This window comes from Oerskovia douganii, assembly GCF_015142735.1.
In the GTDB taxonomy this organism is placed as follows: domain Bacteria; phylum Actinomycetota; class Actinomycetes; order Actinomycetales; family Cellulomonadaceae; genus Oerskovia; species Oerskovia douganii.
Map to the genome: position 1 here is coordinate 3,209 of NZ_JACSPN010000004.1, position 57,671 is coordinate 60,879.

The 57,671-nt window shown below is 71.8% G+C and carries 49 protein-coding genes; 10 read left to right on the forward strand and 39 right to left on the reverse strand.

The annotated features are described in order from the left end of the window. From H9623_RS04245 to rfbB, 8 genes are all read right to left on the reverse strand, one after another. Positions 1-340: hypothetical protein (locus H9623_RS04245; RefSeq protein WP_193718825.1), on the reverse strand; the 340-nt coding region annotated here is incomplete at its 3' end. Beyond that, positions 337-1,053 carry a phosphocholine cytidylyltransferase family protein gene (locus H9623_RS04250; protein ID WP_227748170.1) on the reverse strand — a complete coding sequence of 239 codons (717 nt, stop codon included), beginning with the start codon at positions 1,051-1,053 and terminating at the stop codon, positions 337-339. The genes H9623_RS04250 and H9623_RS04245, both read right to left, overlap by 4 nt. After that, the gene (locus H9623_RS04255; RefSeq protein WP_193718826.1) at positions 1,050-2,258 is read right to left on the reverse strand and encodes a CDP-glycerol glycerophosphotransferase family protein; all 1,209 of its coding nucleotides are present in this window, start codon (positions 2,256-2,258) and stop codon (positions 1,050-1,052) included. Before H9623_RS04255 ends, H9623_RS04250 begins: the two co-directional genes overlap by 4 nt. Before the next feature lie 143 nt (positions 2,259-2,401). Beyond that, the gene (locus H9623_RS04260; protein ID WP_193718827.1) at positions 2,402-3,274 is read right to left on the reverse strand and encodes an ABC transporter ATP-binding protein; all 873 of its coding nucleotides are present in this window, start codon (positions 3,272-3,274) and stop codon (positions 2,402-2,404) included. Continuing rightward, complete coding sequence (locus tag H9623_RS04265) at positions 3,267-4,151, reverse strand: ABC transporter permease (protein WP_227748171.1); 885 nt, start codon at positions 4,149-4,151, stop codon at positions 3,267-3,269. The genes H9623_RS04260 and H9623_RS04265 overlap by 8 nt, the downstream gene beginning before the upstream one ends. 153 nt (positions 4,152-4,304) lie before the next feature. Then, entirely contained in the window at positions 4,305-4,508 is a 204-nt protein-coding gene (locus H9623_RS04270) for a Trm112 family protein (RefSeq protein ID WP_193718829.1), read from the reverse strand. Positions 4,509-4,711: 203 nt separating this feature from the next. Next, on the reverse strand, positions 4,712-6,166 hold the full coding sequence (locus tag H9623_RS04275) for a phosphomannomutase/phosphoglucomutase (protein WP_193718830.1): 1,455 nt from the start codon (positions 6,164-6,166) through the stop codon (positions 4,712-4,714). Positions 6,167-6,220: 54 nt separating this feature from the next. Continuing rightward, positions 6,221-7,216 (reverse strand): dTDP-glucose 4,6-dehydratase, encoded by a 996-nt coding sequence (gene rfbB, locus H9623_RS04280; protein WP_193719012.1) that lies wholly within the window; start codon positions 7,214-7,216, stop codon positions 6,221-6,223. Between the two features lie 163 nt (positions 7,217-7,379). Between rfbB and rfbA the strand changes: the two genes are divergently transcribed. Further along, the gene (rfbA, locus tag H9623_RS04285; RefSeq protein WP_193718831.1) at positions 7,380-8,246 is read left to right on the forward strand and encodes a glucose-1-phosphate thymidylyltransferase RfbA; all 867 of its coding nucleotides are present in this window, start codon (positions 7,380-7,382) and stop codon (positions 8,244-8,246) included. A gap of 10 nt (positions 8,247-8,256) precedes the next feature. Here the strand turns inward: rfbA and rfbD are convergent, their stop codons facing one another. Then, complete coding sequence (rfbD, locus tag H9623_RS04290; protein ID WP_193718832.1) at positions 8,257-9,117, reverse strand: dTDP-4-dehydrorhamnose reductase; 861 nt, start codon at positions 9,115-9,117, stop codon at positions 8,257-8,259. A gap of 113 nt (positions 9,118-9,230) precedes the next feature. On the opposite strand from rfbD, the gene H9623_RS04295 reads away from it, so the two are divergent. Next, positions 9,231-9,851, forward strand: coding sequence for a dTDP-4-dehydrorhamnose 3,5-epimerase family protein (locus tag H9623_RS04295; protein ID WP_193718833.1), 621 nt, complete (start codon positions 9,231-9,233; stop codon positions 9,849-9,851). A gap of 6 nt (positions 9,852-9,857) precedes the next feature. Here H9623_RS04295 and H9623_RS04300 read toward each other — a convergent pair whose 3' ends face one another. Next, complete coding sequence (locus H9623_RS04300) at positions 9,858-10,211, reverse strand: DUF3499 domain-containing protein (RefSeq protein ID WP_193718834.1); 354 nt, start codon at positions 10,209-10,211, stop codon at positions 9,858-9,860. A gap of 117 nt (positions 10,212-10,328) precedes the next feature. On the opposite strand from H9623_RS04300, the gene H9623_RS04305 reads away from it, so the two are divergent. Next, positions 10,329-10,880, forward strand: coding sequence for a metallopeptidase family protein (locus tag H9623_RS04305; RefSeq protein ID WP_321575277.1), 552 nt, complete (start codon positions 10,329-10,331; stop codon positions 10,878-10,880). 4 nt (positions 10,881-10,884) lie between these two features. Here the strand turns inward: H9623_RS04305 and H9623_RS04310 are convergent, their stop codons facing one another. The 3 genes from H9623_RS04310 to H9623_RS04320 form a co-directional block, all read right to left on the reverse strand. Next, complete coding sequence (locus tag H9623_RS04310) at positions 10,885-12,600, reverse strand: DUF5719 family protein (protein ID WP_193718835.1); 1,716 nt, start codon at positions 12,598-12,600, stop codon at positions 10,885-10,887. Between the two features lie 5 nt (positions 12,601-12,605). Then, positions 12,606-16,139: a glycosyltransferase gene (locus H9623_RS04315; protein ID WP_193718836.1), complete on the reverse strand. Its 3,534-nt coding sequence runs from the start codon at positions 16,137-16,139 to the stop codon at positions 12,606-12,608. A gap of 109 nt (positions 16,140-16,248) precedes the next feature. After that, the gene (locus H9623_RS04320; RefSeq protein WP_321575292.1) at positions 16,249-16,578 is read right to left on the reverse strand and encodes a WhiB family transcriptional regulator; all 330 of its coding nucleotides are present in this window, start codon (positions 16,576-16,578) and stop codon (positions 16,249-16,251) included. Positions 16,579-16,728: 150 nt separating this feature from the next. On the opposite strand from H9623_RS04320, the gene H9623_RS04325 reads away from it, so the two are divergent. Further along, positions 16,729-17,538, forward strand: coding sequence for a TIGR03089 family protein (locus H9623_RS04325; RefSeq protein ID WP_227748172.1), 810 nt, complete (start codon positions 16,729-16,731; stop codon positions 17,536-17,538). A gap of 94 nt (positions 17,539-17,632) precedes the next feature. Here H9623_RS04325 and H9623_RS04330 read toward each other — a convergent pair whose 3' ends face one another. The 9 genes from H9623_RS04330 to H9623_RS04370 all read right to left on the reverse strand — a co-directional run bounded on the left by H9623_RS04330 (position 17,633) and on the right by H9623_RS04370 (position 28,879). After that, complete coding sequence (locus tag H9623_RS04330; protein WP_193718837.1) at positions 17,633-18,355, reverse strand: ABC transporter ATP-binding protein; 723 nt, start codon at positions 18,353-18,355, stop codon at positions 17,633-17,635. After that, positions 18,355-19,224 carry an ABC transporter permease gene (locus H9623_RS04335; protein WP_193718838.1) on the reverse strand — a complete coding sequence of 290 codons (870 nt, stop codon included), beginning with the start codon at positions 19,222-19,224 and terminating at the stop codon, positions 18,355-18,357. Before H9623_RS04335 ends, H9623_RS04330 begins: the two co-directional genes overlap by 1 nt. Beyond that, a complete protein-coding gene (locus tag H9623_RS04340) occupies positions 19,221-21,188 on the reverse strand; it encodes a glycosyltransferase (protein WP_193718839.1) in 1,968 nt (655 codons plus the stop codon). The genes H9623_RS04335 and H9623_RS04340 overlap by 4 nt, the downstream gene beginning before the upstream one ends. Continuing rightward, complete coding sequence (glf, locus tag H9623_RS04345) at positions 21,185-22,372, reverse strand: UDP-galactopyranose mutase (protein WP_193718840.1); 1,188 nt, start codon at positions 22,370-22,372, stop codon at positions 21,185-21,187. Before glf ends, H9623_RS04340 begins: the two co-directional genes overlap by 4 nt. 119 nt (positions 22,373-22,491) lie before the next feature. Next, complete coding sequence (locus tag H9623_RS04350; RefSeq protein ID WP_193718841.1) at positions 22,492-24,489, reverse strand: DUF6541 family protein; 1,998 nt, start codon at positions 24,487-24,489, stop codon at positions 22,492-22,494. An 81-nt stretch (positions 24,490-24,570) separates the two neighbouring features. Continuing rightward, positions 24,571-25,401: a glycosyltransferase gene (locus H9623_RS04355; protein ID WP_321575278.1), complete on the reverse strand. Its 831-nt coding sequence runs from the start codon at positions 25,399-25,401 to the stop codon at positions 24,571-24,573. A 4-nt stretch (positions 25,402-25,405) separates the two neighbouring features. Further along, complete coding sequence (locus tag H9623_RS04360; RefSeq protein WP_193718843.1) at positions 25,406-26,395, reverse strand: glycosyltransferase; 990 nt, start codon at positions 26,393-26,395, stop codon at positions 25,406-25,408. Further along, on the reverse strand, positions 26,392-27,693 hold the full coding sequence (locus H9623_RS04365) for a nucleotide sugar dehydrogenase (RefSeq protein ID WP_193718844.1): 1,302 nt from the start codon (positions 27,691-27,693) through the stop codon (positions 26,392-26,394). Before H9623_RS04365 ends, H9623_RS04360 begins: the two co-directional genes overlap by 4 nt. 94 nt (positions 27,694-27,787) lie before the next feature. Next, positions 27,788-28,879, reverse strand: coding sequence for a glycosyltransferase (locus H9623_RS04370; RefSeq protein ID WP_193718845.1), 1,092 nt, complete (start codon positions 28,877-28,879; stop codon positions 27,788-27,790). A 58-nt stretch (positions 28,880-28,937) separates the two neighbouring features. Here H9623_RS04370 and wecB point away from each other — a divergent pair, with 58 nt between their 5' ends. Further along, positions 28,938-30,011: a non-hydrolyzing UDP-N-acetylglucosamine 2-epimerase gene (wecB, locus tag H9623_RS04375; protein ID WP_193718846.1), complete on the forward strand. Its 1,074-nt coding sequence runs from the start codon at positions 28,938-28,940 to the stop codon at positions 30,009-30,011. A 16-nt stretch (positions 30,012-30,027) separates the two neighbouring features. On the opposite strand, the gene H9623_RS04380 is transcribed toward wecB, so the two are convergent. Genes H9623_RS04380 through H9623_RS04395 form a run of 4 tightly spaced genes read right to left on the reverse strand, consistent with a single transcriptional unit; the run spans position 30,028 to position 35,168 of the window. Further along, positions 30,028-31,164, reverse strand: a complete 1,137-nt coding sequence (locus tag H9623_RS04380) for a glycosyltransferase family protein (RefSeq protein WP_193718847.1) — start codon at positions 31,162-31,164, stop codon at positions 30,028-30,030. Then, on the reverse strand, positions 31,164-32,276 hold the full coding sequence (locus H9623_RS04385; RefSeq protein WP_193718848.1) for a glycosyltransferase family protein: 1,113 nt from the start codon (positions 32,274-32,276) through the stop codon (positions 31,164-31,166). Before H9623_RS04385 ends, H9623_RS04380 begins: the two co-directional genes overlap by 1 nt. Positions 32,277-32,325: 49 nt before the next feature. Then, complete coding sequence (locus H9623_RS04390) at positions 32,326-33,360, reverse strand: glycosyltransferase (RefSeq protein ID WP_193718849.1); 1,035 nt, start codon at positions 33,358-33,360, stop codon at positions 32,326-32,328. Between the two features lie 20 nt (positions 33,361-33,380). After that, complete coding sequence (locus tag H9623_RS04395; protein WP_193718850.1) at positions 33,381-35,168, reverse strand: ABC transporter ATP-binding protein; 1,788 nt, start codon at positions 35,166-35,168, stop codon at positions 33,381-33,383. Positions 35,169-35,269: 101 nt separating this feature from the next. Here H9623_RS04395 and H9623_RS04400 point away from each other — a divergent pair, with 101 nt between their 5' ends. Beyond that, the gene (locus H9623_RS04400) at positions 35,270-36,436 is read left to right on the forward strand and encodes an acyltransferase family protein (RefSeq protein ID WP_321575279.1); all 1,167 of its coding nucleotides are present in this window, start codon (positions 35,270-35,272) and stop codon (positions 36,434-36,436) included. Here the strand turns inward: H9623_RS04400 and H9623_RS04405 are convergent, their stop codons facing one another. Genes H9623_RS04405 through H9623_RS04425 form a run of 5 tightly spaced genes read right to left on the reverse strand, consistent with a single transcriptional unit; the run spans position 36,437 to position 41,574 of the window. Then, entirely contained in the window at positions 36,437-37,678 is a 1,242-nt protein-coding gene (locus H9623_RS04405) for a glycosyltransferase family protein (RefSeq protein ID WP_193718851.1), read from the reverse strand. 2 nt (positions 37,679-37,680) lie between these two features. Further along, entirely contained in the window at positions 37,681-38,943 is a 1,263-nt protein-coding gene (locus H9623_RS04410) for a glycosyltransferase family protein (protein ID WP_193718852.1), read from the reverse strand. After that, on the reverse strand, positions 38,940-40,148 hold the full coding sequence (locus H9623_RS04415; RefSeq protein ID WP_193718853.1) for a glycosyltransferase family 4 protein: 1,209 nt from the start codon (positions 40,146-40,148) through the stop codon (positions 38,940-38,942). Before H9623_RS04415 ends, H9623_RS04410 begins: the two co-directional genes overlap by 4 nt. Then, on the reverse strand, positions 40,145-41,101 hold the full coding sequence (locus tag H9623_RS04420; RefSeq protein WP_193718854.1) for a glycosyltransferase family 2 protein: 957 nt from the start codon (positions 41,099-41,101) through the stop codon (positions 40,145-40,147). The genes H9623_RS04415 and H9623_RS04420 overlap by 4 nt, the downstream gene beginning before the upstream one ends. A gap of 2 nt (positions 41,102-41,103) precedes the next feature. Then, positions 41,104-41,574 carry a GtrA family protein gene (locus tag H9623_RS04425; RefSeq protein WP_193718855.1) on the reverse strand — a complete coding sequence of 157 codons (471 nt, stop codon included), beginning with the start codon at positions 41,572-41,574 and terminating at the stop codon, positions 41,104-41,106. Between the two features lie 140 nt (positions 41,575-41,714). Between H9623_RS04425 and H9623_RS04430 the strand changes: the two genes are divergently transcribed. Further along, positions 41,715-43,718, forward strand: coding sequence for a SpoIID/LytB domain-containing protein (locus tag H9623_RS04430; RefSeq protein WP_193718856.1), 2,004 nt, complete (start codon positions 41,715-41,717; stop codon positions 43,716-43,718). Between the two features lie 12 nt (positions 43,719-43,730). Here the strand turns inward: H9623_RS04430 and H9623_RS04435 are convergent, their stop codons facing one another. The 6 genes from H9623_RS04435 to H9623_RS04460 form a co-directional block, all read right to left on the reverse strand. Then, positions 43,731-45,824 (reverse strand): DUF6541 family protein, encoded by a 2,094-nt coding sequence (locus H9623_RS04435; protein ID WP_193718857.1) that lies wholly within the window; start codon positions 45,822-45,824, stop codon positions 43,731-43,733. A 167-nt stretch (positions 45,825-45,991) separates the two neighbouring features. Next, positions 45,992-48,925 carry an FG-GAP-like repeat-containing protein gene (locus tag H9623_RS04440; RefSeq protein ID WP_193718858.1) on the reverse strand — a complete coding sequence of 978 codons (2,934 nt, stop codon included), beginning with the start codon at positions 48,923-48,925 and terminating at the stop codon, positions 45,992-45,994. Positions 48,926-49,061: 136 nt separating this feature from the next. After that, positions 49,062-49,973 (reverse strand): hypothetical protein, encoded by a 912-nt coding sequence (locus H9623_RS04445; RefSeq protein WP_193718859.1) that lies wholly within the window; start codon positions 49,971-49,973, stop codon positions 49,062-49,064. Then, positions 49,963-50,949, reverse strand: coding sequence for a Gfo/Idh/MocA family protein (locus H9623_RS04450; protein ID WP_193719016.1), 987 nt, complete (start codon positions 50,947-50,949; stop codon positions 49,963-49,965). Before H9623_RS04450 ends, H9623_RS04445 begins: the two co-directional genes overlap by 11 nt. After that, the gene (locus H9623_RS04455; protein WP_193718860.1) at positions 50,949-52,049 is read right to left on the reverse strand and encodes a DegT/DnrJ/EryC1/StrS family aminotransferase; all 1,101 of its coding nucleotides are present in this window, start codon (positions 52,047-52,049) and stop codon (positions 50,949-50,951) included. Before H9623_RS04455 ends, H9623_RS04450 begins: the two co-directional genes overlap by 1 nt. Continuing rightward, positions 52,046-52,642 (reverse strand): acyltransferase, encoded by a 597-nt coding sequence (locus H9623_RS04460; RefSeq protein WP_193718861.1) that lies wholly within the window; start codon positions 52,640-52,642, stop codon positions 52,046-52,048. Before H9623_RS04460 ends, H9623_RS04455 begins: the two co-directional genes overlap by 4 nt. Before the next feature lie 168 nt (positions 52,643-52,810). Here H9623_RS04460 and H9623_RS04465 point away from each other — a divergent pair, with 168 nt between their 5' ends. The 3 genes from H9623_RS04465 (at position 52,811) to H9623_RS19280 (ending at position 55,693) form a co-directional block, all read left to right on the forward strand. Then, positions 52,811-53,545, forward strand: coding sequence for a glycosyltransferase family 2 protein (locus H9623_RS04465; RefSeq protein WP_193718862.1), 735 nt, complete (start codon positions 52,811-52,813; stop codon positions 53,543-53,545). A gap of 16 nt (positions 53,546-53,561) precedes the next feature. Then, a complete protein-coding gene (locus H9623_RS04470) occupies positions 53,562-53,930 on the forward strand; it encodes a DUF2304 domain-containing protein (protein ID WP_193718863.1) in 369 nt (122 codons plus the stop codon). A gap of 860 nt (positions 53,931-54,790) precedes the next feature. Beyond that, on the forward strand, positions 54,791-55,693 hold the full coding sequence (locus H9623_RS19280; protein WP_321575280.1) for an LCP family protein: 903 nt from the start codon (positions 54,791-54,793) through the stop codon (positions 55,691-55,693). A 91-nt stretch (positions 55,694-55,784) separates the two neighbouring features. On the opposite strand, the gene purE is transcribed toward H9623_RS19280, so the two are convergent. Continuing rightward, entirely contained in the window at positions 55,785-56,342 is a 558-nt protein-coding gene (gene purE / locus H9623_RS04480) for a 5-(carboxyamino)imidazole ribonucleotide mutase (protein WP_193718865.1), read from the reverse strand. 3 nt (positions 56,343-56,345) lie between these two features. After that, the gene (locus H9623_RS04485) at positions 56,346-57,581 is read right to left on the reverse strand and encodes a 5-(carboxyamino)imidazole ribonucleotide synthase (RefSeq protein WP_193718866.1); all 1,236 of its coding nucleotides are present in this window, start codon (positions 57,579-57,581) and stop codon (positions 56,346-56,348) included. Between the last annotated feature and the right edge of the window lie 90 nt (positions 57,582-57,671).

Genomic DNA, 57,671 nt, shown 5'->3' on the forward strand with positions numbered 1-57,671 from the left:
CCCCCCCGCCCCCCCCCCCCCGCCACGTCCCCGAGGAGACGAGCATGCCCAGGGCCGAGAGCACGGCACCGGCGCTCTCCGCGGGCACGGCGATCTTCCGGTCGACCCCTCGGTGGTGCGGCAGAACGACGTGCTCGACGCCCGCGGCGACGAGAGCGGCGCTCACGAGTGCGACGTTCTCCTCGACCACCTCCCGGTGGTCGAAGCGGTCGACGACCTGCGACGCCCCGCCGCGGCCGGCGGCACGCACCTGCCACGTGAGCTCGCCGTGCAGCAGCCGCGAGAGGAAGAGCCGGGTCGAGATGGGGAGACGGTGCCCGATCGCGGTCCGAAGACTCATTCGATGAACTCGTTCGCGCGCACGAGGTCTTCCGAGAAGTCGATCTCGACCGCGTACAGGTCGCTGATGTCCACCGGGACGAACCTGAGGCCGTCGGCCGCGATCGCGACCTCGATGCCCCGCTCGAAATAGTCCGTGTCGTCGGCCTCGTCGAGGCGCGCGATCAGCGCCGCCTTCCCCGACGACGCGACGAAGTTGATGCCGACGGCCTCGCCCAGTCCGTCCACGACCTGCTTGGAGAGCTGCGCGACCCCGCCGGCCCCGTCGACCGTGTACTTGACCTCCTCGTCGCCCACCTGGGCCGTGTTCACGCACACGAACGAGGTCTGCTGCTCGACCAGCGGGGTGACGCGGCGGAGCACGTCCGGATGGAAGACGACGTCGCCGTTCATCCAGAGGACCGGTCGGCTGCCCGTGGCCTTCATGGCCTTGAGCAGGCTCTTCGACGTGTTGGTCCGGTCGTAGACCTCGTTGTAGGCGAAGGCCACGTCGGGGGCGGCCTCCATGAGGAGCTCGTGCTTGAACCCCACGACCAGCATGACCTGGGCGTCGGGACCGAACGCCATGCGCACGTTCTCGAGCTGCTGCGCGAGGATCGTCCGACCGTCCCGCAGCGGGGTCAGCGGCTTGGGGGCTGCGCCGCCGAGCCTCGTCCCCATGCCTGCGGCGAGGACGACGACCTGGAGGTCGTCGCGCTCGGAGGGCGCCGTCAACGGCCTGCCCTCGCCAGGGCGATGCGATCCATCTCCTGGTCGCGGACCTCGATGAGGTGGTCGCAGGCCTCGACGAAGCGACGCGTCGAGGCTCCGGGAGTGATGTCACCGAGGTAGTACTCGGTGAGGCGCGCCCGCTCCGCCACGAGCGGGTCGTTCTCGAGCTGCTGCGTCAGCAGGTCCACGGCCGCGTCGACGTCCTGTGCCTCGAGCGAGGGCACGAGCTCCGTCAGGGGGGTGCGCGCGATGAGCGCTTCCTCTCCGACGGGCCGCGTGACGACGAGCGGCTTCCCCGACGGGAGCCAGTCCATGGCGACGCCTGAGACGTCGCACACCAGGACGTCCCCGGAGGCGAACGACGTGGCGACCTCGACGCCCACGTCGACGCGGTGCCCAGCGGTGGGCGACGCGTCGGCGGCGGCCTCGATCAGGGCCCGGATCGCACGGTCGGCGTCCCCGTAGGTCGACAGCCGGACCCCCGTGAGCGGGTGGGGGCGGTAGACGACGCGGTAGCGACCGTCCTCGAGCAGCGCGCGGACCAGCCCGGGGCCGTGCGACTCGACCGAGCCGTACGCCGCCGAGGGTTGCGCACCCTCCCACGTCGGGGCGTAGAGGACCGTCCTGCGGGAGCTGGTCTCGGCAGCGGCCATGACCGCCTGACGCTGCAGCGTCTGCTCGTCGACCTGAGGCCTCCCGACGGCGATGCACCGGCTCGCGGCGTCGTACAACGCCGAGTACGTGGCCATCCTGTCGATCGCGGCCTGGCCGGCGACGAAGGAGAAGTCGTAGGCCTTGGTCTGGTTGGAGACGGTGACCGTCTTGTCGCTGTCGCCGTGCATCAACGAGACGTGCACCAGCTGCCCGAACCGCAGGTTGGAGAAGTTCTCCGGGTTGTGGTTGACGTACAGGGCGAGCTTGACGGAGCTCCTGGACAGGAGGTCGTCGATCGTCGTGTAGCGGGCGACCACGATCACCGGGAGGTTGACCTTGGCACGGACGGCGCGTGCGGTCCGTGAGTCCTTGAGGACGATGACCACGGGGTGCTTCGCGTCGAGCGCCCGGAAGGTCGGGTACCACTGCTCGATCTGGTACAGGGCGTCCGGCGTGTCGGCGAAGTAGACCATGACGGTCTGCTCGAGCGTCGTCCCCAGCAGCTCGTCGTCCTGTCCCAGGCCGTCGGGCATCCCTCCGGGGAGCAGTGCCAACCTGCGGACGATCTTTCCGCCGGCTCGTCGGACGGTGCGGCGAAGGCTCGTTCCTCGCGCCTTGGTGACCATGTCATTCCTTCGCTGGGGGTGCTGTCCGCAGGACGATGTACGGGAAGATGGTACCGACAGTCCGGTATTTCTCAGTGGCCCGAGGCCTGCTCGCCACGCGCCGCGTCACGTTCCCGGTGCTTGGCACGGATGAACTCCGCGTAGGCAGCCGTCACGTCGCCGACCGGCCCGTCCATGACGAGTCGCCCGTGGTCGAGCCACATCGCGCGCGTGCACATGCTCGCGACGGTGGCGATCGAGTGGCTCACGAGGAAGACCGTCGAGGCGTGGTCGCGGATCGCGTCCATGCGTTCCTTGCTCCGCTGCCGGAAGTCGGCGTCCCCCGTCGCGAGGGCCTCGTCGATCATGAGGATGTCCGGGGTCGCCGCGGCCGAGATCGCGAACCGGAGCCGTGCCGCCATCCCCGAGGAGTAGGTGCGCATCGGGAGGTACACGGAGTCGCCGATGCCCGAGAACTCGACGATGTCGTCGAACCGGGCGTTCACCTCCTTGGGGCTCAGCCCCATGGCCAGGCCGCCCACCATGATGTTGCGCTCGCCGCTGAGCTGGCTCATCAGGACGGCGTTGACACCGAGGAGCGACGGCGCGCCCACCGAGTACACCGACCCTCCGCTCGAGGGCACCAGGCCGGCGATCGCACGGAGCAGCGTGCTCTTGCCCGAGCCGTTGATCCCGAGGATCCCGATGGCCTCGCCCTGTCGCGCGACGAAGGACACGTTGCGGATGGCCTTGACCTCGTGCACCGCGCCGACGTGCCGGCGTCCCCGTCCCACGACGCGACGCAGGAGCGATCCCGCCGTCTCTGTGGGAGCGTGGCCCCCTCCGACGATCCGATAGGTGACCGAGAGATCGTCGACCACGAGCGACGGCTCGCCGACCTCCTTCTGCGTCGCGACCTGGTCGAGGTCCTCGGCATCGACCTCGAAATCGATCTCGTCAGTCACGTCCGTACCTCTCCTCTCCTCGCCAGAAGTACGTGAACCCGCCGACGAGCGCCACGAGCGCCCATCCGGCCCCGACGATCCACGTCACGGGGTCGGTCGTGATCGAGGGTTCGTTCAGGATCGCGGAACGCGCCAGGTCGAGGTACACGGCCACCGGCTGGTAGGTCAGGATCGCATACAGTGCTGGCGAGCTCTCCGACGAGACGTAGCTGTCGATGCTGAAGATGACGCCCGAGCCGTACATCACGAACCGCATGACGAACGGGATCACGTTCGCGACGTCGGGAGCGACGGCCACGAGGCGGCCGGCGATGAACGCGCAGCCTGTGCTGAACACCCACAGGAGGCCGACGGCCGGGGCGAGGAGCAGCCATCTCCATCCCAGGGGGACGGCTCCCATCCCCGGGACGAGCTGGCTCACCAGGACGACCACGCACATCACCACGAGCGCGGGCAGGAGGGTGGCCAGCTGCGCGAGGACCCCGGCGACTGGCAGCACGGCGCGGGGGAAGCGCAGCGACCGGACGAGGCTCGCGTTGCCCGTGATGGACCGGCTGCCCGCACTGACGGACGCGTCGAAGAAGCGGAAGATGAACGTTCCCACGACGATGAACGCGATGACGTTCTCGGTGCCGGCGCGCGCCCCCATCAGGAACCCGAAGATCGCGATGTACACGATCGCGTTGAGCAACGGGTTGAGGATCGTCCAGAGCTGCCCGAGGTACGTCGTCTGGTTCTCGGCGTACGCCTTCGAGGTGGCGAGCACGCGGATGAAGGCCCGCTTGCCCCAGAGGTCGCGGACATAGGTCCTCAGAGGCGGTCTGGTGCCGACGGGCGCGAGCCCGTGCAGCGCCGCGTACCGGGGTGCGTCCGCCAAGCGGTTCTCCAACGGTGGCGGCACGAGCGCAGCCGAGGTCGGGCCCGCATCGGACCGGGTGGAACCCGACGGTGGAACGGTCATAGGACGTGCATTTCCTCTTCTGCTGTCGTCCAGCTCGTCATCGACCGTCGAGGACGGTGGAAGGTCTCGTCAGTGGGGCTGGGCGGTGAGGGGTCGGGCTTCCGCCTCCAGGAGGACGGGGATCCCGTCACGCACGGGGTAGGCCAGCGGTCGGTCGGGGTCCGTCGACCAGAGCTCCGGTCCCTGGTCCGGCCCGGTCCCGTCGACGAGCGTCGCGCCCGTCACGGGGCAGCGCAAGGACTCTCGCACCCACGCGTCGATCTGCACGCCCATGGCGTTCTCCTTCGGGTAGTGATCCGCGGTCCGGCCGCAGGCCGGTGCCAGTCTAGGCGCTCCGGGGAGCAGCACCGGCGCGCGGTGGCCGGATCCGGCAAGGCCTGCGGGTGGCGCGGTCGCGGGACGAGCGGTCCCGGGCGCACCGACGGCGGGTCGGGCGCCACGGGCCGGGCGTCGTCGAGACGGGCGCTCCTCCGCGCTCAGCCCTCGCGCACGAGCGACAGGACGTCGTCGCGCACCTTCTCCATGATGTCCTCGTCGGCGGCCTCGACGTTGAGCCGCAGGAGCGGCTCCGTGTTGGACGCACGCAGGTTGAACCACCACTGCGGGTGGGAGTCCCAGTGGGAGACCGTGAGGCCGTCGAGCTCGTCGACCTCGACCGGCCCGGCGCCCTGCTCGGTCACGTAGGCCTGGACCACGCGGGCGCGGGCGGCCGGGACGTCCTCGACCTCGGAGTTGATCTCCCCGCTCGCGGAGTAGGGCTCGTAGACCTCGCCGAGCGCCGACAGGGGGTGCTGCTGGCCGCCCAGGGCTGCGAGCACGTGCATGGCCGCCAGCATGCCCGTGTCGGCGAAGAAGAAGTCGCGGAAGTAGTAGTGGGCGCTGTGCTCGCCGCCGAACACCGCGTCGTGGTCGGCCATCTGCGCCTTGATGAAGGAGTGCCCCACGCGCGTCCGCACGACCTTCGCCCCCGCGGCGGACATGAAGTCCGGGACGGCGCGCGAGGTGATGAGGTTGTGGATGATCGTCGGGACGCGACCGGCGGCGAGCTCACGCTCGACCTCCCGCAGCCCCACGAGGGCGGTGATCGCGGACGGGGAGACGGGGTCGCCGTGCTCGTCGATCACGAAGCAGCGGTCGGCGTCGCCGTCGAACGCGAGCCCCAGGTCCGCGTCGTGCTCGACGACCGCGGCCTGCAGGTCCACCAGGTTCTTGGGGTCGAGCGGGTTGGCCTCGTGGTTCGGGAACGTCCCGTCCAGCTCGAAGTACAGGGGGACGATGTCGAGCGGCAGGGCCTCGAGCCCGGCCGCGGTCCCCAGCACGGCGGGGGCCGTGAGGCCGCCCATCCCGTTGCCCGCGTCGATCACGACCTTGAGGGGCCGGATGCCCCGCAGGTCGACGAGCGAGCGCAGGAACGCCGCGTAGTCCGCGAGCATGTCGCGCTCGGTGATCTCCCCGCGGTCGGCGACGGGTGCGGGGAGCTCGCCGTCGAGGTACTCCTGCGCCAGGTCGCGCACCGTGACGAGCCCGGAGTCCTGGCCCACGGGGCGGGCGCCCGCACGGCACAGCTTGATGCCGTTGTAGCGCGCGGGGTTGTGCGAGGCCGTGAACATCGCGCCCGGGACGCCCAGCGCACCCGACGCGTAGTAGAGCCCGTCGGTCGAGCACTGCCCGATCAGCAGCACGTCCACGCCGGCGTCGGCGAGCCCCTGGGCGAACGCGTCGACCAGTCCGGGTCCGCTGTCGCGCATGTCCCGCCCGACGGCGACGCGCGGGCGGGCGCCCGGCTCGCCCTCCGTCGCGGTCGCCTCGGGCAGCGCGACGACGCGTGCGAACGCCGCGCCGATCGCGCGGGCGACCTGCGGGTCGAGCTGGTCCGGGACCGTACCGCGGACGTCGTAGGCCTTGATGAGCTGGGTCAGGTCGATGGGCACGGTCTCAGCGTAGCCGCGTCGGCGGCCACGAGGACGCCGACGTCTGCCCTCGGGCTACTGCCCGGTGCGGGCGTAGCGCTCCTCGGTCGAGACCTTGGCAGGGCGCCACCACGCCTCGTTGGCGCGGTACCAGTCGACGGTCGAGGCCAGGCCGGCCGCGAGGTCGGTGAACCGGGGCTCCCACCCGAGCTCGGTGCGCAGCCGCGTCGAGTCGATCGCGTAGCGCAGGTCGTGCCCCGCGCGGTCGGCCACGAACTCGATCTCGTCCGCGCCGCGTCCGAAGATCGCGAGGAGGTCGCGGACCACGTCGAGGTTGGACCGTTCCCCGTCGGCGCCGATCAGGTAGGTCTCCCCCGGGGTGCCACGCTCGATGATGGTCCAGACGGCCTCGTTGTGGTCGTCCACGTGGATCCAGTCGCGCACGTTGAGACCGGCCCCGTAGACGCGCGGCGCCCGACCCTCGATGAGCTCGGTGATCTGGCGCGGGATGAACTTCTCGACGTGCTGGAACGGGCCGTAGTTGTTCGAGCAGTTCGAGATCGTGGCGTGCACGCCGAACGACCGCACCCAGGCCCGGACGAGGAGGTCGCTCGACGCCTTGGTGGCCGAGTACGGCGACGACGGCTCGTACGCCGTGGTCTCGGTGAAGCGGTTCGGGTCGTCCAGCGCGAGGTCGCCGTAGACCTCGTCGGTCGAGACGTGGTGCAACCGGGTGCCGTGCCGTCGCACGGCCTCGAGCAGCGTGAACGTGCCCACCACGTTGGTCCGGACGAAGGGCGACGGGTCGACGAGCGAGTTGTCGTTGTGCGACTCGGCGGCGAAGTGCACCACCACGTCGGCACGCGAGACCAGGTCGTCGACGAGGTCGGCGTCGGCGACGTCCCCCCGGACGAACGTGACGTCGTCGGACACGCTCGCCAGCGACGACAGGTCACCCGCGTACGTGAGGGCGTCGAGGACCGTGACCTGCGCGTCGGGGCGCCGGGCGACGGTCGACCTGACGAAACTCGAGCCGATGAAGCCCGCACCACCCGTCACCAGGACACGCACGAGGACCTCCAGGGTGGGCAGTCGGTGCCCGCGGGAGCGGGGCAGGACCACGCGGTCCCGTCGCGGGCCAGCCTAACCGGAGCCGCGGCCCGTCCTCGGGCAACCAGGCGATTTCACCCGCCAACGGGTGCACTCCGGCAAGGAGGCATGGGACTCTTCCGGGATGAAGGGGATCATTCTCGCCGGTGGATCGGGCACACGGCTGCACCCGATCACGCTCGGCACCAGCAAGCAGCTCCTGCCCGTGTACGACAAGCCCATGATCTACTACCCGCTCTCGACGCTCATGCTCGCGGGGATCACGGAGGTCCTCGTGATCACGACCCCGCACGAGGCCGAACCGTTCCGGCGCCTCCTCGGCGACGGGTCGCAGTTCGGCATCTCGATCAGCTTCGCCGTCCAGCCGAGTCCCGACGGGCTCGCGCAGGCTCTCGTGATCGGCGCGGACTTCCTCGACGGGCAGCCGGTGGGCCTGGTGCTGGGCGACAACATCTTCTACGGGCCCGGCCTCGGCGACCAGCTCCAGCGGTTCGGCCAGGTCGACGGGGGCGCCATCTTCGCGTACCACGTGGCCGACCCGTCGGCCTACGGGGTCGTCGAGTTCGACGCCGACGGCCGTGCGGTCTCCCTCGTCGAGAAGCCCACCGCGCCGCGGAGCCACTTCGCGGTGCCGGGACTGTACTTCTACGACGCCGACGCCGTCTCGATCGCCGCCGGTCTGCGCCCCTCGGCGCGGGGGGAGTACGAGATCACCGACGTCAACCGGCACTACCTGGAGCAGGGCCGGCTCCACGTCGAGGTCCTGCCCCGCGGCACGGCCTGGCTCGACACCGGGACGTTCGACGCGCTCAACGACGCCGGCGACTACGTCCGGGCGATCGAGCAGCGCCAGGGGCTCAAGGTCGGGGCGCCCGAGGAGATCGCGTGGCGTCGAGGGCTCCTCTCCGACGACGACCTCGCGGCCCGCGGGCGGGCGCTCGAGAAGTCCGGCTACGGCCGCTACCTCCTGGACCTCCTCGCCGACCGGTGACGCCCCGCGCTCAGGAGGCGGTCAGGACCTCCGCAGCCGCCACCCGCCACCGGTCGCGCCAGTCCGCGATCGGCGCGATCCCCGACCGCTCGAGGTCGTCGTGGGCGAGCACCGACCATGCGGGCCGGGCCGCGGGGCGCGGGAACTCGCCGCTCGTGCAGGGGCGCACCCGGCCGTCGGGAAGCCCCGCCGAGCGCGCGACCTCCGCGGCGAACTCGAACCAGGAAGCCTTCCCGCTCGACGTCCCGTGATACGTGCCCGACGGAGCGCCGGCGTCGACGAGCCGAACCACGAGGTCCGCGAGGTCTCGTGTCCAGGTGGGCTGTCCGACCTGGTCGTCGACGACGTCCACGTGCTCCCGGTCCGCGGCGAGCGCCGCGATGGTGCGCGGGAAGCATCGTCCGTGGCGCCCGTACAGCCACCCCGTCCGGACGATCAGGTGGTCGTCGTGCGCGGCGCGGACGGCGCGCTCGCCCTGCTCCTTGGTCCGGCCGTAGGCGCTGCGGGGCGCGGTCGGCGCCGTCGTCGGGATCGGTCCGTCCTCCCGGGTGGACGCGCCGAACACGTAGTCCGTCGAGACGTGCACGAGGCGGGCGCCGACCTCGCGCGCGGCCGCCGCGAGCACCCCGGGAGCGGTGGCGTTGACGTCGGCCGCCCGGGCCTCGTCCGTCTCGGCCGCGTCGACGGCCGTGTAGGCCGCGCAGTTCACGATCACGTCGGCACCCTGGGAAGCACGCAGCACCGCCGCGGCGTCGGTGACGTCGAGCTCGTCCCGCGTGTACGCGACGACGTCGTCCTCCTCGCGGCCGGCGAGCCGCCCCACGAGCTCGGCGCCGAGCATCCCTCGCGCCCCCGTCACCACCCAGCGCACACGTGCCCCTCTCGATCCGTGGTCAGGCACGTCGACGACGTACCCTCGACGACGGACTACTCCGACGTCATCCTGCGGCCCGCCACCGGGCCGCTCCTGCCGAAAGGTTACCTGTGCTCGTACAAGAACTGACCGTCCCTGGTGCGTGGAGCCTGACTCCTGCACAGCACCGCGACGACCGCGGGTACTTCCTCGAGTGGTTCACCTCGGGTTCCTTCCAGGAGGCCACGGGCCACACCTTCGGGCTCGCCCAGGCCAACCTGTCGGTCTCGGACGCCGGTGTCCTGCGCGGCGTGCACTACGCGGACGTCCCCCCGGGGCAGGCCAAGTACGTGACGTGCCCGCGCGGAGCGGTGCTCGACGTGGTCGTCGACCTGCGCACGGGTTCGCCCACGTTCGGGCAGCACGACACGGTCCTGCTCGACGACGTCGACCACCGCGCGGTCTACCTCTCGGAGGGCCTCGGGCACGCCTTCATGTCGCTCGAGGACGGGTCGACCGTGATGTACCTGTGCTCCACGGGCTACGCACCGGACCGGGAGCACGGGATCGATCCCCTCGACCCGCTGCTCGACATCTCGTGGCCGACACTCGATCGCGCCGGGCAGCCGCTGACGCCGATCCTGTCGCCCAAGGACGAGCAGGCCCCCGGTCTGTCCGCCGCGCTCCGTGCCGGCGCGCTCCCCCGGTGGGAGACCACGCAGGCCTGGGTGGCCGCACTGCGCACCACCTGAGCGACGTCAGTCGCCCTCGGCGCGCAGCACGCGGAGGTGACCCCGACGGGCGACCTCCGTGACGGCGTCGGGCTCCGGGCCCGGGCGCGGACGACCCGCCTCGCGGACCGCCTCCGCGAGCGCCGAGAGGTCGTCGGCGCTCGGGCCGGTCTCGACGAAGTGCTGCGCGAGGCGCACGACCTCCCACCCGCGGGGCGCCGTGAGGCGTTCGGCGTGCTCGGCGCACAGGTCGTAGCTGTGGGGCTCGGCCAGGTGGGCCAGGGGCCCGAGCACGGCGGTCGAGTCCGCATAGACGTAGGTGAGGGTCGCCACCGAGGCACGGGTGCATGCGGTGCGCGAGCACTGTCTGACGGATCTCACGGGCTGACACTACGCCCTGAGCGGTGGTCACGGTGCCATACACGCCGTGCAGGTCGCCCGCAACGGGACGGGCGCGGGGTCCGGACACCCGTGCCCGGGTCCTCTAGGCTCGGAGACGTGCCCGGTCACTCGCCCTCCCCCGCCCCCCACGGCTCCCGTCGCCGCCCCGAGCGCGCCTCGGCGGACGCCCCGGCGCCGCTCGTCGCGTCGTTGCGCATCCCGCCGCGCGGGCCCGACCTCAACGACGTCGGACCGCACCCCCGCCGGCGGGACCGCCGGGGCCGCGGCATCCGGGGCCCGCTGCTCCCGCCGTCGGCCCCCGCGAACCGGACCCGTGGCGAGAAGTTCGACGAGCACGTGATCGCGACGATCAGCCTGCTCGAGCGCGCATGGTCGCGCCAGCTCCACGGCACCGAGTTCGCGGTCGAGGACGTCCCGCCCTCCGACCCGGCCCCGTGGGAGGACGCCGGGGTGCCGCTGGGTCGCTACTTCCCGGCCGACGCAGGTCAGCCGGCCCGCATCGTCGTCTACCGTCGCCCCGTCGAGTCCCGGGCCTTCGACGACGACGACCTGGCCGACCTGGTGCGCGACGTCGTCGTCGAGCAGGTCGCGCACATGCTCGCGCGCACCCCCGAGGAGATCGACCCCCGGTACCAGGGCGGGCACTGAGGACTCAGCGGGGAAGCCCCGCGGTCCTCGTGGCGCGCACCTCCACCGTCCCCTGGCTCGCGGCCGGCGGGACCGGCAGCAGGACCGAGACCAACGTCCCGGGCGCGCCGTCACGAGCCCCCGACAGCGCGGGACCCGCGCTCGCGACGACCGACCACACCGGCACGGGCCCGTCCTGGCCGGGCCCCTCGGCCTCGTCCGTCGCGTCGAGGGTCAGGACGGCCGGCTCCTTCCCGTCACCGACCGTCCGCGCAGCGACGACAATCGTCGAGCCGGCCGGGACGTCGATCTCCCGCTCCCCGAGCAGGGCGCCGTCGGTCCCGTAGGCACGCAGGACGCCCCGGAAGCTCCCCGTGGGGTCCACCTCCTCGGAGCGCTCCACCGGCACCGCGCCGACACGGACCACGTTGGACGTGCCCGGCACGAGGGCGACCGTTCCCCGGTCGCGCGTCGCACCGGACGGTCCCGACGACGCAGGCTCCTCGTCGTCCTCGGGCGTCCCCAGCGCGGTCGCGGCGATCCAGGCCCGGTCGACCTGAGCATCCTCCGACAGCAGCTCCTCGGCAGGATCCCCCTCGCGCGTCTCGACCGCGGCTGCCACGACCGGAACCGTCGCGTCCACCACGACCGTGTACGCCCCCGCCGGCAGCCCGCCGAGCGACTGGTCCGTCACCACACCGGGGGCCAGCTCGACCAGCTCGCCACCGCGGACCCGTACCCGTCCGTCCGCGCCGTAGACGGTCAGGGTCGCCGTGCCCGCCTCCGCACCGGGTGCGAGGAGCCTGACCTGCGGCGCGAGGTCGTCGTCGACCGCTTCTCCCGAGCTCGTGAAACCCACCGCCAGACCACGGGCGGGCGCCGCACCCGGGACGACGTGGTCGATCCCGAGCGGCACCAGGCCCGCCAGGGTGCTGTGCTGCAGGTAGGCCGCGACCGTCCCTCCCGTCGACTCGACCCGTACCGTGAGCCGCCGCTGCTCGGGCGCCGCCGCCTCCACCAGCGTCACGACCTCCCCGCCGGGCGGCACCACGTACTGCCCACCGCCGCTGAGGACGACGGGGCCCCCGGGACCCCAGACGCTGAGCCGCACCGTCGCGGGTGTCCGACCAGGGTTCTGGAGCACGAGCTGCGCGCTGCTCCCCACCTCGGTGCTCCCGCCGACGAGCCACTGGTCGATGCCCGGGGCGGCGCAGCTCGCCGCCGCGAGCCCTCGCAGGTCGCCCGCGGTCGTGACCGACCCCACGGACGCCCCGACCCGGGTGTCGACCGGCATCCCCGCGCCGACCCGCAGGACCTGCCCCTCGGTCACGTCCGCCCACGAGACCACGGTGACGTGACCGTCCTGCTCGAGCGGGGCGGCGTCCAGCCCGTCGAGCCCCGTGAGCGTCACCGGCGTCCCCCCAGGCACGTCCGGGGCCTCTCCCGCCGCGACCAGCCCCGCGCGCAGCGCCGTCGTCGTCTCCACGGGGGCCGCCCCGAACTGCGCGTCCCCCACCTGCGTCGAGTCCGCCAGGCGGACGGGCGCCGGGCAGACGAGGACGCGCTCGGGGGTCGTCGCCTCGACCTGCTCGACGTCGGTCGCCGCCCCGGCGACGGTGCCGAAGCCGGCCGGCAGGCCGATCGCGGCGACCGCCCCCGTGAGAGCGACCGCGACCAGCCCGCCGCCGACCGTCGCGGCTCGCCGCAGCACGGAGCGGGTTCTCGATGTTCTGGTGGTCACGGGCACTACCTCGTTCCGGTCCGACGACGTCCCACCGGTACGGCGAGGAGCACGAAGATCAGCAGGGTCAGGCCGGCAGCCACGAGCCAGGGCAGCCGGTGGGCGGGCACGAAGTCGATGCGCACCGTGCCGCCGTCGGGGCCGAGGAGGAACGCCTGACGGCCCTCGACCTCGGCGCGCTCGAGCGCGCGGCCGTCCAACGTCGCGGTCCAGCCCGGGGCCGCGGTCTCGGCGAGCACGATCGCCCGCTCCGGACCGCCGGTCGCGACCCGGGTCGCGACCGACTTGTCCCTGGCAGGCAGGTATCCCTCGGTCACGACGGGCTCGTCCGCGTCCTCGGCCGTCCCGGCGGGCAGGCGGTCGACCACGCGCGCCCAGGCAGGCGCGTCGGACTCGTCGGGCCCCGGGGCCACCCGCCACAGCACAGACGACTGCCCCTCCGTCACGCGTTCGAGGCCCGGCACCATGTCCAGCCGCGCCACGAGCTCGGCGCGCTCGCGCCCGCTGTCGGCCGTGGCGCCGGTCGTCGTAGCAGGGTCGGAGGGTACGGCGTCGGGGACCACGGCGTCGGTCTCCGAACCGTCCGGCGCGACCGGCGCCGGGAGGACGATCGCGCCGACCCCCAGGTCCGCGAGCTCCTTCGCGGCACCGGCCGAGCTCCCCGTCGCCATCCCGGCGACGATGGCGGGCAGGTCTGCCTGGGCGTAGGCGGGGTCGGTCATGGCCCGTCCCTGCACCACGCTCGACGCGTCGATCATCTGGGGCCCGTCGCCCCGGAGCATCGCGTACTCGAGCACGCCCTCGGGCGACAGGTCGAGCGACAGGACGCGCACCTCGCGCTCGGAGTCCTGCATCTGCTGCCCGACCTTCGCGACGACCGGTTCGGACACGACGACGAGCTCACCGACCGCCCCCGGCTGACCGGTCGCGGACAGCGTCCACGAGACGACGGACACGACGGGCACCGCGAGCCCGACCACTGCCAGCAGGGCGACCCCACCCAGACGCCACCCGGCGGGCGCTCCACGGCGGTTCGTGCTCTCGTCGGCCGCCGGAGCGACAGCTGCCGGACCGTCCGGCTCCACGGCCGGACCGACCCGACGGGGCGCGGACCGCAGCCCGGGCGCACCGAGCAGCGCGGCCCCCAGCAGCGCCAGGACGACGACCGAGACCGCCGCGCCGGGCCAGCCACGGACCGGCCCGTCCCCGGAGACGGCGACCTCGACCGCACCGGTCGTGACGGCCGCAGCCAGACCCAGCGCGGCGACGCACCAGGCGCAGGCCGCCCCGACAGCCCGAGCACGGAAGAGCGCGACCAGGGCGAGGACGACGATCAGCACCCCCGATGCCAGGGGCGCGAGGCGCGCGACCTGACCGAGCATCCCGTCCTCGAGACCGAACCAGGCGGCGTTCTCCTCCGGGGTGCCGAGGAGCTGCTGCCACGCCGGCGCCCCGTCCGACGCGAGGGGCACCCCGGGACTCGCCGCGAGGAGACGCCACCCACCGGCCGTCCAGGTCGTCGCCACGTGGTACCAGTACGGCGCGAGGAGCACGAGCGACGGGAGGAGCACCAGGAGCAGGTAGCGGCGGTGCTGGCGCGCGGCCACCGCCACCACGCCCAGCGCCACGACGACGACCGGGAACAGGACCGGTGCGCCGGAGACGGCGACGAGCAGGGCGAGCCCCGCGGCAGCCGCCGCGCCGACCGAACCCTGACGGCGACGGCGGAGCGCACCGCGCCCGTTCGGCAGCGCCGCGCCACGAGGCCGCAGCGCGGGCGCCAGCTCGTCGCGGGCATGCACCCCCAGCGCACGCAGGATCCCGAGCGCGACCCAGGGCAGCGCGGCGTGCGCGACGAGGGCACCCAGCCGCCCCTCGCCGAGAGCCGTCACGAACGACGGCGCGGCGATCCACACGAGCACGGCCCACGCTCGCAGCCAGACCGAGCGCGTCACGCCCCCTGCACCGAACCATGCCCCCGTTCCGGCGACCACGAACGACAGCACGACCAGGACGCCCACGGCCGGCTGCAACGCCCCGCCGCCGAGCACGGCCAGGGGCAGGAGGAACATCACGAACGGATCGGCCGGCGCGGCGGATCCCAACCCGTCCGCGACCCATCCGCCGGTCGCGGCCTGCCAGATGCCCGCCAGGTCGCCGCCGGCCGGCAGCAGCGCTCCCCCGACGAGACGTCCCCCGGCCGCGAGCGTCGCCAGGACGGAACCGAAGACCGCGGCCGTCAGCGCGAGCAGCCCGGCCACGAGCAGCGAGAGCATCGCCCGACGACGGCGCGCGAGCATCCGCAGCTCCGCCCGCTCGAGGTCCGTGGGCGCCGTCGAGGTCCGGTGCTCCTCCGCGTGGGCAAGCCGGTGGTCCCTGCGCTCGCCCAGCACGTCGCGCCACGTGCCCTGGAGGGGCGCCAGCGCACGGCGCGGCAGGACGCTCGTACGGCGCACCGACCTGCGCGACCGCGCCACCGCACGGACCCGGAGGATCGCCCAGAGCGGCGCCAGGAGCTCGTCCCGGGCCTGAGCCGGGCGCTTGATCGCGAGCCGGTACATGGCCTGGAACGGCGCCCACAGGATCATGGCGAGCACCGCGGGCACGAGCATCGGCGCGGCCACGCTCACGAGCCGGTAGTGCAGGTGGCTGCGCCTGCGCGCGCCGTAGGAGGCCTCGACGTCCGGGACACGGGCGTCGTCGGCCTCGCCCCGGGAGTCCTCCTCGCGCAGGTCGAGGAGCGACGCCTGCGCGTGGCGGACCACCGCGCGCGGCACCACCACGATCCGGTGCCCGGCCAGGCGTGCGCGCCGGCACAGGTCGAGCCCGTCACCGAACACCCCGTACTCCGGGTCCGTCCCGCCCAGCGTCGTCCAGACCGACGTACGCACCAGCGCTCCGGCGAGACCGACCGCGAAGACGTCCTCGCGCGCGTCGTGCTGGCCCTGGTCGATCTCGTGCTCGTCGATCCCGGTCATCCTGCGCCCGAGCGGAGAGATCGTGAAGCCGACCTCGAGCAGGAGCCCGTCGGAGTCGCCGTCGAGGTCCCAGCGCCGCTGCTTGGCACCCGCGATCGCCACGGCGGCGGAGTGCTCGACGGCGCGGAGCTGTTCGGCCAGCGCACCTGGCTCGGGGGCGGAGTCGTCGTGGAGGAGCCAGATCCAGGTCGGAGGAGCCTCGGTGCCACGGGAGGCGAGCGCGATGTCGACCGCCTGGCCGAAGGACCGCGCGTGGGGGGCGGCGAGGAACTTCGCCCCGCCGAGCTGGAGCTCGTGATACTCGCTCATGGCCTGCGACGCCGCGACGTCGACGACGACCACGGCATCGGGCACGACCGACTGGGAACGGACCGCCTCGAGCGTGTGCGGCAGGTAGCGCGTGCGCCCCTGGGTCACGACCACCGCGGTCACCGAGACGACCGCGGGCATCGATCCCGTCACCGCGGCCGCGACGTGCGGCGTCGCACCACGTGCGCGCTGCTGCGCCGCACCTGGCAGGTGGTAGGGACCGGTCACCGTGGTCGTGTCTGAAGAAGTCATCCTGGCCACATCATGACCCGCGCTCCGCGCAGATCGTGGGACCTCGACACGGCAGGTCGTCTGCCCGGGCTACAGTTCGCCCGCTCGCGGCAGCGAGGACCTGCCCCGGTCAGACCACCCGGCGCTTGAGCTTGCGACGCTCCCGCTCGGACAGACCGCCCCAGATCCCGAACCGCTCGTCGTGCTCGAGCGCGTACTCCAGGCACTCGGCCCGGACCTCGCACCCGGTGCAGACCTTCTTGGCCTCGCGGGTCGAGCCGCCCTTCTCGGGGAAGAACGCCTCGGGGTCCGTCTGCGCGCACAGCGCGCGCTCCTGCCACCCCATGAGCCCGTCGTCGACGACCTCGCCGAAGAGAGGCAGCACCGGTGCCACCGTCTCGACCGGTCGACCAGCATCCGAGGGAAAGACCCCCAGATCAGCACCCAGCACGTTCCACATGATGCGCCCCTTCATGCCGTTATTTGAAAACTGCATTGGAGAAATTACACGCGTGTCATCCGCGTCCGTCAAGCCGAAATGTGGTATCCGGGCGATTCCGTGGGTGAAATCACGAGCACCGAGCTCGTCGACGGGCCCTACCCTGAGCACATGACAGCCTTCTCCACCACCCCTATGCACGTCGCTGACCTGCAGTCGCTCATCACCCGAGAGCCCGGCCGGCCCCGCGTGACCTGGTACGGGGACGACGGCGAACGCGTCGAGCTGTCGGGAGCCGTCCTGCACAACTGGATCAACAAAACCGTGAACCTGCTCGTCGAAGAATTCGACGCCGCACCCGGGGTCCGCGTTCTCCTGGACCTTCCTCCGCACTGGCGCTCGATCGTCTGGGCGCTCGCCACATGGCGCACCGGGGCCACGCTCGTGCTCGCCCCGCAGACCGGGGGGAGCGACGCCGTCGGGCAGGACGACGGGGTGCCTGACGCCGGACGCGCACGCCCCGACCGGCCCGTGGACGTCGTGGTGACCTCGCACCCCTCGGCCTGGGACGGGACCGACGCACAGCTCGTCGCCGTGCCGCTGCCCGCCCTCGCACGCCGCTACGACGGCGACCTGCCGCACGGTGCGATCGACGCCGGCTCGGCCGTCATGACGTACGGCGACCAGATCGGCTGGGTCGAGGAGATCGACCCGGACGCCGTGGCGATCGATCACGGCGACGGGACCACGACCCCGCATGACGCACTCTCGCGCTGGGCGACCGGGTCACGACCGCCCCACGAGGGCGGCCGCCGCGGCCTGCTCGAACCGACGTCGACGATCGACCTGCTGCGCGGCACGCTGGACCTGCTGGCGGGCGACGGCTCGGTCGTCGTGCTCTCGCCCACGACCTCCGCACGCCTCGCCCTGGACCCCGCCGCACGGGACCGCCTCAGGCAGAGCGAGCGGCTCTCGGACTGAGAAGCGACGGAGCGGGCGCCCGCTCGCGCGGTGCCCGCTCCGTGCTGTGCAGCGTCGTGCCGCGTCGAGAGGTGCCCCGACGCGCGGACGGCCCTCAGGAGGCCCGCATCTTGTCCACGAGCACGCGGGTGTCGCCGTCCGCCACCACGACCCCCTTCTCGAGCAGAATGCCCCGGTCGCACAGGTCCGCGACCATGTCGAGGTCGTGGCTCACGATGACCAGCGTGCGACCCTCGTCGCGCAGCTCACGGACCCGGTCCAGACACTTGCGCTGGAACGGCTCGTCACCGACGGCGAGCACCTCGTCGATCAGGAACACCTCGGGGTCCGAGTGGACCGCGACCGAGAACGCCAGGCGGATGAACATCCCCGAGGAGTAGAACTTCACCTCGGTGTCGATGAACTTCTCGATCTCGCTGAAGGCCACGATCTCGTCGAACCGCTGCTCGACCTGCGTCTGGCTGAGACCGAGGATCGCCGCGTTGAGGTACACGTTCTCGCGCCCCGTCAGATCGGGGTGGAAGCCCGCACCGACCTCGATGAGGCCCGCGACCCGGCCGCGCGTGCCGATCGTCCCGGAGTCGGGACGGAGCACCCCGGAGATCAGCTTCAGGAGCGTGGACTTGCCCGACCCGTTGAACCCCAGGAGGGCGACCGTCTCCCCCTCCTGGACGTCGAACGAGACGTCGTCGAGCGCGAGGAAGGTGTCCGACAGGTCCTTCCCGCGCACCGCAGCCACCATCAGCTCCTTGAGCGAACGGTTGTGGCGGAGCGTGAAGCGCTTCTGCAGGTTCTTGACCTCGATGGACGTCGTCATCACAGCTCCTGGGCGAAGCGCCCCTCGAGGCGCCGGAAGACGGACTGGCCGATCAGCACGGTGCCGAGCGAGACCAGGACGGCGATGCCGGCGAACATCCACATGTTCGGTGGCATGAGGATCGGGGGCGAAGCGGCGGCCCCGGCCGTGGCCGGGAACCAGAAGCAGTAGTGGAACAGCTCGACTGCCGCCGTCAACGGATTCAGCTGGTAGAGCGTGAAGAGCCACCCCGGCAGGGCGCCCTGCACCATCTCCCACTGGTACAGCACCGGCGATGCCCACGTCGCGACCATGGCGATCAGGTCGACGAAGTTCTCGGCGTCCCGGAAGAACACGTTGATCGCGCCGAAGAGCAGCCCCAGCCCCAGAGAGAGGAGCGCCACGATCACGAACCCCAGGACCCCCGCCGCGAGCTCGACGAGCCCCGGGCGCCATCCGGCGATCAAGGTCCCCACGAGCAGGACGACGAGCTGCGGGAAGAAGTGCACCGCGGACACCCACAGCGAGGCCATGGGGAACAGCTCGCGCGGGAGGTAGATCTTCCGGACGAGTGGCGCGTTCCAGACGACGGACCGTGTCGCGTTGCCGAACCCCTCGCTGAAGAAGTTGATGACCACGATCCCCGAGAACAGGTAGATCGCGTAGTCCTCGATCCTCCCGCTGAGCTGCATGAAGATGCCCAGCGCGACGAAGTAGACCAAGAACTGCACGGCCGGCTTGACGTAGGACCACGCCATCCCGAGCACGGAGCCCCGATAGCGGACCCTCAGCTCCTTGCGGACGATGAGCCTCAGCAGGTACCGACGCCGGAAGACGTCGAGGAGCCCGTGGCCGTACCCCGGAGTCGTCAGAGGAACCTCAGGGTTCACGACTCGTCCTGCTGGGTGCGTTCGAAGGTGCGCTTCCAGGCCTCCTGACCGACCAGGTCGTCGAGCGCCGACCTGTAGGAGGTCGACAACGTTGCCCACTCGCGCAGCATCTTCTCGTGCAGCGCGACGCTGCGCCCGAACAGGTCCTTGAAGACCGCAGGGTCCCGCTTGTACCAGGCGGCTCCCGAACCGTCCGACGTCGAGACCAGCGCGGAGTCGTACTGCGACAGGAGCCACCAGCGAGCGTCCATCGCCGCGATCTCGGCCTGGGGGTGGTCCTTGCTCATCGGGTCCGCCTGCCGGACGGCCTTCGCCAGGCCGAGCCCGGCCATGACCAGTGCCGTGACACGGTTCTCGGGGAGGACCACGTCGCGACCCTTCTTGGTGCGCCGAGACCTCAGGGGAGGGAACGCCCCGGGGTCGCGTGCGACCCGTGAGTCGTCGAAGCGGGCGCGCGTCGCGCGGATCTCCGCCAGCTTGGTGTCGAGCGTCGCGTGCAGGTGCTCAGGGCCCGTCAGCAGGTCCTCGAGCGCCTGGAGACGGAGCTCCGCGACCGAGTACTGAGCAGCCAGCAGGTGCTTGATCTGGTGATACATGCTCTCGCGCACGAGGCGACCACCGTGCTCGAACTGCGAGTGCAGCAGCGCCGCGAGGAAGCGGTTGCGCTCGTGGTAGTAGGCCTGCCAGTCGAGGCTGTCGTCCTTGTCGGTCCACGGCACGTGCCAGACCGCGGCGCCGGGCAGCGTGACGGTCGGCACGCCGGCCGCGCTCGCCCGGAGACCGTACTCGGCGTCGTCCCACTTGATGAAGACGGGCAACGACAGCCCGACCTTCCGCAGGACCGAGGTCGGGATGAGGGTCATCCACCACCCGTTGTAGTCCACGTCGATGCGTCGGTGCAGGTTGGGGGACGTCCGGAGCGCCGCCTCGTTGAGGTGGTGCCCGTTGGACCCGGAGATCGCGGGACCCCACCAGAAGCGCCACGGGTCGATCCGCTCGCCCATCGAGTGGAGGTAGGCCCGGTCGTACATCGAGAACATGTGTCCACCGACGATCGTCGGCTTCCGCGCGAAGTCGGCGAACGTCGCCGCTCGCAGGATGCCCTCCGGCTCGGTCCGGATGTCGTCGTCCGAGATGAGCACGTAGTCGCTCTCGTCGGCGTCGAGGACCTCGCTCATGCCGCGCGAGAAGCCGCCGGACCCACCGAGGTTCGTCTGGCGGATGATCCGCAGACGGCCCTCGAGCCCGCGCTCGGCCTTCTCGAACCCCGGGAGGTCCGTCACGTGCTGCGTGCCCTGGTCGACGACCAGGACGCGGTCGAGCACGTTCAGCAGCGCGTCGTCGGTCGCGAGCTGCTCGAGGAGCTGCCGGATGTCGTCGGGCCGGTTGAGAGTCGTGACGGAGATGGTCACGGTCCCCGTCGGGCGCTCGACCGGCGTCTCCCACTGGGCCGACGTGAGCGTCGCACCGGCGGCGTCGCCGTCCGCGACGACGTCGAACCAGTACCACCCTCCGTCGGCGAAGTTGGCGAGCGACAGCTCGAACGTGAACTCGTCCGTCGTCCGGGTCGAGAACGCGCGCGAGGCGACGCGGTAGATGTTCCCTCGGGCGTTGGACCGGTAGACGAACACCGACCCCGCCCCCTCGACCACGAGCCGCAGGGTGACCTCGTCGAGGACCGTCCAACGGCGCCAGTAGCTCGCAGGGAACGCGTTGAAGTAGGTGCCGAACGAGGTGCGCTCTCCGGGCTTGATGCGGTAGGAGCGGCGCGAGATGACCTGCGCGATGTCCTGGCGGTCGGCCGGACCGCTGTGCGAGACGCGCTCCTTGTCGTCCGAGCCGATGCTGATCACGGGCTGGCCCTGCGGGCCCTCGACGTACAGCGGCAGGATGTCCTGGTCGCCCTTCAGCGGCAGGACGACCCGCTGGAGAACCCGGGGTCCACCCGGTCCGGTGCTGCTCATGCGTCCACCCCGCCGCTCTGGAGAGACTCCCGACCACCGAAGTACGGAGCCAGCTTGTTGTCGACCATCGAGAGCGCGCCGCCGATCGCCATGTGCATGTCGAGGTACTTGTACGTGCCCAGGCGTCCTCCGAAGAGCACGTCCTTCTCCCCCGCGGCCAGGTCGCGGTAGGCGAGGAGCTTCTCGCGGTCCACGCTCGTGTTGACCGGGTAGTACGGCTCGTCGGACTTCTCGGCGAAGCGCGAGAACTCCCGCATGATGACCGTCCGGTCCGTGGGGTAGTCCCGCTCGGGGTGGAAGTGCCGGAACTCGTGGATCCGGGTGTACGGGACGTCGGCGTCCGCGTAGTTCATGACCGAGGTCCCCTGGAAGTCGCCGGTCGGGAGGACCTCCTGCTCGAAGTCGAGCGTGCGCCAGGACAGCGAGCCCTCGGCGTAGTCGAAGTAGCGGTCCACCGGTCCCGTGTACACGACCGGGACGTTCCCGACGACGTTCTTCTTGTTGACGGGCTGCGACTCGTCGAAGAAGTCGACCCCCAGCCGCACCTCGATGTTCTTGTGGTCGGCCATCCGCTCGATCCACGCCGTGTAGCCGTCGACCGGCAGCCCCTCGTGCGTGTCGTTGAAGTAGCGGTTGTCGTACGTGTAGCGCACGGGCAGTCGCGAGATGATGCTCGCGGGGAGCTCCGTCGGGTCCGTCTGCCACTGCTTGGCCGTGTAGTCACGGATGAAGGCCTCGTACAGCGGGCGACCGATCAGCGAGACCCCCTGCTCGTCGAGGTTCGTCGGCTTCTTGCCGCCGAGCTCCGCGGAGAGCTCCTTGACCAGCTCGCGCGCGGCGTCCGGTCCGTAGGACGACCGGAAGAACTGGTTGATGGTCCCGAGGTTGATGGGCATCGGGAACACCTCGCCCCGGTGGGTCGTGTAGACCCGGTGCACGTAGCTCGTGAACGCCGTGAACCGGTTCACGTACTCCCAGACGCGCTCGTTCGACGTGTGGAAGAGGTGCGCGCCGTAACGGTGGACCTCGATCCCCGTCGTCGGCTCGGCCTCGCTGTAGGCGTTCCCTCCGATGTGGGCCCGGCGGTCGATGACGAGCACCTTGCGCCCGTGCTCCTCCGCCAGTCGTTCTGCCACGGTCAGGCCGAAGAAGCCTGAACCAACAACCACAAGATCCGCGTCCACACATACTCCTTGATAGCGAAACAGCCGGTTCAGCCTAACGCGAGCGGAAGGGGCCTCGTCGGCCTGCGACGAGCCGGAGGACATCCCCACACAACGTTCACATCCCTCTTGCCCTTCGGTCAGTCACATGCCGTGATCCGGAGCAGCTCCGCGTCTCCCTCGGTCGCGACGACCTCGGCGACCCCCGACTCGACGAGCCCCTCGAGACCTCCGAAACGTGCGTCCCTGCCCGCCGGGTCCCCTCCCCACAGGGACGGTCCCATGTCCAGGACGTACCCGAGCCCGAGGTCCTCGACCGCCTCGCACACCGTGGGGTCCACGCGAGCCTCGTTGAGACGTTCGGCGACGACCGCGCGCGGGACGTCGAAGGACATGTTCAGGTGAGGGAAGACGGCCTCGCGCTCGGCGAGCGCCCAGACGAGCGCGCTCCCGTTCCACGGGTTCCCTGCGATCCGCACGCCTTCGGGGACGATCTCGTCGACCTCGTCGAGCAGTGCCTGCTCGTCCGCGTCGAGGAGCCCCACCGACGACTCGGCGTCAGGGTCCACCCTGTACGTCCAGGCCATCCAGCGGTCGGCGTCCTCCGTGGGCTGCATCCGTGAGACCAGCAGCGTGCCGACCAGCCCCGCGACGAGCCCGCAGGCCAGGAGGACCGCACCGGTGGGCCTCCACGACGGCCGGAACCGGGCCACGAGCAGCCGGGCCGCCTGGACGAGGGCGACGGCCCCCAGCGCCGCGAGGGGGACCGCCAGCACCGGCAGCAGGCCGGCGAGCCGGGGGGCGTCCCCGTACCAGTATCCCGTGAGCTCGGTGCGCAACCACGCGGGAGAGGCCCGGCTCACGACGTACAGGACCAGCAGGACGAGGTAGCCGAACGGGATCCATCGCCACGCCCGACGACGCAGCGCGGCGACCGTCCCGACGAGGACCAGGACCGCCATGATCCACGACGGCGCGATCACGGGATCGATGGACGAGAACGTGACCGCCGACCGCAGCGCACCGAGGAGGGAGAGCGTCTCCGGCCAGTCGACCTTCGACCGCATCGCCGCGATCGTCGAGACCCTCCCGGCCAGCGCGTAGGCCAGCGCCGCCGCCCCGAGCACGAGCACCCACACCGAGACGACGGTCGACCGCCGTCTGCCCCGGCGTCGCGCCTCCGTCGACCAGGCAGCGAGCGCGTGGAAGAGGAGCGGCACGAGGAGGAACATCAGCGCGAAGGCCGCACTCGTCTGCGCGAGCGCGAGCGCGCCCCAGCCCGTCACCCCGAGCAGGAGGCCGAGGACCCGGGCACGTGGCCCGCGGGCATCGACCGCCAGCACGAACATCGCCAGGACGGCGGGCAGGAACGCGTAGGCGAGAAGGGTCGGGTAGAGGATGCCGAACGAGAGGAGCCGCACCGGGAACTGCGGCAGGAGCAGTGCGAACATCGCCGTGAGGCCAACGAGGAGCGGGCGCGCTCCGAAGAGAGCCCGGGCGAGCGCCGCGAGCGACACGGGCCAGACGACGAACGCCACCACGAGCGCGAGCACGTTGGTCGCCTGCGCCACGCCGACACCGCTGACCTGGACGATCAACGAGACGAGCCCGTGCCACATCGCCGGGTAGAACGAGACCGACTGCCCCGGATAGGCGAGCGTCATGTGCAGGGACGAGGCGTCGCCGGTCTCGAGCATCATCTGCACGGAGTTGAGGTGGAACGCGGTGTCGTACGTCTGGGCGACCCGGGAGGGGTCAGGAACGGCACCGACGAAGCGCGCGACCCCGAGCACGAACGAGACGGCGAGCCCCACGGCGGTCGACAGCCCGACCGCCCACGACAACCGGCGGGGTGGCAGGCTCGACGGCAGGGTGGCCGGGCGCAGCCACAGGCGCACGAGCAGGGAGAGGAGAAGCACGACCCCCGTCGCACCGACGAGGACCCACGCCGACCACCGGAGCCCGAGCGCGGGAGCCACCATCGCGGCCGCCGCCGCGATCGCGCCGGTGACGACCGGCGCGATCCCCCAGCCGAGGACCCCGCGGACGCCGAGCACCCTGACGACGAGCCCTCCGGGGACCCACAGGACGAGGAGAGCACACAAGAACGCACCGGACACGGGAAGCCAGTCCGACAACGAACCTCACCTCGGATTCCACGAGAAAGCGGGCATGCTCGCACGGGACGAGCGAAGGGGGAAGAGCGCGCACAGCCTAGCTCAGCCCGGTGTCTCCTCCGCGAAGAGCGACCGGTAGGTCCGGCGGCGAAGAGCTTCCGGGACGAGCCGGTACGTCCCCCGGACCGCCAGGTTCCGGGCGAACTGGGTCCGTGTCGTGAAGCCGATCCTGCGCATGCGCCGCTGGAGCTCGAGCTCCGAGCGCAGGAGGTTCGCCCCGCCCCGCCGCGCGTAGGCGCCGGCGCCGACCCGGTACATGACCAGCGGCTCGGGCAGGTTCCTGCCCCTGGCGCCCTGGGCGATCATCCGCGCCCACAACCAGTAGTCCTCCATCAGCGGGAGGTCCTCGTACCCGCCTGCCGCACGGACGGCCTCCCGGCGGAAGACCACCGACGGATGGTTGAACGGCGAGCGGAACCGCGCCGACCGCTCGATCTCCTGGGGGGAACCGGGTGGCACCCGGACCGCCCCCGGCCGCCGCTCGTCCGCGAACTCCTGGATCGCGGACCCGACGATGTCATAGCCCTCCGCGATCAGGGCGAGCTGCTCGGCGAACCGCGCGGGGCGGGCGATGTCGTCAGCGTCCATGCGCGCGACCACGTCGAACGTGCACGCTGCCAGACCGGCGTCGAGCGCGCGGGCCAGACCGACGTTGTGCTCGAGCTGCAGGACCCGGACGGCGACCGTGGTCGAGTCGCGGAGGTGCGCGATCTCCTCGGCGAGCTCGGCACCCACGGGGCCGTCCTGCACCACGACGACCTCGTCGGGCTGCAACGACTGGTCGACCGTGACCGACTCGAAGGCGCGCCGCACGAAGGAGGGCGAGTCGCCGGCGTACACGGGCAGGAGCACCGAGAACGGCAAGGGCGTCACCGCGTCAGCCGCCATCGTGTCGGACCGGGGGCGAGACGACGTCCTGCACCTCGCTCGACGGCACGCCCGACCCCTCCAGGACCTGCGCCGTGGGGCGAGGAGACCGGAAGACCCCGTCGCGCACGCCCTTGAGCGCGGCCTTGCGCAGGACGTCCCGTCGCGTCGAGCCGGCGAACGTCCGGACCCACCGGCGCACGGACGCACCCGTGTACAGGATCCTCTCCTCGGGGCTCAGCGCCGACGACCTGGTGAGCATCCAGACCTTGTTCCGCACCTCGAAGTAGAACCGCTCCCCGGGGTCGGTGTCCGTCGCGCCGAACACCTTGGTCCGGTGCTCGACGACGCTGCTCGGCACGTACAGGCCGATCCCCCGCCGCAGGAGCCGCGCCGAGAACTCGAAGTCGTCGTTCCAGATGAAGTAGTCCGCGATCGGCAGACCGTGGTAGCGGATCGCCCGCGAGTCGACCAGCATCGAGACGAACGAGCTCGACCGCACGGGGACGGCGCCCACCTCGGCGGAGTCGGCGATCTCGTCCTTCGTCGCCCCGGGGCGACGACGAGGAGTGTTCATCGGGTGGTCGCGACCGTCGTGCCACACGACCCGGCTGCCGAGGAGGGCGACCGGCTCCGGGTACTCCGCGCGTGCACGGAGCAGCTCGGCGAGCGCGGTCGGCGTCGGGATCGTGTCGTCGTCCATCAGCCAGACGCACTCTGGGTCGAACGTCGCCAGGGCGTGCGCGATGCCGGCGGCGAAGCCCCCCGCACCGCCGGTGTTCCGGTTGAGCTCGAGGACCCGGGCCCCGATGGGGTGCTCCTCGGCCACGACTGCCGAGTCGTCGTCCGAGCGGTTGTCGATGACGACGACCCCTGCGAGCGCGTGGGTCTGAGCAGCGAGTGCGTCCAGCGCCTCGACGAGCAGGTCACGGCGGTTGTAGGCGACGACGACCGCGACGACGCGGACGTCAGCGGTGCCCGAGACGCGCTCCAGGGTCATGCGTGCGAACCCTGACCGATCACGAGCCGAGGCGTGCCGGCCCAGCGGGCCGCGTCGGTGATGTTGCGCCCGTCGACCAGCAGCCGCACGCCCGGCACCTGCTCAGGACCGATCTCGCGATACTCGGCGTGGTCCGCCTGGACGATCACCACGTCCGTGCTCCGACCGTAGCGGTAGGGGGAGAACCCGAGACCGGTCAGCTCGTCGTCGTCGTACATCGGGTCGTGGACCATGACGTTGGCGCCCTGCTTGTGCAGCGCCTCGACGGTGGCGAAGACCCCCGAGAACGCGGTCTCCTTGACGCCACCGCGGTACGACGCGCCCAGCACGACGACGTCGAGACCGTCCAGGCTCCCGACCAGCTCGGCGGCCCTCGTGACGACCCTCTCGGGCATCGACGCGTTCACGCTGCGGGCGTCACGCACGATCGAGGCCTCAGGGTCCACCGAGAGGTAGAGGCGCGGGTAGACCGGGATGCAGTGGCCCCCGACGGCGATCCCCGGGCGGTGGATGTGGCTGTACGGCTGCGAGTTGCACGCCTCGATGACCGCGTACACGTCGATCCCGCTCTTGTCCGCGAACAGCGCGAACTGGTTCGCGAGACCGATGTTGACGTCCCGGTAGGTCGTCTCGGCCAGCTTGGCGAGCTCGGCCGCCTCGGGCGACCCCAGGTCCCAGACGCCGTTCGGGCGCGCGAGGTCCGGCCGCTCGTCGAAGGTCAGCACCGCCTCGTAGAACTCGATCGCGCGACGCGTCCCCTCCTCGCTCAGTCCACCGACGAGCTTGGGGTAGCGGCGCAGGTCGCTGAAGACCCGGCCCGTGAGGACCCGCTCGGGCGAGAACACCAGGTGGAAGTCGCTGCCCTCGGTGAGCCCCGACCCCTCCTCGAGCATGGGCTTCCACCGGTTGCGGGTGACGCCCACGGGGAGCGTCGTCTCGTAGGAGACGAGGGTGCCCGGCGTGAGGTGCGCGGAGAGGGAGCGCGTCGCCGTGTCCATCCAGCCGAAGTCGGGCTGCGCGGTCTCCTCGTCGACGAACAGCGGCACGACGACAACGACGGCGTCCGCCCCCGGGATCGCGTCGGCATAGTCGGTGGTCGCCCGGAGCCTGCCCGAAGGGACCACCTCCGCGAGCTTCTCGGCGAGGTGCGCTTCGCCCGGGAACGGCTCCCGGCCGGCGTTGACCTCTTCGACCAGGGCGACGTTGACGTCGACACCGACAACATCGTGACCCTGGTCGGCGAACTGGACAGCAAGGGGAAGGCCGATCTTGCCGAGAGCGACGACCGCGATACGCATCAGGAAGAACCTCAGAATCACTGGGAACAGGGCCACGGGACCGTGACCGGCGCGCCCTCTCCCGAGCGGCGCCCACGGACAGGATAGTGCGTGCTCAGCGCTGGGCCACAAGCGACGAGATCATGAAGCGGATCGGCGCCTCACGGTCGAGAAGGCGGCGGGGCGCGCGGGTGAGCACGGTCTCCGGGCGCCCGAACCGACGCCGGGCCCGCGCACGCTCCACGAGCACGCTCGCAGGGACCCCGGGATCGAGGACGGCGTCGAGGAGGCGGCGGTCGGCCAGCGACAGGGGGGCTGCCGCGCCGGGCGCGACGGCAAGGACCGCGCGGACCTGGTCGCGCAGCGCGTCCCGCTCCTCGCGCGTCCACCACGACGGCTCCGGCCGGTTGAGCACCGCGCCGAACACCTGCACGCGCAGGAACTTGACCGCGTAGGCACGGCGGGCGGCGGCCGACCACGAGGACGCGGCGGCGAGGACGGCGGGGAGGAAGGCGAACTCCGCGGCGACCGGCTTGCGCGAGAACGTCACCCGATCGCCCGCGTCGTCGTTGATGACGTACGCCGGACCACCACGGTCGAAGCTGATGCTCGCTCCCGAGAACCACAGCGCCAGGACGTACTCGATGTCCTCGCCGACCGCCACACCAGGCGTGAACCGCAGGTGCCCGAACCGCTCGCGCGACACCAGGCCCAGGGGTGCGGAACGGTACGCGAGGCGGTCACGGGCCCCGTCGAGGCGGGAACGGCGCCAGGGCCGCACCGGCGGCGTGGGCACGGCTCGTCCGCTCGCGTGCTCGAGACGCGTGATCACGACGTCGGCACCGTCCGCGCGCTGCCGGGCCAGCCACGAGTCGACGGCCCCGGGACGCAGCACGTCGTCGGAACCCATGACCGAGGTGAAGTCCGCGGACGCGAGCTCGAGGCCCTTGTTGAAGGGCCCGGCCGGCGACCGCACCCCGTCGAGGTGCTCCACCAGGCGGACCCGCGGGTCGTCGGCCAGCCCGGCGAGCCGGTGCCGGATGCCGTCGAGCGGGGTGTCGTGGCAGACGACCGTGACCCGCAGGTCGCACGTGTTGTGCCCGACGACGGACCCGACCGCCCTCTCGACCGGTCGCTCCGGGGTGTGGACCGCGACGACCACGTCCACGGCCGGTCGTACGACGGACCGCTGCTTCTCGTCACTCACCACGCGCGAGACGCTACCACCGGCCACCTCGCCCCCGACTCGTCCTAAGATCGAGCCCGTGAAGATTCTCAGCGTCGTCGGTGCCCGTCCGCAGTTCGTCAAGCTCGCCCCGATCTCGCGGGCCGCGACGGAGGCCGGGGTCGAGCACGTGATCGTGCACACCGGCCAGCACTACGACCCGCTCCTGTCCGACGTGTTCTTCTCGGACCTCGGCATCCCCGACCCCGACGTGCACCTGGGCGTCGGCTCCGGGAGCCACGGCGTGCAGACCGGGGCCATCCTCGGGGCGCTCGACGCCGTCCTGGACGAGCACCGTCCCGACTGGGTCCTGGCCTACGGCGACACCAACTCGACGCTCGCCGCGGCGGTCAGCGCGGTCAAGCTGCACCTTCGTGTCGCACACCTCGAGGCGGGCCTGCGTTCCTTCAACCGTCGTATGCCCGAGGAGCACAACCGTGTGCTCACCGACCACGCCGCAGACCTGTGCCTCGCCCCGACCGAGGTCGCGATGGGACACCTCGCCGCCGAAGGGCTCGGCGAGCGGTCGCTCCTGGTCGGTGACGTCATGACCGACGTCCTCCTCCAGGTGCGGGACACCGTCGCCGGTCGCCCGTCGGTCCTGCTCGACGAGCTCGGGCTCGACCACGGCGGCTACTACCTGGCGACCATCCACCGCGCGGAGAACACCGACGACCCGGAGCGCCTGCGCGGGATCGTCAAGTCGCTCGCGGGTCTCGACCGGCCCGTGGTGCTGCTCGCGCACCCCCGGGTCGCGGCCCGGGCCCTGGAGCAGGGCATCTCCCTGAGCACCGGGGCGCTCGTCGCGCACGCTCCCCTCGCGTACCCCGACCTCGTCTCGGCCGCGCTGTCCAGCGCGGGCGTCGTGACGGACTCGGGCGGTCTCCAGAAGGAGGCGTTCCTCCTCGGTGTGCCGTGCACGACCGTCCGCACCGAGACGGAGTGGGTCGAGACCGTCGAGCTCGGCTGGAACGTGCTGGCAGGGACCGCGGAGGAGATCAGCGCGGGCGTCCTGCGGCCGACGCCCGCCCCGACGGACGCCACCCCCTACGGTGACGGGCGTGCGGCAGCGCGCGCGATCGCGGCGATGGTCGAGCGTCCGTCCGCAGGCTGACCGCGGCGCTCGTCCGTCAGGCCTGGGCCCGGCGGACGAGCGCCGTGACGGCCTCGAGCCACGGCAGCGACTGGACCTCGGCCGAGAGCTCACGGGCCGAGGCCTCCGAGCTTTCGCGCCACGCGTCGACCTCCTCCCGCGAGAGCCCGTCGAGGGTCGCGACGAGCGACGCGACGGTGAAGTCGTCGGTCACGGCACCGAGCCCGCGGGCACGGACGAGGTCGGCCATCTCGGGCGACGGACCGACGACGAGCCCGAGCCTCGCCTGGACGTAGTCGAAGAACTTGTTGGGCAACGCCCACTTGTTGTTGAAGTTCAGGGGCGGCAGCACGTGCACCCCGACGTCGTAGCGGTTGAGCGTCTCGACCAGGCGCGCATAGGGCACCGGGTCGAGCACCCTGACCCTCGTCGAGCCGGCCACCCGCGCCTTGAGCTCGTCGAGATAGACCTGGTCGTTCGGCATCAGGAGCAGGTCGAGCGAGACGGCGGTCGTCGATGCCTCCACAGCGTCGATCAACGTCTCCAGGCCCCTGCTGCGCTGGGCGTTCCCGCTGTGGACCAGCCGGACGGGGTCAGCGGTGGGACCCGCCGAGAGGTCCGCGAACGGCGTCGCGTTCATCACCACGCCGACCGGGACGCCGAGCTCCTTCTCGTAGCGTCGGGCGATCGCCGGACCGACCGTGGTGACCGACCCCGCCCTGGGGACGAACCGGCGGCAGAGCCACCGCAGGTACGGCGCGACGAAGAGCCGCCAGCGGAGCAGCTCGGTGTTCTGCCCCGGCGCGTACTCGTGCAGGTCGGCGTGGACCCCGCCGCGCGGGCGGAGGTCGAGGGCCAGGGGTACCGCCTCGACGTCGTCGGCGAGGACCGCGTCGAACGTGCCGACCGGAAGGTGCGCCCGTGCCCAGGCCACGGCCTCGTTGGTGCGGTAGACCCTCGAGTACTGACGCAGGAGGAGCCAGCGGGGGTCCTTGCGCCAGGCCTGGAGGTCCGACGGCACCTCGACGTGCTCGACGACCCCGGGCGGCGTCGGGCCGTGCCCGCAGGTCGTGACGTCGAAGTCCTGGGACAGGAGAGTCACCTGCTTGAGGACACGAGCATCCGTCGCGATCCGCGAGAAGGACAGGACGAGGACCTTGGGACGATCACTCATCACCGGGCTCCTTCCAGGAGTCGATCGACGGTCTGTGCCCAGATCGCGATCTGCGTGTCGGCCGCCAGGACGGGGGCGGCCTCGTGGGATCGGGCCTTGAAGGCCCGGACGGACTCGGGGGTCAGGTCGTCGAGCCGGGCCGTGAGCGCGTCCGCCGTGAAGTCGTCCGCGACGGCGCCGACCCCCCACCTCTGGACGTAGGCGGCCATCTCGGGGGACGGGCCGATCAGCAGCCCGAGCCTCGCCTGGACGTAGTCGAAGAACTTGTTGGGCAACGCCCACCTGTTGTTGAAGCTCGACGGCGGGAGCATGTGGACTCCCGTGTCGTAGTCGTTCAGCACGTGGATCAGCCGGTCGTACGGGACCGGGTCGTGCACGGTCACCCCCGGCAGGGTCTGCGCCCTCTCACGGAGCTCGGCGATGTATCCGGGGTCGTTCGCCGTGAGGAAGAGGTCGAGCGTCACGGGCGTCGTGGTCGCCTCGACGGCGTCGAGCATGAGCATGAGGTTCCGGTTCCGCAGACCGGCGCCGCTGTGGACGAGCCGGATCGGAGATCCGACGACCTGGGGCTCCAGGTCCGCGAACGGTGCCGCGTTGGTCACGACCTGCGGTCGGAAGCCGAACTGCTTCTCGTACTCGCGGGCAAGACCGTCGCTCACCGTGGTCGTCGCCCCGGCCCGCGAGACGAACCTGCGGCAGAGCCAGGACAGGTACGGGCTGATGCGCCTCATCCACGCAGCGCTCTCCTCGTGGAGACGGGGTGAGAACTCGTGCAGGTCCGCGAGGACCCTCGACGCCGGGACGACGCCGAGCACGACCGGGACGGACTCGACGTCGTTCGCGATCGCGACGTCGAACCGGCGGGACCGCAGGAGCGCACGTGCCGCACGCACGGCCGGCACCCGGGCGTGGACGGCCCGGTAGGCGCGCAGGGTGATCAGCCTGCCGTCGAGCTCGACCCCTGCGGACGCCGGGATCTCCAGGTGCTCCACGTCCGGGTGAGGCGAGGGTCCGTACCCGCACGTCGTGACGTCGAAGAGCGGCGCGAAGTGTCGGATCTGCTTGAGGACGCGCGCGTCCCCCGCGAGGGGCGAGAACGACAGGATCAACATCCGTGGACGGGTAGTCACGAAGGACCTTTCGGGGTCGGGTAGGGGTCACTCATCGCAGGCGATAGGTCAGGTAGCGGCGCAGGGTGCTCTCCCGGTCGAGGACGTGGCGGAGCCCGCGCGTGAGGATCTCGTCGCGGCGTCCGGCTGCTCGTCGACGCGCTGCGCCGTCGGCGAGGTCGTGGTCGTCGTGCGCCCCGACGACCACGTCGAGCAGGTCTCGGTCCGCACGGGCGAGCGGGTCGGGGGCGTGCGGTGCGAGGGCGAGCCAGCCGACGGTCTCGCGCGCGAGGTGCTCTCGCTCCCCCGGCCCCCAGGACGCGGGCTCGGGACGTCGCAGCGCCGCCGCGAGCAGGTGGACCCGGAGGATCTTGACCGTCAGCGCGGTCCGCTGCTCCTCGGCGACCTCGGCGAGCCAGGGCCGTCCGCGCAGGTCACGGACGGGCGCCAGCTCGATCTCGAGCGGCATCGCGGTGGTCGAGGTCCGCGACGAGGCGTCAGCACCGATCACGTACGCGGGGGCTCGGGACGCGAGGTCGACCCGGTGCCCGCTCGTCCAGAGCCGGGCGCTGAGCGCCAGGTCCTCGCCCGACCGCAGTCCCGGCGTGAACCGGAGCCCGCCGTCCTCGAGCACGCGACGACGCAGCAGGCCGAGGGGCGCGGTCCGGTAGGCCAACCGGTCGCGCACCATGTCCAGGTTCGAACGCCGCCACGGCCTCACGAGGGGCGCGTGCACGGCCTCGCCCGACTGGTGCCGCAGCCGCCCCAGGACGACCGCAGCGCCACGATCCGCGAGACGGGACCATGCCGCGAGGGCGCCGGGCTCGAGGAAGTCGTCCGACCCCATCACGCCGACGAGATCGGCGGTGGCCAGGTCGAGCCCGTGGTTGAAGGGACCGGCCGGGCTGGGCACCCCGTCCGCCAGCTCCACGACGCGGACGTCGTCGCCGAGGAGGCCTGCGTCGGCCAACCGGCGCTCGATGCCCTCCGCGCCGATCCCGTGGCAGACGACGGTCGTCCGCACCGGACCGCCCCGCACGGACGCGACGGCCCTCTCGATCGGTCTCGACGTGTCGTGAACCGCCACGACGAGATCGACGGCAGGCTTCACCGCGCTTCCGTCAGGCCGGCGAGCGAGGCCTGGATCGCGAACTCGGGGATGTCCCGGACCAGCTCGTCGAACGTCCCGCGAGCCTCGATCCGTGCGTCCTTCATGAAGCAGACCTGGTCGGCGTGACGGATCGTCGAGAGCCGGTGCGCCACCGAGATCACCGTCACCTCGCCCTGCAGCTCCTGGATGGCCCGCGTGACGTCGGACTCCGTCTTGGTGTCGAGCGCGCTCGTGGCCTCGTCGAGCACGAGGACGAGCGGGTCCACGTAGAGAGCACGGGCGATGCCCAGGCGCTGGCGCTGGCCACCGGACAGCGAGATGCCGCGGTCCCCGATCCGGGCGTGGATACCCCCCTCGCGCGACTCGACCAGCTCGAGCAGCTGTGCACGACGCAACGCCTCGCGCACCCGCTCGGGGTCGGCGTCGTCACCCCAGGTGAGGGCGACGTTCTGGGCGACGCTCGCGTCGAAGAGCGAGACGTCCTGGGGAACGTAGCCCACCCGAGACCGCCAGGCGGCCAGCACGTCGACCAGGGGCCGACCGTCCAGGGCGATGGACCCGTCGGAGGGGACGAGCAGGCCGAGCAGCAGGTCCACCAACGTCGACTTGCCCGCTCCTGACGACCCGACCAGGGCGAGCGAGCTGCCGATCGGGATGGTGAGGTCCACGTCGCGGAGCGCCGGGGTCGTCGCGCCCGGGTACGTGAACGAGACGTCCCGCAGCTCGAGGACCTGGGGCTCGGCGTCGAGCGGTGCCCGACCGACGGTCTCGGCGTCCGCGACGTAACGCTCGGCGGCCGCGATGTCGGCGAGGACGGCGGTCACGTGGGGGGCCGACGACGACGTCTGCGTGATGACGGACTGGAACGCCGTGATCGAGGGAACCATGCGGAAGCCGGCGACCCCGAACAGGGCGACCGCCGCGAGGGCTCCCTCGGAACCACCGGTGAGGTAGGCGAACCCACCCACCACGACGAAGCCCCCCACGAGCGCCGACTCCAGGACGTACCGCGGGACCGCACCCAGGAAGGAGATGTTCGATCGCGCCCGCGTCGAGAACTTGCGCTCGTCGTGGACGACGCGGGCCACCTCGGTCGCCTTGTCGCGGAGCGTGATCTCCTTGAGCGCGCCGACCATCTCCGTCATGAGGCTCGCGACCCGGAACGACACGTCGCGGTTGACCCGGCCCGCCTGCACCGCTCGCTTCGAGACGCCGAAGTACAGGAGGGCGCCCACCAGCCCGAGGTACAGCAGCGTGATGGCCGCGGTCGCCGGCTGGGCGACGACGAGCACCCCGAGCACCGCGACGAACGTCACGATCTGCGCCGGGAGGCTCACGACGGGCAGGAGGAAGCCCGCCGTCACGTTGGCGATGCCGACGTCGGCCAGCCGTACGAGCTGGGCCGTGCTGCGCTTGAGCCGCTCGGTCCACGGAGCCCTGATGTAGGCGTCGAACAGGCGGTCGCCGATCTCGAGCTCGTACTCGGCGAAACGACGCGTGGCGGCCCACTGCAGCAGCACGGCGAGGACGCCCTTGAGGACGATCAGGCCCGAGGCCACGAGAAGGACCGGGACGAAACCTCCCTCGCCGACCGTGCCGACCAACGGGATCTCCATGTCCTTGCCGGAGATCATCGGGGTCAGGGTCAGCGCCAGGAGCCCGATCGCCATGATGTCCAGCAGCGCCAGCGCGCTCGTGACGATCACGTACAGCAGGAGGAATCGACGTCCTCTCGGCGGGAGCAGCGGGAGGAGATTGCGCAGAGTGCGCACGATGAGTTTCACGTACAGTCCCGTTCGCGTCGAAGGCCGGGTCCTATCTTGCCACGCGGCGTGTGCCCGACCGACCGTCCCGGGAGCGAACCCGGCTGCTAGGGTCTGCACCCGTGACCTCACGCCCGCCCCTGCCGCCGGTCCTCGAACGGATGCCGCGGGTCAGCTCGCTCACCGGGCTGCGGTGGTGGGCCGCGTTCGTCGTCTTCCTCTACCACATGGCGGTGTTCGCACCGATCCCGCTCGAACCGGTCCTGCGCTACGGCCACTACGGCGTCACGTTCTTCTTCGTCCTCTCGGGATTCGTCCTCACCTGGTCGTGGTCGCCCACGGTGGGGGCCACCACGTTCTGGTGGCGCCGGTTCGCGCGGATCTATCCGTCGCACATCGTCGCTCTCGCGCTCGCGGTCCCCGTCTTCTACAGCTTCGCCCCGGACCCCGCGCAGTGGTGGGTCAAGCCTGTCGACGTCGGGGTCCTCCTGCTGTCCGTGCTGCTGCTCCAGGGCTGGTCCCGCGATCCCGCCGTCCTGTTCTCCGGCAACCCTGCGGCCTGGACGTTGACCTGCGAGGCGTTCTTCTACGCCATGCACCCGCCGATCCAGCGGGTGCTGGCCCGATGGGGTCGTCGCGGAGCGCTGGTCCTGGCGGCCGGCACGGCAGCCCTCGCGCTCACCTACCGGCTCCTGGCCCTCACCTGGCCGACCCAGTGGTGGGCTGCCCTGCCCTGGCCGATCACCCGCCTCACCGAGTTCGTGCTCGGCATGGCGCTCGCCTGGGCCTTCCGCAAGGCATGGCGTCCGCGGGTCGCTGCCTCGGTCGGGTACCTCGCCGTCGCCGCGGTCGTGGGAGCGGTCGTCCTCGGGGTCCGTCACCCCGAGGTCCCCGGGGTCCGCCTGCTCCTGGGGTCGGCGAACGAGCTCGTCATGCTCGCCTGCGCGGTGGCCATCGTCGCCGTCGCGGCCCGTGACCTGCGCGGGGGCAGGTCGTTGCTCCGCAAGCGATGGCTCGTCACGCTCGGAGAGTGGTCCTACACCTTCTACCTCGTCCACGCGACGATCATCTACGTCCTGCTGGCCCAGTTCGGGCGCCAGGCGCTGTCGTGGAACAACCTCTGGTGGTACGCGGCGGCCTTCGTGGTGGCCCTGGCGGCCTCTGCGCTCATGCACCGACTGGTCGAGCGGCCTGCCGAGCGTCGCATGCGTGGGTGGTGGGACGCCCGCCTCGCCGCGCGGGAAGAACGCGCGGCCGCCCCGGCGCCGGTCGCCTCGCCCGAGCGCTGATCAGACCTGCGCGGGAACGCCCAGGAAGCCCGCGAGGGCACGGGCCGACGCCCGACCGTCGTGCACGTCCCGGACGAACCCCGGACCACGCGCCGCCACCTCCCGCGCACCCTCACGATCCTCGAGCAACCCCAGGATCACACCCTCCAGCGTCTCGACCGTCGCCTCGACGATCGGCACCTCACCCCCCGTGACCCCCCGCACATGACCACGCACCTGCTCGTCCACGTGCGAGACCACCACCCGTCCCGCAGCCATCGCCTCGCACGCGGCGACCCCATAGCTCCCGATCCGGAACTGGTCGAGCACGATGTCCGCACCCCGATAGATGGCCGGCATCTCTGCGGAGGGGACACCGTGAACGGCGCGGTACTCGATCAACCCACGGCTCTCGAGGTCCGCCAGGACGGGCTCGATGAGCGACGTGCCCTTGATGACGCCGCTGCTCGGCACGTGGACGACGACCGGGACCGGCCGTTCCAGCGGAGGCTCGTCCGTCGCCCACACGGCAGGCTCGACGACCACGGGGAGCCAGGTCGCCCACGGTACGTCGAGCAGCAGGTCAGGGGTCGAGACGAACACGGGCAGCCCCGACGCCTCCAGGCCTTCCCTGTTGCGGCGCGCGAGCGCCTCCAGGGCAGGCACGTCCTTCCACCCGTCGTCGCGGAAGGGTGACCACGGTGCCGCGGCCGCGTGCCGGCTCGGCAACCGGACCTCGCTCCCGTGGCACACCATCGCGACCGAGACGCCGTGCGAGGCCAGGTCCCGCGCCTCGGAGAACGCCGAACCGTCACCCGACCGAGGGAACAGCGGGCGACAGGCCTCGATCAGGACGTGCGAGAACCGCTCGACGGCGCGCCGCTGCTCCTGCTGCCACGACCTCGACGAGGAGTACACGAACTGGGGCACCGCGTAGTCGACCGGGAACGCGAACCCCCCTGCGGGGAGGACCGCCGCCATGTTCACCGCCGCCACCCCGGGCAGCCGCTCCGCGGCACGGGCCCACCGGTATCCCTGTCCCGCGTAGTTGGCCGGGGCGATGTACAGCCGGACGTCGGCGCGGGGCACCTGCAACGGTCCAGGGCGCCGCGCGGCGGTACCGAGGACGAGGACGGCGAGATGCTCGCCGATCGCCGCTGGCAGGTGCTCCATGAGCCACGTGACCGCGCGACGGCCCCGTGCCGGCATCCTCTGGTAGAGGCCGACCGCGCCCCGGACCAGCGCGCCACGCGCGGTAGCCACGTTCACGGCGCGTCGACCTCCGTCGCGGGAACGCCGAGGAAGTCCGCGAGGGCGCGGGCCGACGCCCGACCGTCGTGCACGTCCCGGACGAACCCCGGACCACGCGCCGCCACCTCCCGCGCACCCTCACGATCCTCGAGCAACCCCAGGATCACACCCTCCAGCGTCTCGACCGTCGCCTCGACGATCGGCACCTCACCCCCCGTGACCCCCCGCACATGACCACGCACCTGCTCGTCCACGTGCGAGACCACCACCCGTCCCGCAGCCATCGCCTCGCACGCGGCGACCCCATAGCTCCCGATCCGGAACTGGTCGAGCACGATGTCCGCACCCCGATAGATGGCCGGCATCTCTGCGGAGGGGACACCGTGAACGGCGCGGTACTCGATCAACCCACGGCTCTCGAGGTCCGCCAGGACGGGCTCGATGAGCGACGTGCCCTTGATGACGCCGCTGCTCGGCACGTGGACGACGACCGGGACCGGCCGTTCCAGCGGAGGCTCGTCCGTCGCCCACACGGCAGGCTCGACGACCACGGGAAGCCAGGTCGCCCACGGTACGTCGAGCAGCAGGTCAGGGGTCGAGACGAGCACGGGCAGCCCCGACGCCTCGATACCCGCACGGTTGCGTCGCGCCTGCTCCTCGAGAAAGGCGACGTCCGGCCAGTCGGTCTCGAGGAAGGGGGACCACCGGGACGCGGCCGCGTGCCGGCTCGGCAACCGGACCTCGCTCCCGTGGCACACCATCGCGACCGAGACGCCGTGCGAGGCCAGGTCCCGCGCCTCGGAGAACGCCGAACCGTCACCCGACCGAGGGAACAGCGGGCGACAGGCCTCGATCAGGACGTGCGAGAAGCCCCGCCGGACCGCCTTGCGTTGGGTGTGCGCCCAGGTCGCCGAGGCGGAGTAGACGTCCTGCGCGACCACGTGGTCGGCCGGGAAGGCGAACGCCCCGTGCGAGACGGTCGCCATGCTCACCGCCGCCACCCCGGGCAGCCGCTCCGCGGCACGGGCCCACCGTGTCCCCTGTCCCGCGGAGTTGGCCGGGCCGACGTAGAGCCGGACGGGCGCGACGGGGGCGGCCACGGGAGGGGGCACGGCGGCCCCCACCCCCGGCAGGGACGCGGCCAGGGCCGTCTGCCACGTCGTCGGCAGACCGTCACGGAGCACCTCGATCGGGCGGCGGACGCTTCGCGGCAAGGACGCATAGCCCTGCACCATCGATTCACCGAGTGCCCGGCGCGCGCGGGCGAGCCCGGTCATGCCACAACCCCGTCGGGTACGGTGCGTCGGCCGACCGCTGCCAGCACGACGTCGGCCGCGGCCCGGCCGGTGCTCTCGGCAGAGGCGTTCTGCACGGCCCACGACGCGAGCCTGTGCCGCGTGCCGGCCGTGGGCTCCTGGCGGAGCAGCTCGATCATCTCGTCGGCCACCTCGTCGACGTCGTAGTCCGTGGACACGCCGAGGGCGTGCTGCGACAACGCCTCGCGCACCGGCCCGGGCCCCGCGAAGAGGACCGGCGTCCCCGACGCCACCCCCGCGAAGACCTTCGTCGGGAAGGCGAAGTCGTACCCCTGCTCGGGGCGCATGCTCACCAGGCAGGCCCGGGCTCCACGGAGCCACTGGGCGGCCACCGCAGGCGGGGCGACCGGCAGGAACCTGACACGTTCACCCCCGTCCGGCAAGGACGCGGCCACCTCCTGGAGCGCCTCCCAGGCGCTGCCCTGCCCGAGGAAGACCAGGTTCGCATCGGGCACGGCCGCCTGGACACGCGGCATCGCCCGGACGAAGATGTCGGCTCCCTGCCACTCCGAGGTGGTGCCGGCGTACACCGCGTAGGGGCCCGTCGGCGCGTCCTGGTGCGGCGTACCGGCATCGGTGAAGACACCTGTGTCGATTCCGTTGCGGACCACGGCCACGTCCCGCGCACCGAGCGCACGCACCCGTCCCGCCACACCGTCGTTGATCGCGATGACCCGGCGGGCGCCGGACAGGGCCCACTTCTCGAGCCGCCGGAGGACCGAGACCACGGGTCCGGAAGCCCCCGTCGACGTCGCAGCATCCGACCAGACGTCGGCCGCGTAGTAGACGTAGGGCACCCGACGGATCGCGCAGACCACGCGCGTCACGACACCCGTCGTGGGTGGCGGCTCCGCGACGACGACGTCCGGCCGCCGGCACAGGAGGAGGCGGAAGAAGAGCGGGAGGTCGAAGCTCATGTACTGGACGTACCCCCGGACGTAGCCCGTCCGGTCGCGCAGCACCGGCCAACGGCGCACCCGGGCCCCCGGCGTCGAGCGGCCGGACGCCGCCGACGAGCCCCGGTGAGGGCGGACGGTGAGGACCGTGACGTCGGCACCGCGGTCGTCCAGAGCCTTGACGAGAGCGGACAACCTGAACGAGGCGGCGGCAGGCTCCGGGGCGAAGATCCGGCTGACGACCGTGACCCGTGGCGTGCGAGCGCTCATACGAAGGGCGCCAGGTTGGGCTTGTCGGGGCTCTCCTGGATGTCGAGCTGCAACGACGAGACGAGCATCTGGACGCCCAGGACGAACGGGGTGACGGCGAGCAGCACCGTCCCGGCGGTCGCCGGCGTCGAGTTCCAGGTCGCCGCGATCGTCCAGACGCCGGCGGCGACGCCCACGAACGTCAGGAACATCCCCATGAAGAGAAGCAGGGCGACCGGGGAGAACGACCACAGGACGTAGCGGTACCACAGCCGGTACCAGTAGCCCCGGAAGAGGAGGCTCATCAGCTCGGGGACGACCTTGCCCAACCTGATGCTCGACACCTCGTTCCCGTAGACCGCAGGGATGGGCACGTCGACCGCCGAGGTACCCGCGACGTTCAGGTGGATGAGCAGGTCGTTCTCGAAGCTGTACCGCTCCGAGACGCGGTCCAGGTCGATCTTCTCGAGCACCGACGTCCGGACCGCGGTGTAGCCGTTCTGCGGGTCGAACAGGTGCCAGTACCCGGACGCGAACTTCGTCATGAACGAGAGCACGACGTTGCCGAAGACACGGTGCCGTGGCATGCCGACGTAGGAGTCGGGACGGAAGAAGCGGTTGGCCTTGGCGAACCCGAAGCCGCCCGAGGTCACCTGGTCGAGCAGGTCGGGCAGGTAGGAAGGATCCATCTGTGCGTCACCGGCCATGACGACGTCGACGTCCGCCCCCCTCTCCATGGCGGCCCGGTGCCCCGTGATGATCGCCCCGCCCACGCCCTTGTTGACCTCGTGCCTGATGAGCACGACCCGGGGGTCGTCCGACGACTTCGCTGCCTCGGACGTCCCGTCCGGGCTGCAGTCGTCGACGATCACGATGTGGTCGACGAAGTCGGGCATGGTGTCGATGACCGTACGGATCATCGACTCCTCCTTGTAGGCCGGGACCACTGCCGCGATCCTCGCTCCCTTGTACATTCTCAGTTCTCCTCGGTGGTCGGCCGGGTAGTTTCGTGGTCCGCCTCGGGAGGGGGGGCCGGGGCAGGGTCGCGGGGGGCTGCGAAGACCCAGTGGCGGTACGCGAGATAGTTCCAGAACGTCTGGGCCACCGTCACGACGATCTTGCCCGCGGCGAAGCCCCAGCCCATCCGCTCGAAGGCCTCGACGAACACGATGTTCACGAGCGAGTTGACGGCGAGAAGCATGCAGTAGCGCAGGAGGGCCCGACCGGTCGGTGTCTGACCACCGAAGGCGAACCGTCGTTGCAGAGTGAAGTTGAACGCGAAGCTTCCCCAGAACCCGCAGGCGGTCGCGAGCCACAGCGGCGCTCCGAACCCACGGTAGAACAGCGTCAGCAGCCCCAGGTCGAGGAGCAGCGCCGACCCGCCGACCAGGAGGTACCGCGTCGCGGAGTGGTCGAGGACTCGCCGCACACCGGACTGACGTGCCATCTGTTCGCATACCTCTCTATGGCTACCTTGGTCGCCCGCACCCACCGCTCCGTGCGCAACGCCCGGGCAAGAGTACTCGTTCCCTGCGGTCGTCCAAGCACCGACGTAGCCTGAAGTCGGACCAAATCGAGGAGTCTCGCATGATATCGATACCCCGTCTGCCCGCAGTGGCGACGTGCCTCACCCTGGCGCTCACGCTGGCGGTGGGCCATGCCCCGCAGGCGACGGCCGCACCCGTGTCGACGGTCGAGCGCGTCACCCTCCCCGGCACCGGGACGATCACGATCGCCGGGCGCGGGTACGGCCACGGGCGGGGCATGTCGCAGTACGGAGCCCGTGCCGCGGCCAGCCAGGGGGTGGGGTACCAGCAGATCCTCGACTTCTACTACCCGGGGACCACCTCCGTGGCCCAGGCCGACGAACCGATCCGTGTGCTGATCTCGGCGGACTCGGACAACGACGTCAGGATCCTCGCGGTCCCGGGCATGACGGCCTCGGACAGCGTCAACCGCAACACCCCGATCGGCTTCCCGGGTCAGACGGTGACCCAGTGGCGCATCACCCGCAGCGGGTCCGGGCTGTACCTCGACGGGCTCGTCGGGGGCTCCTGGAAGAGATGGTCGCAGGGGGCCTCGCCCGGCTTCCTGAGCATCGCGGCCCCGTCCGGGTTCATCCGCCTCATCGGGCCGACCGGGACGCAGAAGGACTACCGGGGAACGGTCCGGGCGGTGATCGACGGCGCCTCACCGCGGATCAGGACCGTCAACGAGGTGCGCATGGACGACTACCTGCGTTCCGTGGTCCCGGCGGAGTCGCCGTCGTCCTGGCCCGCGGACGCGCTGCGCGCCCAGAGCGTCGCCGCCCGGACCTACGCGTCCTTCGAGCGGGCGCAGGCTCCCGGGGCCGCCTGGCACTCCTGCGACACGACCCAGTGCCAGGTCTACGCCGGGCACAAGTCGTTCACCTCCGCCGGCGTCCAGACGGCGCTGCACGAGGCCGCGACGACCGACGCAGCGATCACGTCGACGGCCAACCAGGTCCGCCACTCCGGCGGGCGTCCCGCCTTCACGCAGTTCAGCGCGTCGAACGGCGGCTGGACCGCCGCCGGGAGCCAGCCCTACCTCGTCGCACGAGCCGACCCGTGGGACGGTACGGGCAACCCCGTGCACCGGTGGTCGGTGAAGCTCACTGCTGCCCAGCTGCGCTCGGCGTTCCCGTCGGTCGGCACGGTGCGGAGCATCACGGTCCAGTCACGCACGGGGAACGGCGAGTGGGGCGGGCGTGTCGAGCGCGTCGTCGTCGCAGGGTCGACGGGCTCGACGACCGTCACGGGGTCCGCCTTCCGATCTGCCCTGGGTCTGCGGAGCGACTGGTGGAAGCTCACCGCGTCGTCACGGATCGACTCCGACTTCACCGCCGACGGACGCCCCGACCTCCTCGCCCAGATCCCCGGCGGCGGCCTGCGGGCCTACGAGGGCAACGGGACGGGCGGGTTCCTCCGGCAGACGACCGTGGGGTCGGGCTGGTCCGGCATGCGCCTCGTGATCCGCGCCGGCGACCTCACGGGCAGCGGCAACCCGGACGTCCTCGCGGTCAGCGCTCAGGGGACCCTGTACCGGTACCCCTCCGACGGCGCAGGCCGTTTCGGCCCTCGCTCCGTCGTCGGCCCGGGGTGGAGCTCCATGTCGACGATCCTGGCTCCGGGGGACGTCGACCGCGACGGCGACGCAGACCTCCTGGCGATCGACACCTCCGGGTCCATGTGGCTGTACCCCGGGAACGGCACGGGCGGGTTCGGGGCGCGACGCTTCGTCGGGCCGGGCTGGTCGAGCATGACCGCGGTCCTCGGCGCGGGCGACTGGAACGGTGACGGCACGGCGGACCTCCTGGCCCGGTCGCAGACCGGAGACCTCCTCCTCTACCGCGGCAACGGCACCGGCGGCTTCAGCCCGGTCCGCATCGGCAACGGCTGGAGCGGGATGCGCCTGCTCCTCCCGGTCGACGACTGGGACGGCGACGGCGTCCCGGACCTGCTCGCGTCGGACAGCACGGGCAGGATGTACCTCTACCCGTGGTCGGGAAGCTCGTTCCAGGCGCGTCGCCAGGTCGGCACGGGATGGAGCTCGATCGAACGCATCTTCTGACGCGCACCCGGCTCAGATGCACACGGCGTTCTGGTCCTCGAGGGGTGCAGGGTCGAGCGACTGCCAGATGCCGGGCACGCCGGGGCGTCTCTCCTGGGACGCCGCGGCCTCGGCGAGCAGCGTCTCGCTGCCCGGGACGCGGTCCCAGTCGATCTCGTAGACCCGCGCCACCTCGTTCTCGGCGACCTTCTCGAGGGCCTCGACCTGGTCGAGGTCCTCGAGGCCCGCCGGACGAGGGAGATAGCCCCTGACCCGTCCGTCGCTCACGTAGACGTGGGTGATGCCCAGCTCGGCCGCGGCCTGCTGCACCTCGGGGTCGGTGTCGAACTGGTTGAAACGGTTGAGCAGCAGGAGCTGACGGTCCGTCGGGACGATCTCGAAGTGCCGGATCATGGGCATCCGGTCGGCGAGGGCGAACATCCAGACCGAACCGTCGCACGCGTCGTTGAGCACCTGTCCCTCGGGCGGCACGATCGCCGTCAAGGACTCCATCATCTGCCGCTCGGCCGCCGTCACGGTGCTTCCTTCCCGGTAGCCGCGCTGCAGGGTCCAGACGTTGCGCGCGACGTCGGCGCGCACCACGAGGCTCAGCAGGAGGGCTGCCAGGACCGCCGACGCGACGACGCCCACCCTTCGGAACCTGGTCCCACGCCACGCCTGCACCACGGCGTCCGCGACCCGCTGACCGCCCATCCCGATCACGGGCACGGCGAGGAGCGTGGCGAACCCGACGAGTCGCCACGAGTCGTTGTAGACGAAGGCGGTCAACGAGGTGATGAGCTCCCCGTCCGACCCGGCGGTCATGGCCGCGACCGCGACCGCGACGAGGAAGGCGAACAGGTACCAGCGCACGCGGGCGGACCTGAGCATCGCGAAGCACCCCACGACGAGCAGGATCGCCCAGCCCCACTGCGCCATCGTGTTCCCGTGCGAGAGGAACAGGACCTCCCCGAACGCCTGCGGCACCGTCTCGTACGCGGGCCAGGTGATCTCCGACACCCGACCGGACTCCCGCAGCATCTCCAGGACGAGGGGACCTGCGAGCACCGCGGCGATCACCCCGATCGTCACGAGCCCCAGGCCACGCCGGGCGAAGGCCCGGGGTGTGGCAGGGACCGCCAGGGCGAACCACGCGACGAGCACGACGACCGCGACGACCGCGATGCTGGCGTGGGCCCCGAACAGCCCGACGGCGCCGATCCCCGCCACGAGCCGCCAGCGCCACGCGAGGTGCTGGTCGGACCGGGCCGCCGCGACGACGAACGGGCCGAGCAGCGCCAGGCCCGCGACGAGAGGGATCAGCGGCCCGCGGAACAGCAGGTCGTAGGGGAAGGAGCTGAGCATGGTGGCCGCCAGCGCGGCGAGCGCGGTCGCCCCGCTGCGGCGCGTCAGGTGCCAGGTCAGCGCTGCCGCGGACAACGGGAGCTGCACCGCCACGATCATCATCTGGAACAGCCCCAGGAACTGCGGCACGGCGAGTCCCGAGCCGGGCCAGGCGAGCGCCGCGATGGCGTGGAAGGCGATCGGGTAGTTCCTGATCGGTGCGTCCTCGACGACGGTGTCGTAGTACGCGAAGTTCCCCGCGAGGGAGGTCGTCCACTCCTCGGCCTCCGCGATCAGGCGGATCATGTTGGCGTGCCACGGGATGTCCCAGTCCTGGTTCATGAGGACCAGGCCGTCGGTGCCCCGCCACCAGATCACGGCGCCGACCACGACCCCCAGGAGGACGCCGACCGCGACGACGGCGAGCGCCCTTCCTTCGAGGCGCGGTGTGCCGTCCCCTGGTTCGACGCCCGTCGTCCCCGACCCCGCGGCGGGGTCTGCCCGGTCTGCGACGGCCGGCGTCGAGCGCCGACGTCGTTCGAGAAGGAGACGCACTGCCAGCGTGATCGCCGCGAGGACGACGACGGCGACCGAGGCCCGGGCGAGGTTCCACGGCAGCCCGACGACCCCGGACCAGACGCCGACGGCGGTCAGCACCCCGACGCTGATGAGTGGTGCGACCCCGACGAGCGCGCGCCAGCCGAGGCCGAGGGCGGCCCCGACCAGGAGTCCTGGCCCCCACCAGAGCGCCAGGATCAGCGCGAGCCCAGGGATCAGTTCCATCACGTTCACCAGCGTTCCACCAGCCTTCGGACGTCAGAGCCCTCTGCGGCTCCGTGCAGTGAACGACCCTACGCGGTCCGCCCGACCGCACGAGCACGACGGGACGGGCCGTCCGGCAGCGCGGAGGCTGCGGACGACCCGTCCCGTCGACGGTCCCCCAGAGGCCGTCAGGAGGCCGTGGTCCCTGCGGGTACGCTCCCGAAGACACGGGACGACAGGAACCCCGACGCACCGTTCCCCGGGTAGAGGTAGACCTTCTGGTCGGCGCCCACCGCGAGGATGTCTGGCTTCCCGTCGCCGTCCGCGTCACCCGAGCCGACGATCGCCGAGAACGAGGCCCACCCCGTACCGATCAGTGTCGGCGCCCCGAGGGTCGCTCCCCCGTTCCCCCGACGCAGGTGCAGCCGTCCCGTCCCCCGTTCGCGCGTGACGAGGTCCGGTGCCATCGCTCCGGCCCACTGGCCGACGCTGACGATCATGTCGACCGAGGAGGCACCCGACGCGAGCTGGAGCGGCACGCCGAACCCTCCCCTGCCGTCTCCCGGGTACAACCAGATGCGACCCGTCGACCGGTTGAGCGCGACCAGGCCGGGCACGCCCGTCCCGAGCCAGTCACCGGCGGCGACGACCTGGCTCATCACGTTCCAGCCGGTGCCGATCTGCCGCCCCGCCTTGTCGAACCCGCCCCCTGACAGCCCTGCGTGGAGGTAGAGGGCTCCGTTGGTCCGTCTCGTCAGCAGGTCGGGGCGCCCGTCGCCGTTCCAGTCCCCGGGTGCGATCGCCTCGGCGACCCCGGACGAGGAGATCCCCGTCGCGATCGTCCGGTCGATGGCCCCGCTCCCCTGGTAGACGTACCGGTAGAGAGCACCACCGGCCGCGATCGCGTAGAAGTCCTGCCCGGGTCCAGCACGCCCGGCGGCCAGGACAGCGGTGAACCCCTGCCACCCCGTGCCGATGCGCGACCGACCCAGGTAGCCCCCCGCTCCGTCCCCCGCGTAGGTCCACAGGTTGCCGGCCGAGTCCCGCACGGCGAGGTCCGCGTTCCCGTCGCCGTTGAGGTCTCCTGCTCCGATGATCGCCGTCATGGCGTTCCACCCGGTACCCAGCGTGAGCACCTTGCCCGAGAACCCTCCCTTGCCGTCGCCGACGTAGGTGCGGAGGACGCCGTCCGCGCCCCTCGCGGCCAACGCCGGGCGTCCGTCGCGCAGGTCGCCCGCCATCGAGAGGGACGTCATGCCGTTCCACCCGACGCCGATCTTCCGTGCCGCGCCGAACCGCCCCTGGCCTGCCGACGGGTAGAGCCAGAGCGAACCGTCGCGGGCCTGCCTGGCCAGCAGGTCGGGCCTCCCGTCGCCGTTCCAGTCGTGCCCCCCGATGATCAGGTTCATCGTCTGCCAGCCGGTGCCGATCACCCGCTTGGCACCCCAGCCCCCGGCGGCGGTCCCGGGGTACAGCCAGAGCCGGCCGTCCGTGCCGAGCAGCATGAGGTCGGGCACCTTGTCACCGTCCCAGTCACCGGGCGCGATGGTCTTGGGGCCGGTCCACCCGCTGCCGACGAGCGCGGCGGGGCGCCACCCCGAGGCGCTCGCGGTACCGAGCGACACGCCGGCCGCTCCGCGCAGCACGAGGTCCGGTGCCGAGCCTCCGGTCAGGTCGTGCGTCGGGCCGCGGTCGAGCACGGTCCCCTGGAGCGACGTCGCCGAGGCACGGATGCTCCCGAGCAGCGGGTAGAGGTACGCCCCCGGGCAGCTCGTCTGACCGACGTCGCGGTGCCCCACGACGACCGGGCGCCGGACGCCACCGACCACCGCGGTCCCGTCGGGACGGACCCCGTGCAGGGCGAGCTTCCAGGCGACGACCCGGCTCACCGAGTTGACGGCCGCCTGCGGGACCGCGACCTCCTGGTAGTTCCCGAGCACCGAGACTCCGAAGAGCTCGGAGTTGAAGCCCACGGCGTGCGCCCCGATCACCGCCCGGTCGATCCCGCCGCTGCGGCCCTCCCAGATCCCGCCGAACTTGTCGACCAGGAAGTTGTACCCGATGTCCCCCCAACCGCGCGACGACGCGTGATACGTGTAGATACCCCGCAGGATCGACGGCACGTTCGCAGCCGTGTAGTTGTTCGACCCGGCGGTGTGGTGGATCACGGCCCCCTTGACGACGCCGATCTGGGGCGTCCACTTCATGAGCGACTCGTCGGCACCCCACTGAGCGCGCGACCGGATCGCCGGGACGGGGGCGCTCACCGCTGAGGGGAGCGCAGCCGTCGCCGACAACGCGGTCGTCGGCTCGGCGAGGTCCACCGCGGACGCGACGGACAGCGCGGACGCGTCGAGCGAGGAGACCGCGCCGGCCTCGGGGACCCCCGTCGTCGGACGGTTCGCGACGAGCTGGACACCGCCGAGGTCGTCGACGTCGGCCGTACCGTCGGCCGTCCCACCGGCCGCGGACGCATCCGGCGCCCCGGAGGTGGTGTCGCTCCCCGGATCGATGATGACCAGCTCGGGGTTGACCGGGAGGTCGTCACCCACCCCACGGACGACCGCCTGGACCTCGTCGACGACGCCGACGAGCAGGGGCTCGGTGCCGTCGCGCGGTGCGGGCCCGTCCGTCGGGCCGGACGGCGCGGGCTCACCGGGCGCGCTCAGGCCCTCGAGCTCGAGCGGGACCCAGTCGCTCCACGTCTCGCCCTCGCGGGTACGGACCGCGACGTCGACTCCGTCCGGTGCCGTCCCTGCGTCCCAGGTGACCCCGACCGTCGCGTAGCCCGCACCCGGACCAGCGGCTGACAGCAGGGCGTCCTGGACGGCCAGAGCCCGCGCTCCGGGCGCTGCCGCCGCCGGTGGCACAGCCTGGGGCGTGCTCTCGTCGACCAGCGGGTCCGAGCTCGAGGCCGCCTGGTCGGCGATCTCGTCGGCCAGCGCGGGGTCCTCCTCCAGGGTGAACGTCGCCTCGGCCGCGGCGACGCCCGTGTCGTCGTCCACCGTGACCGCCGTGCCGACGCCCTGCTCGGTCGCCTGGACGGGCGCGACCGCAGCGACGCTGCTCAGCACGAGCACCGTCCCGAACGCCAGCCCTCTTCTGTCGCGTCGATTCCTCATGCCTGTCGCCCCTCGTCTCACGTCTTGGCGCGCACTCCGCTCACCGACCATACGTGGCCCTATGTGCGTCGGGGCGACGACAGCCCTCACGGTCCCCCGGGCGCGTCGCGACCATTCGGACGTTCCCGACGAAGAGTCAGGTGGTGACGGCGACGACCCCGGAGACGAGTCCGGCGACGAGGCCCGTGTCGGACATCACCGCCATCCCCAGCGCCACGACGGCGAGCAGCACCATCGGCCACCGGCCGAGACGCATGCCGCGCGCCAGCGCGAGCAGAGACGCCGCCCCGGCCCCGGCGAGCAGCGAACCGCTCACACCGAGGCACGCCACGAACACGGTGGCGGGCGGCAGCGACGTCCACGCGGCGTATCCCAGGTACGGGATCCAGGGGGACGACGCGAGGACGTAGAGCACGCCGAGCACGACGTGGACGGCGGGCAGGACCAGCCACCGTCGCCCGAGGACCAACCAGACCACCCCGCACACGACCAGCGCACCACCGAGCCAGGCCGGGGGCAGCCGCAGCGCGGTACCGAGCAGGACCTCGCCGGCCGCCTGTGCAGGGGTCTCGGGCGTCGCCGGGCCAGGAGCACGCGACGCCACGCCGGACAGCACGACCGCGACGGCCACGGCCAGGGCAGGTCCCGCGACCAGCTCCACGACGCGTCGGGCACCACGACGGGTCCGACCGTCGAGGAACAGCCCGACGGCCACGGGCAGGAAGGAGACGGCCACGACGTCCCGCGGCGCCAGGGTCGTCAGGGTCAGCCAGGGGTACCAACCGACCGCGAGGACCGCGAGCGTCGCCCACGCCTGGCTCCAGGGGTCGTCCCCGAGGAGTCGCCGCAGGACGAACCACTGCCCGACGGGCCAGACGAGACAGACCGACAGCGCGACGATCACGAAGGTCGACGTCGGCAGGACCACCGCACCGGAGTCCTGGGCGGCCAGGAGCCGGACGAGCTGTGCCCCTGCCGTGACGACGACAGCGAGGGGCACCAGCGCACGACGCGCCGGGTGCCCCTCGCTCAGGACGTCAGAGCTCAACCGTGACGCCACGTGCCGCCGAGTCGAGGACTGCTTCGGCCACCCTCAGCGTCCGCAGCCCCTCCTCCATCGTGACCACGTCGTCGCTGACCCCGAGCACCGCGTCGCGGAACGCCTCGTGCTCGACACGCAGCGGCTCACGCTTGGCGATCGCGTAGCGGACGATGTCGCCCTCGGAGACACCGCGGAACGCGGTGATCGACTCCCACTCGGTCGGGATGACACCGTTGGCGTAGAACGTCAGGTCGGCGCTCGCGGTGTCCGCGACGTAGGCCCCGCGCTCGCCGGTCACCATCGTGAGCCGCTCCTTCATGGGAGAGAGCCAGTTCACGATGTGGTTGACGATCACGCCGTTCTGCAGCTGTCCCGTCGCGAGGACCATGTCCTCGTGCGGGCGGCCGCTCCGGTGAGCCGTCTTCGCCGTGATCGACTGGTACGGGCTCTGCGCCACCCACGCGGTCAGGTCGATGTCGTGGGTCCCGAGGTCCTTGACCACGCCGACGTCGGCGATGCGCGCCGGGAACGGGCCCTGGCGACGGGTAGCGATCTGGTAGACCTCACCGAGCTCGCCGGCCTCCATGCGCCGACGCATCTCCTGCAGCGCAGGGTTGAAACGCTCGATGTGTCCGACGCACCCCACGAGACCGGCGTCCTTGAACGCCTGCGCGACGCGCGCGCCCGCCTCGCCGTTCTCGGCGATGGGCTTCTCGACCATGGTGTGGACCCCTGCGGCGGCGAGCGCGAGCCCGACCTCCTCGTGGAGCCGTGTCGGCACCGCGACGACCGCGATGTCGATCCGTGCGGCGATCAGCTCGTCGACGGTGCGCAGGAGCTCGAGGTCACCCGCGACGCCGTACGGGTCGCCGCCCGGGTCCGCGATCGCGACGAGGTCCACGCCGGGGAGCTCACGCAGCACGCGTGCGTGGTGGCGCCCCATCGCTCCGATACCGATGAGTCCGGCCCTGAGGTTCGCCATCATGCACCTGCCTTGACGACGGCGTTGACGCCGGTCACGATGCGGTCGAGGTCCTCGGCCGACAGCGACGGGTGCACGGGCAGCGAGATGACCTCTGCCGCGGCCTTCTCGGTCTCCGCGAGCTCCAGGCCCGGAGCGAAGTGCTTGAGGCTCTCGAGACGGTGGTTCGGGATCGGGTAGTAGACCCCCGACCCCACGCCGTGCTCCTCGCGCAGAGCGGTCACGACCCGGTCACGGTCCTCGGAGACGCGGATCGTGTACTGGTGGTAGACGTGCACGGCGCCGTCGGCGACGCGCGGGGTGACGACCCCCTCGAGGTGCGCGTCGAGGAAGGCCGCGTTGCGCTGGCGGTCAGCGGTCCAGCCACCGACCTTGGTGAGCTGCACGCGACCGATCGCCGCGTGGACGTCGGTCATGCGGGCGTTGAAGCCCACGACCTCGTTGGCGTACTGCTTCTCCATGCCCTGGTTGCGCAGCAGGCGGACGTTGCGCGCGATCTCGTCGGTCGCGCACGAGACCATGCCGCCCTCGCCCGACGTCATGTTCTTGGTCGGGTAGAGGCTGAACATCGCGAACGCGCCGAAGCTGCCGACGGGGCGCCCGCCGAGCGAGGCCCCGTGCGCCTGGGCGGCGTCCTCGAAGAGGAGCAGGTCGTGCTCGTCCGCGATCGCCTGGAGCGCCGGCATGTCGGCGGGGTGGCCGTAGAGGTGGACCGGCATGATCGCCTTGGTCCGCTCGGTCACCGCGGCCCGGACGGCGTCAGGGGCGAGGCAGAAGTACTCGGGCTCGATGTCGGCGAAGACCGGGGTCGCCCCCGTGAGCGCGACCGAGTTCGCCGTGGCGGCGAACGTGAAGGACGGGACGATGACCTCGTCGCCGGGACCGATTCCCGCAGCCAGGAGCCCGAGGTGCAGACCCGAGGTGCCCGAGTTCACGGCGACCGAGGTGCGGCCGCCCACCAGGACGTCGCCGAACTCCTTCTCGAAGGCCGCGACCTCCGGGCCCTGGGCGATCATCCCGCTGCGTAGGACACGGTCGACCGCCTCTCGCTCCTCGTCGCCGACGATCGGCTTGGCTGCTGGGATAAGCGCCTGGCTCATGGGGCCACTACCTCTCTGATGGAGTTCTCGTGCTCTTCGAAACGGGTGCCGTTCACCGGGCAGACCCAGTGGTCCCCCTGTCGTTCGAGCGGCTGACCCGCGTACCCGACCCACCCCACCTGCCGCGCCGGCACACCGACGACGATCGCGTGGGGAGGGACATCTCTGGTGACGACGGCACCGGCAGCCACGGTTGCCCAGGCTCCGACCGTCACAGGCGCCACGCAGACGGCACGTGCTCCGATGGACGCGCCCTTCTCGATCGTCACACCGACCGCGTGCCAGTCGTCAGCGCTCTTCAGCGAGCCGTCAGGATTGATAGCACGGGGGTAGGTGTCATTCGTGAGGACTGCGGCCGGGCCGATGAAGACTCCGTCAGCCAGGGTCGCCGGCTCATAGACGAGTGCGTAGTTCTGGATCTTGCAGTGTCGACCCACCTGGACTCCGGTGCCGATGTAGGCGCCTCGTCCGACCACGCATGATTCGCCCAGTCTGACGCCCTCTCGCACCTGAGCGAGATGCCAGATCTGGCTGCCCTCACCGATGCTCGCGTCGTCGGAGACATCGGCGCTGGGGGCGATGCGAATGGTCATGAAAAATCCCTTCGAGATCTCAGTAGCCCAGGAACACTCTAGACGGCGCGCACAGTGACATCGACCACGGTCACGGCGTGCATCACGACGTCACCGGGCGGTGCGACCGGGGCACCACCGCACGGTCGTGACATCGACCGGTCAGGTCGGCCTGCAAGAATACGTGCCATGGAATCCCCTGAGGCGCCCGGCCTCACCGAGTCGACCCTCGTCGCCCCTTCGCCGGACCGTCGGACGCTCGACGACGTCTGGCTCGTGGTCCCGCTGTACAACGAGGCCGAGGTGGTGGGCGACGTCGTCCGTGCGGCCCTGCGGACGTTCCCGCACATCGTCTGCGTCGACGACGGCAGCTCGGACGAGTCGGCCGCCCGCGCCCGGGAGGCCGGCGCGACGGTCCTGCGGCACGCCGTGAACCTCGGCCAGGGTGCAGCGCTGCAGACAGGCATCGAGTACGCGCGGAGCCGGCCCGGTGCCGCCTACGTCGTGACGTTCGACGCGGACGGGCAGCACCAGGTGGAGGACGCCGTCTCGATGGTCGAGAGGGCCCGCTCCGAGGACCTGGCCATCGTGTTCGGGTCACGCTTCCTCGACGACCGGACGCGGCCGGGGCTGCTCAAGCGGGCCGTGCTCCGCACGGCGGTCTGGTTCACCAACCGCAGCACGGGACTGAGGCTCACGGACGCCCACAACGGGCTGCGCGTCCTGCGGGTCGACGCGGCGCGCACGGTGGACCTCCACCAGGACCGCATGGCCCACGCCAGCGAGATCGTGCTCCAGCTCGGGCGCACCGGCCTCCCGTGGGGAGAGCACCCGGTCCACGTCCTGTACACGGACTACTCGCGCGGCAAGGGACAGTCGCTCTGGAACTCCGTCAACATCCTCGTCGACCTGGTCTTCAAGTAGACCGGAAGGGCTCCTCATGCTGATTCAGGTCATCCTCCTCGCAGCGATCGCCGTCGTCGCCGTCCTCCTCACGCGGTCGACCGCCGACGCACGCCACCAGGCCATCCGCAGGCTGCTGCTCGCGGGCTTCGTGGTCGCGTCCGTCGCCGCCATCGTCTTCCCTCAGGCCCTGTCGTACCTCGCCAACCTCATCGGGGTCGGCCGTGGGACCGACCTCCTGCTCTACGCGCTCGTGATCGCGTTCGTCAGCTACATCGCGACGAGCCATCGGCGGGCGAACCAGCTCTCGCGCAAGATCACGCTCCTGACGCGGGAGCTGAGCCTCGCCGAGGCACGGATCGAGTCCGTGGCCAAGCCGGAGGACACTCCCCCTCCCGCGGCCTGATCTGCACAAGTCCTCCACCCGAAGCGCTCCGCCCGCTTGCCGGTCCTCACCCGTGCCGCAATAGGCTCTAGCCGTGACGTCTCCTCGGCCCTCCCTCTCCGCCACCGGCACTGCCGCAGGTCAGCGGCCCTCGTGGCGCCAGAGCTGCCCCTCCCCGTCCGCAGAGACCGGCCTGCACACGCGGTCGGTCCAGGTCGACGTGCGCCGCGACGACGGCGCACGGGTCGGCGGCTGAGGTCATCATGTCCCGTGACGAGACCCCGTCGGACCGGACCCGTCCGCCCAGCTTCACGCCGCAGCCGGGCCGCACGGAACGCCCGCCCAGCGCGGACGACGCCATCCCGGTCGGCTCGAACGGTTCCGCGCGGCGTCGGCCCGTCGAACCGATCGCCCCGGACGTCCAGGTCCCGCCGGCGGGCGAGCCGCGGATCCGGCGTCAGTCGTCACGCCGAGACCCTGCGCCGCAGGCCCGTCCGGGGACGCCGCCGTCGGCGATCCCCGCACGGGGAGTCGGTCGCCAGCGGACGGGTGCGGGCGACAGCGCCCCACGACGCTCCGTGAACGGCGCCGAACCACCACCGTCGCTTCCGCCGGCCCAGGGGCGCCGCGCGCCGTCGGGAGGGTCCTCGTCCGTCCGAGAGGTCGGCCCCACGGGCACCCGCGTCGCGCAGGGGGCCGCGTTCCGGCCCGCGTCCGGCGCCCGGGCGGCGGGGCCTCGCCCTGCCACCTCGCGTCAGCGCCCGCCCCGGGCTCCGGGTTCGCAGGGAGCTCCCGGCCGCCCCGTCGACGGGACTCCTCGCGCCGGGGCGCCCCGCGTCCGGGTGCGCAAGCGGCGCCTGTTCGCCACGGCAGGGGTCCTCGTGCTCGTCCTCCTCCTCGCGTGGCCGATCGGGCTGCTCGTGTGGGCGAACGGCAAGATCCAGCACGTCGACGCCCTGTCCGGGGCCGCGGGAACCCCTGGGCAGACCTACCTGCTCGCGGGCTCCGACGCTCGCGGCGAGGGCTTCAGCGAGGACGGTACGGAGGGCGCGCGTACCGACACGATCATGATCCTCCACAAGCCACGCAGCGGGCCCGCGTCGCTCATCAGCCTGCCGCGCGACACGTTCGCGGAGATCCCGGGCAAGGGTCCGGCCAAGCTCAACGCCGCCTACTCGTGGGGCGGGGCGCCGCTGCTCGTCCAGACCGTCGAGGGGCTCACCGGTCTGACGGTCGACCACTACGTGGAGATCGGGTTCGGAGGCGTCGCGGGGATCGTGGACGCGGTCGGTGGCGTCGAGCTGTGCCTCGACTACGACGTGGACGACGCCCGGAGCGAGCTCGTCTGGACCGCGGGCTGCCACGTCGCGGACGGGAAGACCGCGCTGGCCTTCTCGCGCATGCGCTACGCGGACGCCCAGGGCGACATCGGCCGCGCGGAGCGTCAGCGGCAGGTGATCGGCGCCGTGAGCAAGGAGGCTGCCGACACGAGCCTGCTGGTCCAGCCCTGGAGCCAGGTCTCGCTCCTCGACGCCGGCCTGGCGTCGTTGGTCGTCGACGAGAAGACCGGGATCGTCGACCTCGGCAGGTTGGTGCTCGCGTTCCGCGAGGCGAACGGGCCGGAGGGCGTGACGGGTACGCCGCCCATCTCCAACCCGGACTACCGTCCGGGTGGTGTGGGCTCGACCGTGCAGCTCGACCCGGACCTCAGCCCCGCGTTCTGGACCGACGTCCGGGACGGCACGCTGCCCGCGGGCGTCGTCGGCGGGCTACCGCAGCAGTAGGCATGTCCGGAAGGGCCCGCTCCGTGCGGGCGGGCCCTTCCGGGCCGTGGCCCCTGGCCGCGCGTCCGTGCGGCCCGCCCGTGCGGCGCGCCTAGGCCCCGAACCCGGTCCGGCGCTCCCCCGCGACCGAGGCGCGCAGCGCGGCGCCCTTGGCGTGCGCCTGCTCGCTCAGCCCGTCCTGGAAGGCGACCATCTTCTCGCGCAGGCGCACCGCGCCGTCGTCCACGCCTGAGGCGAGGATCCGCGCGGCGAGCAGACCCGCGTTGCGCGCGCCCCCGATCGAGACGGTCGCGACAGGTACGCCCGCGGGCATCTGGACGATCGACAGGAGCGAGTCCATGCCGTCGAGGTACCGCAGCGGGACGGGCACCCCGATGACCGGCAGCGGCGTGACGGCCGCGAGCATGCCCGGCAGGTGCGCGGCTCCCCCGGCGCCCGCGACGATCACGCGCAGCCCGCGCTCGGCGGCGCTGCGACCGTAGTCGATCATCTCGGTCGGCATGCGGTGGGCCGAGACGACGTCGACCTCGACGGCCACGCCGAACTCGCGCAGCGCGGTCGCTGCCTCCTGCATGACGGGCCAGTCGGAGTCGGAGCCCATCACGATCCCCACGACGGGGTTGTCGACCACAGCGGTGTTCTCGGACATGTCTCAGGCCTTCGTCTCGTCGGTGGTGGGGTCCGTGGGGAGGGGTTCGCCGCGCAGCAGAGCGGCTGCGCCCAGCGCCCGACGGCGGACCTCGCCCAGGTCCTGACCGCTCACGTTCACGTGGGCGAGCTTGCGGCCCGGGCGCACGTCCTTGCCGTACAGGTTGACGCGGGCGTCGGGGAACGCGCCCAGGACCTCCGGCAGCGCGTCGGTGAGCGCGGGCAGGCTCGAACCGAGCACGTTGGCCATGACGGTCCACGGCGCCGTGGGCGCCGTGTCGCCGAGCGGCAGGTCGAGGACCGCGCGCAGGTGCTGCTCGAACTGGCTCGTGACCGAGCCGTCGATGGTCCAGTGGCCCGAGTTGTGGGGTCGCATCGCCAGCTCGTTGACCAAGACGCGGCGCACAGGGGGTCCGTCCGCCGAGCCGTCGAGCAGCTCGAACATCTCGACGGCCAGCACGCCCGTCACGTCGAGGCCCTCGGCGATCTCGACCGCGACCTGGCGCGCCCGCCGGGCCTCGTCGTCGCTCAGGTCCGGGGCAGGGGCGACGACCTCGGCGCACACGCCGTCCCGCTGGATCGACTCGACCACGGGCCAGGTGCGGACCTCACCGCTGGGCCGACGAGCCACGAGGACCGCGAGCTCGCGCGTGAACGGCACCTTCTCCTCGACGAGGAGCTGCGGGCCGCCTGCTGCCGCGGCGACGAGCCAGTCCGTGGCGTCGTCGGCCGAGGACACGACGCGGACGCCCTTGCCGTCGTAGCCGCCACGGGACGTCTTGACGACCGCCTGGCCGCCGACCTCGTCGAGGAAGGCGGCGAGCGTCGCGCGCCCCTGCTCGGGGTCGAGCGGCAGGGGGGCCCAGCGCGGGCAGGGAGCACCGAGCTCGGTCAGGCGCCGTCGCATCACGATCTTGTCCTGGGCCTGGACCAGGGCGTGCGGCGCGGGCCGCACCGGGGTGCCGTGCTCGATGAGGTCGGTCAGCAGGTCGTTGGGGACGTGCTCGTGCTCGAACGTGAGGACGTCGGCGGGCGCCCGCCCGTCCGAGGGGGTGATGAGGTCACGGATCGCGGCCTCGTCGGCCGCGGCGCCCACGGGGGCGTCGGTCACGACCTGGGCCGCCGACGATCCAGGAGCCTCGACGAGCACCCGCAGGTGCACCCCGAGCTCACCGGCCGCAGGGGCCATCATGCGGGCGAGCTGCCCGCCTCCGACAACGGCGATCACTGGTGCTGACACGTGTACCGAGGGTAGTCGCTCGGCCGGCCGTCGGCCGACGCGTCCCACCCGGCGGTTGCTCCTGGCAATCTTTCCCAGGTCCACGGCGTA

What these genes read in the sequence shown, in the direction of transcription:
- H9623_RS04340 (WP_193718839.1), bottom strand. Translation starts at nt 21,188, where the DNA reads ATGAGCAGCACCGGACCGGGTGGACCCCGGGTTCTCCAGCGGGTCGTC.
- H9623_RS04430 (WP_193718856.1), top strand. Translation starts at nt 41,715, where the DNA reads ATGATATCGATACCCCGTCTGCCCGCAGTGGCGACGTGCCTCACCCTG.
- H9623_RS04470 (WP_193718863.1), top strand. Translation starts at nt 53,562, where the DNA reads ATGCTGATTCAGGTCATCCTCCTCGCAGCGATCGCCGTCGTCGCCGTC.
- rfbA (WP_193718831.1), top strand. Translation starts at nt 7,380, where the DNA reads ATGAAGGGGATCATTCTCGCCGGTGGATCGGGCACACGGCTGCACCCG.
- H9623_RS04450 (WP_193719016.1), bottom strand. Translation starts at nt 50,949, where the DNA reads ATGGCGAACCTCAGGGCCGGACTCATCGGTATCGGAGCGATGGGGCGC.
- purE (WP_193718865.1), bottom strand. Translation starts at nt 56,342, where the DNA reads ATGTCCGAGAACACCGCTGTGGTCGACAACCCCGTCGTGGGGATCGTG.
- H9623_RS04460 (WP_193718861.1), bottom strand. Translation starts at nt 52,642, where the DNA reads ATGACCATTCGCATCGCCCCCAGCGCCGATGTCTCCGACGACGCGAGC.
- H9623_RS04455 (WP_193718860.1), bottom strand. Translation starts at nt 52,049, where the DNA reads ATGAGCCAGGCGCTTATCCCAGCAGCCAAGCCGATCGTCGGCGACGAG.
- H9623_RS04380 (WP_193718847.1), bottom strand. Translation starts at nt 31,164, where the DNA reads ATGAGTGATCGTCCCAAGGTCCTCGTCCTGTCCTTCTCGCGGATCGCG.
- H9623_RS04425 (WP_193718855.1), bottom strand. Translation starts at nt 41,574, where the DNA reads ATGGCACGTCAGTCCGGTGTGCGGCGAGTCCTCGACCACTCCGCGACG.
- H9623_RS04320 (WP_321575292.1), bottom strand. Translation starts at nt 16,578, where the DNA reads ATGTGGAACGTGCTGGGTGCTGATCTGGGGGTCTTTCCCTCGGATGCT.
- H9623_RS04270 (WP_193718829.1), bottom strand. Translation starts at nt 4,508, where the DNA reads ATGGGCGTGCAGATCGACGCGTGGGTGCGAGAGTCCTTGCGCTGCCCC.
- H9623_RS04410 (WP_193718852.1), bottom strand. Translation starts at nt 38,943, where the DNA reads ATGACCGGGCTCGCCCGCGCGCGCCGGGCACTCGGTGAATCGATGGTG.
- H9623_RS04415 (WP_193718853.1), bottom strand. Translation starts at nt 40,148, where the DNA reads ATGAGCGCTCGCACGCCACGGGTCACGGTCGTCAGCCGGATCTTCGCC.
- H9623_RS04315 (WP_193718836.1), bottom strand. Translation starts at nt 16,139, where the DNA reads ATGACTTCTTCAGACACGACCACGGTGACCGGTCCCTACCACCTGCCA.
- H9623_RS04420 (WP_193718854.1), bottom strand. Translation starts at nt 41,101, where the DNA reads ATGTACAAGGGAGCGAGGATCGCGGCAGTGGTCCCGGCCTACAAGGAG.
- H9623_RS04435 (WP_193718857.1), bottom strand. Translation starts at nt 45,824, where the DNA reads ATGGAACTGATCCCTGGGCTCGCGCTGATCCTGGCGCTCTGGTGGGGG.
- H9623_RS04465 (WP_193718862.1), top strand. Translation starts at nt 52,811, where the DNA reads ATGGAATCCCCTGAGGCGCCCGGCCTCACCGAGTCGACCCTCGTCGCC.
- H9623_RS04440 (WP_193718858.1), bottom strand. Translation starts at nt 48,925, where the DNA reads ATGAGGAATCGACGCGACAGAAGAGGGCTGGCGTTCGGGACGGTGCTC.
- H9623_RS04365 (WP_193718844.1), bottom strand. Translation starts at nt 27,693, where the DNA reads ATGCGTATCGCGGTCGTCGCTCTCGGCAAGATCGGCCTTCCCCTTGCT.
- H9623_RS04385 (WP_193718848.1), bottom strand. Translation starts at nt 32,276, where the DNA reads ATGTTGATCCTGTCGTTCTCGCCCCTCGCGGGGGACGCGCGCGTCCTC.
- H9623_RS04330 (WP_193718837.1), bottom strand. Translation starts at nt 18,355, where the DNA reads ATGACGACGTCCATCGAGGTCAAGAACCTGCAGAAGCGCTTCACGCTC.
- H9623_RS04325 (WP_227748172.1), top strand. Translation starts at nt 16,729, where the DNA reads ATGACAGCCTTCTCCACCACCCCTATGCACGTCGCTGACCTGCAGTCG.
- H9623_RS04360 (WP_193718843.1), bottom strand. Translation starts at nt 26,395, where the DNA reads ATGACCCTGGAGCGCGTCTCGGGCACCGCTGACGTCCGCGTCGTCGCG.